Raw genomic sequence first — 57671 nt, forward strand, 5'->3', positions numbered from 1 at the left:
CTGTAAATCTGCCGTCATCGACTTCGAAGGTTCGAATCCTTCCCCCACCACCATCTTCACGTTGTACCTCAAAACAGTATTACCCCTGGTGGGGTTCCCGAGCGGCCAAAGGGAGCAGACTGTAAATCTGCCGTCATCGACTTCGAAGGTTCGAATCCTTCCCCCACCACCATCACCTTAAAGCCAATCCAGCCTTTGTAGGCCGGGTAAGGCGCAGCCGCCACCCGGCGACAGAAACCTACATCGGCGGCAATCTTCGCGTCACCGGCGAACTCTTTACAATCGACGTGTTGCACTGGGCATGTTCTGCCAGACCGTCCAGCAGCGTATCCAGCTGCCCGATAGAGCGCACCACCAGTCTGATCACAAAGCAATCCTCCCCCGTGACCTTATCGCTTTCAATGCACTCAGGCATGGCCTGAATATACTTATCGACCTTGTGCAGCAACCCTGGCAGCGGCCGCACGCGCACCAGCGCCTGCAAGGTATACCCTAACGCCGCGAGATCCACGCGCGCACCATAACCCTGAATCACGCCACGCTCTTCCAGCCGCTTCAGTCGCTCGGCCGTGCTGGGCGATGTCAGACCAACCCGACTGCTGAGCACCTTCAACGACATGCGGGCATCTTCAACAAGACAAGCCAGTATTTGCCGATCGATTTCATCAAGAAGGCTTTCCATCATTTTCACCTTATTTAAAAAAGCATTTAACCTGATTCGCCTTATTTCCTCTCTGTAAAACATATCAGACTTTTTCGACAATAGAGCCTCATTCAGGAGGTGTGCGATGCAAGATATTCATAAAGGCGTCTGGCAGATGGGTCTGGCGATGCTCATTTCAGGCTCCATCGGGGCGTTTGTGCTGCTTTCAGGCCTGCCGGTGACGGATGTCGTTTTCTGGCGCTGCGCAATCGGCGCCGTTACGCTCTTTACTTTTATTCGGTTCAGCAAAAAGCCGTTCAGCGCGCTTTCCCGGGCCTCGCTGGCGCTGGCGGTGATCGGCGGGGTTGCCCTGGTGGTGAACTGGTTACTGCTTTTCGCGGCCTATACGCGCATCTCAATCGGCCTGTCGACCGTGGTGTATAACACTCAGCCGTTCATGCTGGTAATGATGGGGATGCTTTCAGGAGAACGCGTCAGCCTGGTGAAATGGGGCTGGCTGCTTCTTGCCTTTGCGGGCGTGGTCATTTTGCTCTCCAGCGAACTCGCCGGGAGCCATAGCGCCGAATGGCTTACGGGTATCGGGCTGGCGTTGGGCGCGGCCTTCTTCTATGCACTCACGGCGATGATTACCCGTAAACTCTCCTCCCTTACGCCACAACACATTGCCTTCATTCAGGTACTGGTTGGGGTCGTCATACTTCTGCCGATGGCGCAGATGCCCGCGCTCTCGGGCGACTTCCCGTGGACCATTTTGCTGACGCTCGGGGTTGTTCATACCGGGATCATGTACCAGTTGCTCTACAGCGCCATTCAGAAACTGCCTACACCCATTATCGGCTCACTGTCGTTCATCTACCCGGTGGTGGCGATCCTGGTTGATACCGTGGTGTTCGGCCATGCGCTGAACGCGGTACAGCTGGCAGGCGGCGCGCTGATCCTGTTTGCGGCGGCAGGTAATAACCTGGGTTGGGGCGAAAAAAAACCCCGCGAGTGCGGGGTTGATAGTCAATGTGCGGATTAGCGACGCGCGCGGACAACCTGGTATTTGCGTGTCAGGTACTCTACCGGCACGCTCCAGATATGGACCAGGCGGGAGAACGGGAACAGCACAAACAGGGTCATCCCCAGCACCAGGTGCATGCGGAAGATAAACGCTACGCCGTCGAGATGCTCAGATGCACCGCCGTGGAAGGTCACCACAGACTGCGCCCAGCCGACCAGCTTCATCATCTCGCTGCCGTCCATGTGCTGCGCAGAGAACGGAATGGTCATCAGGCCCAGCGCGCACTGGATAACCAGCACCGACATCACCAGAATATCGGCTGCGGTTGTCGTCGCACGGATGCGCGGGCTGAAGAGGCGGCGTTTCAGCAACAGCAAGCCGCCCACCAGGCACATTAGGCCCGCAGCACCGCCACCAAACATCGCCATCTTCTGTTTCACGTCCAGCGGCAGCCAGGATTCATACACCCAGTGTGGCGTCAGCATCCCGAAGGCATGCCCGGCGATCACCCCGAGAATACCGATGTGGAACAGGTTCGAGGCCAGGTTCATCCCCTTGCGATCCAGCATCTGGCTGGAGGCTGCACGCCAGGTGTACTGACCATAGTCATAGCGCAGCCAGCTTCCCACCAGGAACACGGTGCCCGCAATGTACGGGTAAATGTCAAAGAAGAACATATTCAGGAAGTGCATTATTGCCGTCCTCCGTTAGAGATATTCAAATATTGCGGGGCAACTGCTCCGGCGAAACGACGCTGGTGAGCAGAAATTTCTGACTCACCGCAGCTCTGGTCAGCAAAGAATTTCACCTGCTCTTCTTCCCAGACGGCATCCAGCGCCTGTGGGGTGTCATCGCGGGCTTCTTCCGCGATTTTTTCCGCCACTTTTTCCGTGTCGATTGCCGCTTTTGCCAGTTTCACCAGCAGTTCGAACAGAACGGCATACGCGCTTTCACGCTGTTGCAGACGCGCGTTCAGCAGCGCCAGAATCGGAGCGATATCCTGCAGGCCGCCCAGCGCCTCTTCCTTCGGCAGCTGCGCCAGATACTCCAGATACAGCGGCAGATGATCCGGCAGCTCGCGGCTGTCGAGCTGCAGGCCATGCTGCTCGTACTGCGCCATCAGGTCTACCATCGCCTGACCGCGGTCGCGGGATTCACCGTGTACGTGTTCGAACAGCAGCAGCGACGTTGCGCGGCCACGGTCGAACAACTGGCTGTAATCTGCCTGCGCATCAAGCAGATCGCGCGCAAGCAGATCGCGCAGGAAAACGCCCAGCTTCTGGGCATCCTCTTTATCCAGGTTTTCAGATGACGCGAGTGCATCAAAGAGTTCCTGTTGATGCTGCGCAAGCGCAGCATCCGGGTACTCGAGCAGACGCGAAACAATGACGAGTTCAATCATTGGTGCGGCTCCGTTTTGCTGGTCACATCCATAGCATCGATGCGGCGGCTGTTGAACAGGTTGAATTTGGTGTCAGACCCGTGGCAACCGTCGCCAAAGGTAAAGCCACATCCGCTTTTTTCCGGGAAGGCTTCGCGAGCCTGCTCACGGTGGCTGCTTGGTACCACGAAACGGTCTTCGTAGTTCGCAATCGCCAGATAGCGGTACATCTCCTGCGCCTGCGCTTCCGTCAGACCCACCTCTTCCAGCGCACGGGTATCCGTTACGCCGTCAACGGTTTCAGCGCGTTTGAAGTGACGCATCGCCAGCATACGTTTCAGCGCCAGCAGGACCGGCTGGGTATCCCCTGCGGTGAGCAGGTTCGCCAGGTACTGAACCGGGATACGCAGGCTTTCCACGTCCGGCAGGATGCCATTGCTGCCCAGTTCGCCTGCATCAGCCGCAGACTGAATCGGAGACAGAGGCGGCACATACCAGACCATCGGCAGCGTGCGGTACTCCGGATGCAGCGGCAGTGCCAGCTTCCAGTCCATCGCCATTTTGTACACCGGAGACTGCTGCGCCGCGTCGATCACGCTCTGCGGTACGCCGTCTTTCAGCGCTTGCTCGATCACTTTCGGATCGTTCGGATCGAGGAACACATCCAGCTGGCGCTGATACAGATCTTTTTCGTTTTCGGTGCTGGCTGCGGTTTCAATCGCGTCCGCGTCGTACAGCAGCACGCCGAGGTAACGGATACGGCCCACGCAGCTTTCGGAACAGACCGTCGGCATACCGGCTTCAATACGCGGATAGCAGAAGATGCACTTCTCGGACTTACCGCTCTTCCAGTTGAAGTAGATTTTCTTGTACGGGCAGCCGGTGATACACATACGCCAGCCGCGGCACTTGTCCTGGTCAATCAGCACGATGCCGTCTTCTTCACGCTTGTAGATAGCACCGCTCGGACAGGTCGCCACACATGCCGGGTTCAGGCAGTGTTCACACAGACGCGGCAGGTACATCATGAAGGTGTTTTCAAACTGGCCGTACATCGCCTTCTGCATGTTCTCGAAGTTTTTGTCTTTCGACAGCTTCTCGAACTCACCGCCCAGATCGTCTTCCCAGTTCGGGCCTTTCTCGATCTTATCCATGCGCTGCCCTGTGATCAGGGAGCGAGGGCGCGCAATCGGCTGATGTTTACCTTCTGCGGCGTTATGCAGGTTCTGATAGTCAAAATCAAACGGCTCGTAGTAATCGTCGATGCCCGGCAGATGCGGGTTAGCGAAGATTTTTCCCAGCAGCATGGCACGGTTACCCATGCGCGGCTGAATTTTGCCGTTGATTTTGCGGATCCAGCCGCCCTTGTATTTTTCCTGGTCTTCCCAGTTGGTCGGGAAACCGGTGCCTGGTTTGGTTTCAACGTTGTTGAACCAGGCATATTCCGTACCTTCACGGCTGGTCCAGACGTTTTTACAGGTGACTGAGCAGGTATGACAGCCGATGCATTTATCCAGATTCAGCACCATGCCGACTTGTGAACGAATTTTCATTTTACGCTCTCCTGTACCTGGTCATTACCTTCGCCATCTAACCAGTTAATATTCTTCATCTTACGAACCACCACAAACTCATCGCGGTTAGACCCTACCGTGCCGTAGTAGTTAAAGCCGTAGGCCAGCTGCGCATAGCCACCGATCATGTGGGTTGGCTTCGGCGTAATACGGGTGACGGAGTTATGAATACCGCCGCGCTGCTCGGTAATTTCTGAGCCAGGAATGTTCACGATACGTTCCTGCGCGTGGTACATCATGGTCATACCTGCGGGTACACGCTGGCTCACTACCGCACGGGCGGTTAATGAACCGTTGCTGTTGAACACCTCGATCCAGTCGTTATCTTTAATACCCAGATCTTTAGCATCCGCTTCGCTCATCCACACAATTGGCCCACCACGACCCAGCGTCAGCATCAGCAGGTTGTCGCTGTAGGTGGAGTGGATACCCCATTTCTGGTGCGGCGTCAGGAAGTTCAGCGCTTTCTCAGGGTTACCGTTGGATTTCTCACCCATCACCGCTTTCACCGAACGGGTGTCGATTGGCGGACGGTACACCAGCAGGCTTTCACCGAAGTCGCGCATCCACTGGTGATCCTGATACAGGGACTGACGTCCGGTCAGGGTGCGCCATGGGATCAGCTCGTGAACGTTGGTGTAACCCGCGTTGTAAGAAACATGCTCATCTTCAAGGCCTGACCAGGTCGGGCTGGAGATGATTTTGCGCGGCTGGGCCTGAATATCGCGGAAGCGGATTTTTTCGTCTTCTTTGTTCAGCGCCAGGTGCTTATGGTCACGACCGGTGAACTCGCTGAGCGCAGCCCAGGCCTTCACGGCAACCTGACCGTTCGTTTCCGGTGCCAGCGTCAGGATCATCTCTGCGGCATCAATGGCAGTGTTCAACATTGGCTGGCCTTTGGCCGGGCCGTCTGCTTTGGTGTAATTGAGCTTACGCAGCAGATCCATTTCGCTCTGGGTGTTCCAGGCGATCCCTTTCCCGCCGTTACCGATTTTCTCCATCAGCGGGCCGATAGAGGTAAAGCGTTCGTAGGTAGCCGGGTAGTCACGTTCAACCGGAATGATGTGCGGCGCGGTGACGCCCGGGATCAGGTCACACTCGCCTTTTTTCCAGTCCTTCACGTCCAGCGGCTGCGCCAGTTCGGCTGCGGAGTCGTGCTGAATTGGCAGCGTAACCACGTCGGTCTCTTTACCCAGGTGACCCACGCACACTTCAGAGAACTTCTCGGCGATGCCTTTGTAGATTTCCCAGTCGCTTTTCGATTCCCATGCCGGGTCAACGGCGGCAGACAGCGGATGAATAAACGGATGCATATCCGACGTATTCATGTCGTCTTTTTCGTACCAGGTCGCGGTTGGCAGAACGATATCGGAATACAGGCAGGTGCTCGACAGACGGAAGTCCAGCGTCACCACCAGATCCAGTTTGCCGTCCAGACCGTTATCTTTCCATTCAACTTCTTCAGGCTTCACGCCGCCCTGCTTGCCGAGATCCTTGCCCTGGATACCGTGGTCGGTACCGAGCAGGTATTTCAGCATGAACTCGTGACCTTTACCGGAAGAGCCCAGCAGGTTGGAGCGCCAGATAAACAGGTTACGCGGATGGTTTTTACCGTTTTCAGGCTGTTCCGCCGCGAAGCGAATGGAGCCTTCCTTCAGGGATTTGACGGTGTAATCTACCGGCGACATGCCCGCTTTTTTCGCCTCTTCTGCGATACGCAGCGGGTTGGTACCCAGCTGTGGCGCAGACGGCAGCCAGCCCATACGCTCGGCGCGCACGTTGAAGTCAATCAGATGGCCGCTGTAGCGGGATTTATCCGCCATTGGCGACAGCAGTTCCTGTGCGGTCACCGTCTCGTAGCGCCACTGGCTGGAGTGGTTATAGAAGTAGGAGGTGCTGTTCATGTGGCGAGCCGGACGCTGCCAGTCAAGCGCAAACGCCAGCGGCTGCCATCCGGTCTGCGGACGCAGTTTTTCCTGACCAACATAGTGTGCCCAACCGCCGCCGCTCTGGCCTACACAGCCACAGAAGATCAGCATGTTGATAAGACCACGATAGTTCATATCGAGGTGGTACCAGTGGTTCAGACCTGCGCCAACGATAATCATTGAACGACCGTGGGTCTTATCCGCATTCTCCGCAAACTCACGGGCGATGCGGGTGATTTGCGCGCGCGGAACGCCGGTGATCTGCTCAGCCCAGGCCGGGGTGTACGCTTTCACGTCGTCATAGCTGGTTGCGCAGTTTTCATCGTTCAGACCGCGTTCCAGACCGTAGTTCGCCATGGTCAGGTCGTATACGGTCGTGACCAGCGCGGTGGAGCCATCCGCCAGCTGCAGGCGTTTCACCGGCAGTTTGTGCATCAGCACGTCCTGCAGCGCAACCTTGTTGAAGTGCTCGGTGCCTTCGCCGCCGAAGTACGGGAAGCCAACGTCAGCGATCTCATCCTGGCTACCCAGCATGCTGAGACGCAGCTCGGTTTCTTCACCAGACGTGCCGTCGCGCTGCTCCAGGTTCCACTTGCCTTTTTCGCCCCAGCGGAAGCCGATAGAGCCGTTTGGCGCAACCAGCTCGCCATTGCTGTTACAGGCAACGGTTTTCCACTCAGGGTTATTTTCCTGACCGAGAGCATCCACCAGATCGGCGGCGCGCAGCATGCGGCCCGCGGCATAGTAGCCATCACGCTCTTCGAGCATGACCAGCATCGGGAAATCGGTGTAGCGACGCACGTAGTCGGTGAAGTACTGGCTCGGTTTATCGAGGTGGAACTCACGCAGCATGACGTGGCCCATCGCCAGCGCCATCGCGGCATCGGTACCCTGCTTCGGTGCCAGCCACAGGTCGCACAGCTTGGCGATTTCAGCGTAGTCCGGGGTGATGGCAACGGTTTTGGTGCCTTTGTAACGCACTTCGGTAAAGAAGTGGGCATCCGGGGTACGGGTCTGCGGTACGTTTGAACCCCAGGCGAGGATGTAGCTGGAGTTATACCAGTCTGCAGATTCAGGAACGTCAGTCTGCTCACCCCAGGTCTGCGGAGACGCTGGCGGTAAATCGCAATACCAGTCGTAGAAGCTCAGACAGGTACCGCCAATCAGGGAGAGATAGCGCGCACCGGACGCATAAGAGACCATCGACATCGCCGGGATCGGCGAGAAGCCTGCCACGCGGTCCGGGCCGTAGGTCTTAACGGTATAGACGTTAGAGGCGGCAATCAGCTCGTTGACTTCTTTCCAGGAGGAACGCACGAAGCCGCCGCGACCACGCGCCTGCTTAAAGCTTCTCGCTTTATCTGCGTCTTCAATAATGGACGCCCACGCCGCAACGGGATCGCTATGCTGAACCTTCGCCTCACGCCACATTTTCATCAGGCGTTTACGCATCAGCGGGTATTTCAGGCGGTTAGCGCTGTAGAGGTACCAGGAGTAGCTGGCACCACGTGGACAGCCGCGCGGTTCATGGTTCGGCAGGTCAGGACGCGTGCGTGGATAATCGGTTTGCTGAACTTCCCAGGTCACCAGACCATTTTTGACGAAAATCTTCCAGCTACATGAACCTGTGCAGTTTACGCCGTGGGTAGAACGCACGACTTTGTCATGCTGCCAGCGCTGACGGTAACCGTCTTCCCAGTCCCGGTTAGTCTCCAGAACCTGGCCGTGCCCATCGGCAAAAGTTTCACCCTTCTGTTTGAAGTAGCGAAACCGGTCCAAAAATTTGCTCATCGGGTATCTCCTGTGTGGAGCCTGTGGCTCTCTAAATCGACATTGCTGATTTGCAGCGAAGGTAACGCTCTGATAGATGACAAGAATTGATAACGATCAAGGCAGGCGGGGTCTTCCGGGGGTGGTATTAGACCAACTACCACCAAAGCGGTAGGATTTTTTATTTTTTATGTAACTGATTATTAAGATAAAAATACTTTTATCCTCTGCTTCACTTGGCATTTTTTAACATCTTAGGTATTAGGGGGTAGACACTCCTGCAAAGTGATGGCGATCGCGGTATTACCCTGGGCGTATCAATGAGACCTGATAAGTATGTTGTAACTAATGAGTGGTCAAAAAAAACGCGGCACGCTGGCCGCGTTAACGGATAATCAAACTTACTTATTTTTCTTAGTATTACGGCCGTATACCAGCCACGTGATAGCCACGCAGGCGATATAGAATACGAGGAATACTTTCATTGCGCCCGCTGGCGACCCGGTCAGGTCCAGAGAGATACCGAACGCCTTCGGAATGAAGAAGCCACCAATCGCGCCAATCGCAGAGATAAAGCCCAGCGCGGCAGCGGTGTCGGTTGCGGCTTCACGCATGGCCTGCTCTTCGCTTCCGCCCTGCGCTTTCACACGATCCATCGTCAGCTTACGGAAGATAACGGAGATCATCTGGAAGGTGGACGCACTGCCCAGCCCGGCCGTCAGGAACAGCACCATGAACACGCCGAAGAAGGCAGTGAAGTTCCCGCCCTGACCATCAGCTGGCAGCGTCAGGAACAACAGCGCACAGAAGACAGCCATCACCACAAAGTTCACCAGCGTCACGCGCGTCCCGCCCAGACGGTCGGAAATCATCCCACCGACAGAACGTGCCAGGGCACCAACGAACGGACCGAAGAAGGCGAACTGCAGGATCTGAATATCCGGGAACTGGGTCTTGGACAGCATCGCAAAGCCCGCGGAGAAACCGATGAATGAACCGAAGGTTGCCAGATACAGCAGCGCCATCACCCACAGGTGGCCGCGCTTCAGCACCGGCAGCTGCTCGCTCAGCGATGCTTTAGACGCGGACAGATCGTTCATAAAGAACCAGGCCGCCAGGGTGAAGATCACCAGGAACGGTACCCAGATCCAGGCCGCGTTCTGCAGGAACAGCGATGAGCCGTCCGGCTGCGTTACGCCACCGCCGCCGAAGGCCGCGAAGATGGAAACGGAGATCGCCAGCGGCGCGATCAGCTGCATGACGCTCACGCCCATGTTGCCCAGACCGCCGTTAATACCCAGCGCGCCGCCCTGCTTCGCTTTCGGGAAGAAGAAGCTGATGTTTGCCATACTGGAAGCAAAGTTTGCGCCAGCAAAGCCGCACAGCAGAGAGATTACCACGAAGACGCTAAACGGCGTGGACGTGTCCTGCACCGCAAAGCCGAGCCAGACGCAGGGAACGATCATGATGCCGGTGCTGAATGCCGTCCAGCGACGACCGCCAAAAACAGGAACCATAAAGGCGTAAGGCACACGCAGCAATGCGCCTGAGAGCGACGGCAGCGCGGTTAACATAAACAGCTGATCGGTGGTAAACGTAAAGCCGACTTTCGGCAGGTTAACCGCCACAGCACTGAACAACATCCATACGCAAAATGCTAACAGCAGACACGGAACGGAAATCCACAGATTTCGGCTTGCAATACGATGGCCGCGCTGTTGCCAGAACGCCGGATCCTCCGGACGCCATTCAGTAATGACGGCACCGGTTTCCCTTTCGGGAGCGGATGAGTGACTCATAGACACCTCTGATTCTCGAATGATGCTGCAAACATTAGGGTTTTAGGGCGGCGGTAAGTTGATATAAATCAAAGGAAAAGTGGGTGGATTTGCGGCGAAAAAAAAGTCATTACCCTTAGTGAGTAGAGGTTTTCGGCAAAAAAGGTGTGGTTTTTCACGGTAATGACGTTTTACGTTCATCCCCTCCTCCCTGCCCTTACTCCGTTGGCAATTTAGGGGTAATCCTTTATTGGTATGGGTATACTCCAGGGTATGGAACAGAATAGCGCCATTCCTGCAGTCAGGTCACGTCAGGAGCCCGGCAAGCCTATGTTAAAAAGATGTTTATCCCCGCTGACGCTGGTCAACCAGCTTGCGCTTATCGTTTTGCTGTCTACCGCCATTGGCGTGACCGGCATGGCTATCTCTGGCTGGCTGGTACAGGGGGTACAGGGTAATGCGCATGCCATCAACGAGGCAGGCTCGCTACGCATGCAGAGTTACCGTCTGCTGGCCTCGGTGCCGCTGAAGCCTGCGCACCAGACGCTGATCGACGACATGGAGCGCACGGCCTTTAGCCCTGAACTGGAAAAAGCCGCGATCCGCGACGGGCAAGAGCCGCAGCTGAAATCCTTACAACACTACTGGCACTCCCAGCTGGAGCCAGGGTTAAAGCGGGCAAAAAGCCCCGAAACCGTGGCCCAGGACGTGGCCGGTTTTGTCTCACGCATTGATAAGCTGGTCTCCTCTTTTGATCAAACGACCGAACTGCGTATTGACCGGGTGGTCATGGTCCACCGGGCGATGGCGGCATTTATGGGCCTGCTGCTGATCTTCACCATCGTCTGGCTGCGCGCGCGCCTGCTGAATCCCTGGAAACAGCTGCTGGCGATGGCCCGGGCGGTTGCCGAGCGCGATTTTTCCCAGCGCGCCCACATCAGTGGCCGTAACGAAATGGCGATGCTGGGACAGGCCCTCAACACCATGTCCGAGGAGCTGTCCGAGAGTTACGCCGTGCTGGAGCAGCGCGTGCAGGAAAAAACAGCCGGGCTTGAGCAGAAAAACGAAATCCTCTCGTTTCTGTGGCAGGCAAACCGCCGCCTGCATATGCAGGTTCCGCTGTGCGAGCGGCTCTCGCCGGTGCTTAACGGCCTGCAAAACCTGACGATGCTCCACGACCTCGAACTGCGCGTTTACGACGTGGAAGACGAAGAAAACCATCAGGAGTTCACCTGCCAGTCCGATCTCTCCTGCGATGAGAAAGGGTGTCACCTCTGCCCGCGCGGTTTGCCGCCGCTCTCCACCAGCGGGACCACGCTGAAGTGGCGTCTGACCGACAGCCATACGCAATACGGGATCTTACTGGCTACGCTGCCGGCTGGCCGACATCTCAGCCACGATCAGCAGCAGCTGGTTGATACGCTGGTGGAACAGCTGACGGCCACCCTGGCGCTTGACCGGCATCAGGAGAAACAGCAGCAGCTGATCGTGATGGAGGAGCGTGCCACCATCGCACGCGAGCTGCACGACTCTATCGCCCAGTCTCTCTCCTGCATGAAAATGCAGGTAAGCTGTCTGCAGATGCAGGACACCGGGATGCCCGAGAGCAACAAACAGCTGCTGAGCCAGATCCGCAACGAGCTGAACACCTCCTGGGTGCAGCTGCGAGAACTGCTTACCACGTTCCGCCTGCAACTTACCGAGCCTGGCCTGCGCCCCGCGCTGGAGTCCAGTTGCCAGGAATTTAGCGCCCGACTGGGGTTCCCGGTGAAGCTGGATTACCAGCTGCCGCCGCGGTTTGTGCCATCCCATCAGGCCATCCATTTACTGCAAATCGCCCGTGAAGCGCTGAGCAACGTGCTCAAGCATGCTAACGCGACGGCGGTCACGGTCACCGTCAGCCCGCATGACAATCAGGTCAGGCTCACGGTTCAGGATAACGGCTGCGGCGTGCCGGAAAATGCCGAGAGAACTAACCACTATGGTTTAATCATCATGCGAGACCGCGCGCAAAGCCTGCGCGGTGATTGCCAGGTTCGCCGGGGAGAGTCTGGTGGTACCGAAGTAGTGGTCACTTTTATACCCGAAAAGTCCCTTATCACTTCTCAAGGAGAAAACCATGACTAATCAGGAACCGGCCTCTATCCTGTTGATCGACGATCATCCGATGCTGCGTACCGGCGTGAAACAACTCGTCAGCATGGCACCGGATATTACCGTCGTCGGCGAAGCCAGCAACGGCGAACAGGGTATTGAGCTTGCCGAATCGCTCGATCCTGATTTGATCCTGCTCGATCTTAATATGCCAGGCATGAACGGCCTGGAGACGCTCGACAAGCTGCGTGAAAAATCGCTTTCCGGGCGCGTAGTGGTGTTCAGCGTGTCGAACCATGAAGAAGACGTGGTCACGGCGCTGAAGCGCGGCGCGGACGGTTATCTGCTGAAAGATATGGAGCCAGAAGATCTGCTCAAGGCGCTGCAGCAGGCCGCCGCCGGTGAAATGGTTCTGAGCGAAGCGTTAACCCCGGTGCTGGCCGCCAGCTTACGCGCGAACCGCGCCACCTCTGACCGCGACGTCAGCCAGCTTACCCCGCGCGAGCGCGACATCCTCAAGCTGATTGCCCAGGGGCTGCCGAACAAGATGATCGCTCGTCGCCTCGACATCACCGAAAGCACGGTCAAAGTGCATGTGAAGCACATGCTGAAAAAAATGAAGTTAAAATCCCGCGTTGAAGCCGCCGTGTGGGTTCATCAGGAGCGTATTTTTTAATTTCAGTCATCCGGCAGCAGCTTCCACCGCGGGTCATCGTCAGGCATGACCACAAGCGGCTGCACCACCGTTAGCGTGATCTCATTGGAAGAGACGCGCTGCCCGTCTTTATCTTCCGCCACTACCGACAGCCGCCAGCGGTTGGTCGCCCCTTCGCGCGCGTCCCATGCCGGGATAATAATGCTCCAGCCGTCGCTGCTGGTACTGTTGGCCGGCGACGTCAGGCTCAGCGCCTGCGTATCTCCCTGCCAGTGAAGCTGACGAATACCGTGCGTGCTGCGGATCTGCAGCTTGAGCATCACCGTTTCGCCACCTTTTAAATCCCACGGCGGCGTCGCCAGATAGACCGACAGCGTTTTGCGCTGGCGGAACTCCATTACCGGCAGGCTGTTACGTTCGGCAGGATCATAGCGGCTACCCCGAAGCGATCGCGTTGCCGCCACCTCTCCGGCAGACAGCTGCTTCGCCAGCGGTACGCCAAAACGATAGTTGAGCTTCAGCCCAAGGTTGTTCTGGCTGACCCCGCTCTCCCCCTGCTTGTGGGCAGCAGAGATCGTCACCAGCGGCACGGGGGTGTAGTCCAGCCCCAGATTGACCGCCATCGGATTGTGATAGCCGGTTCCGCTGTTAAAGAGATCCACGCTGTCGCCAAAATACTGCTCGAAGCTGACGCTGGTATTCAGATGATGGAACCACGGCAGCCAGGCTTTAGCCGTGACGTCGTACCCGCGGGCCATACGCTGCTCCTGCACGTCTGAATCGTCTCGCCAGCCGGCAAACGGCTGATAGTAGTTGGCGGAAAGCCGCAGGTTTTGCCCCCAGGCCTCTGCCCCCAGCCCGGCGCGCTGAAGATTTTCGTCCAGCAGGTTGTCATAAAAGGTGTTGTAGCCCAGCAGCCAGTTTCCGGCGACCCAGCGCTGGCCGACCCCGGCGTTGCTTACCAGCCCGTCGGTTTGCTGCGTCAGGCCAAGCTGACTCCAGCTCAGATAGCGGTTGTTATCGTTCCAGGGGATAAACCAGCTCCCGCTGCTGCCGTTGAAGGTCCCGTTATCGTCCACCCTCACATTGACGCTGGCGTTGCCCCAGGGCGAAAGCCAGGATTCAATCTGCTCATTCACCTCGCCGCTCACCGCATCACGCACCTTGCCAAACGCAAACTGCCGGGCCTGCTCGCCCGTCGTCAAGCCGTTATCGGTCATGCTGGCCTCGCCAAACGCCTTTGCCATTTCGGCGAGGTGCTTTTCGCCTTCTGAGGTGGGTTTGGCAAGTCCGAGGTCCGGCAGTGAATCTCCGTTGTTATCAAACGGATTTTGCGCCTGCTGGACAAAGGAATTCGGCGCACCGTAAACGGCTCCGGCCGACAGGAGAGGAAGGAAAAACAGCGAATGAATGCGGGGCGATACAACCATCAACGTCGTGATAAGCGCCTGTTTGAGTAAGAAGACGGTTATAGCTTAACGTCCCGGGCGAAGAAATACAGCCTGAACGCGAATTTCAGGAATAACCTGAAACGCACGCCCCCTTTACGCCTTCACCCCAAAGAAGCCTTTCAGCTCCGGCACGCAGGATCCGCAGTTGGTCCCACAGCGCAGCTTTACCCCCAGCGCCGCAGCGGAATCGCAGCCACCGGCAATCGCCTCGCGAATGGTGTTTTCGCCGACGTTAAAACAGCTACAGATGATGCGCCCCGGATCCAGGCGTGCGCCGGGCGGCTGGCCGTGGAGCAACGCATGACGTTCCGCCAGCTGAACGGGGGCGGCGCGGAACGCCTCTTCGATAAACCCGTGCGCCAGTTCCGGCAAACCGGAGCTTTCCCAGAAGCCGAGCATCAGCGCCCCGTCGTGCCAGGCCAGTACGCTCCCCCGCTCACCGGCACGGGCAATTTGTACCTGCCAGCCCTGCGCGGTGCTGTAATCAATAGCCCACGCCAGCAGCGGCTTATCTCCCGCGACCGTCAGCCGTGTCGCCTTGCGCCACCCGTGTACGAAAGGCGGCAGCGCGGGCAGTTCGCGGGCATACAGCTCGCCCTGCCAGGCGGGCTGCCAGGGCGCGATCCGCACAGCGGTTTGCTTGCTCTCCGGCTGGCCGGATAACGGGTCGCAACGCCCCGCCACCAGGGCGTTCACCTTGCCCTGCCGGGCAAACTGGTTGTTCCAGTGCATCGGGGCAAACAGTTCCCCTTCGCGCGGGTGGGTAGTAATGCACACTCTGGCGACCATCACGCCGCGCGGCGAGCTGATGCGCGCCAGCCCGCCGTCGTGCAGGGCAAAACGCGACGCGTCGGCCGGACACACCTCAACCTGCGGCTCGGCAATGTGCTGCATCAGCCTGGGGACGTGGCCCGTGCGGGTCATGGTATGCCACTGATCGCGGATGCGTCCGGTGTTCAGCACCAGCGGATAGAGCACGTCCGGCGTTGCGCCGTGTGGCTGAGGCTCTACCGGTACGATGTCCCGGCGCGGGAACGCCCCTGTCGGCCACTGGTACGGTTCCAGGTCATCCCACGCCTCGCGCGTCAGGGTGGCAAGCGCGTGCAGGTTTAGCGCCCGCTCGCCGTTGTTCTCAAAGGCGGTCAGCGCGGCATGCTCGCAAAAAATCTCATGGGGATGCTCCCAGCCAAACGCCGCGCCGTAGCCGAGGGCCGTGGCCACCTGCGCGATAATCCACCAGTCCGCTTTCGCCTCGCCGGGTGCGGGCAGAAAGGATCGCTGGCGCGAGATGCGACGCTCCGAGTTGGTCACCGTTCCGTTTTTCTCTCCCCATCCCAGCGCCGGGAAGCGAATGTGGGCAAACCGGCTGGTATCTGTCTCCTGCATGACCTCAGAGACGATCACCAGCGGGCAGGCTGCCAGCGCCTGACACACGGCGTGGCTGTCCGGCATCGACACCGCAGGGTTGGTGCCCATGATCCACACCGCTTTCACCTCCCCTCGCGCGATGGCGTCGAATAACTCCACCGCCATCAGCCCCGGCGTTTGCGCCAGTCGTTCCGTTCCCCAGAAGCGGGCGACCCGCGCGAGATCGTCCGGCTCGAAATGCATATGTGCCGCCAGCTGATTCGCCAGCCCGCCGACTTCCCGGCCCCCCATGGCATTTGGCTGACCGGTCAGAGAAAACGGGCCGCAGCCCTGCCGGGCGAATTTGCCGCTGGCGAGATGCACGTTAATGATGGCGTTACATTTATCACTGCCGCTGGCCGACTGGTTGATCCCCATGGTGTAAAGCGTGATGGCGCGGGGTGCGGTGATAAACATGTCGTAAAACTGGTTAATCGCTGCCGCTGAAAGATCGCAAAATTCCGCTACCCGCTCAGCCGGCCAGTCAGCGTTTCCCTGAATGCGATTGAGCAAGCCGACGAACAGCCCGGCGTCGCTGCCGGGTCTGAGCGCCAGATGCAGGTCGGCAATATCGCAGGTGGCGGTTTTACGCGGGTCGATCACCACCACCTTCATCGCCGGATGACTCTGGCGCGCCTGCACCAGCCGCTGATACAGCACCGGATGCGTCCAGGCCGCGTTCGACCCGACCAGCACCACCAGATCGCTGTTTTCAATGTCTTCGTAGCTGCACGGCACCACGTCTTCGCCAAACGCCCGTTTGTAGCCCACGACGGCGGAGGACATACACAGCCGGGAGTTGGTATCGATATTGGCCGCGCCGATATACCCCTTCATCAGCTTGTTGGCCGCGTAGTAATCTTCGGTAAGCAATTGGCCGGAGGCGTAAAAGGCCACCGCCTGAGGGCCATAGCGGTCGATAACGTCCCGCAGCCGCTCGCCCGCGGTGTGCACCGCCTGCGGCCAGTCGGCCTCCTGACCGTCGACGACGGGCCGCAATAAGCGCCCCTGCAGGCCGGTGGTTTCCCCTAACGCCGAGCCTTTCACGCAGAGCCTGCCATAGTTGGCGGGATGGCGCTCGTCGCCGCGCACGGTGACCTTCTCCCCCTCCGTTCGGGCGATCACCCCGCAGCCCACCCCACAGTAGGGGCACGTGGTCCGGGTCTCGTTCATGATGCCTCCGCGCGCATAACCAGCTCTTCATTGCCCACCCACACTTTGCCGTTCTCAATTTTTACCGGCCACGCGCGCACGGCAGGCTCGCCGCTGTCAAACTGACGCCCGTCGCGCAGGCGAATACGCAGCTTATACAAGGGTGAGATCACCACGGGTTCGCCGCCCGCATCGCCCAGAATACCGCGCGAGAGCACGTTGGCGCGGCTGCCCGGCTCACGGTCATCAAGGGCATAAACCGACTGACCAAAGCGGAACAGCGCGATCGATTTCCGCCCCAGGCGCGCGCCGATCCCCGCCTGCTCGGGAATATCCTCCAGTCCGCAGATCGCCTGCCAGCGTTTGTTTTCATCCGTGGGCTGACTGTTCACTTCAGTGCGGAACAGCGCCAGGCGGTTTGGATCGCTGAGCGTGGTTTGCCATTCGCACTGGTAGGTGTCCACCACGCGGGCCATCTCCTGCTCCAGTTCGTGCGCAATGCCCAGGCTGTCATCAAGAATGACCTGGCGCAGATAGTCGAGGCCGCCCTCAAGATTGTCCATCCAGGTGCTGGTGCGCTGCAGGCGATCCGCCGTGCGGATATAGAACATCAGGAAGCGGTCGACGGTGCGGATCAGCGTCTCTTCATCCAGGTCGCTGGCGAAGAGATCCGCGTGGCGCGGTTTCATCCCGCCGTTGCCGCACAGGTAGAGATTCCAGCCTTTGTCCGTGGCGATCACCCCGACATCTTTGCTCTGCGCCTCGGCGCACTCGCGGGTACAGCCGGAAACCGCCATTTTGATCTTATGAGGTGCCCGCAGGCCTTTGTAGCGGTGCTCCAGTTTTACCGCGAGGCCCGTGGAGTCCTGCACGCCGTAGCGACACCAGGTGGACCCCACGCAGGATTTCACCGTGCGCAGCGACTTACCGTAGGCGTGCCCGGTCTCAAACCCGGCCTCCACCAGCGCCTGCCAGATCGCCGGCAGCTGGTCGAGCGTCGCGCCAAACAGGTCGATACGCTGCCCGCCGGTGATCTTACTGTACAGGCTGTAGCGCTTCGCAATCTGGCCGATGGCAATCAGCCCGTCGGCAGAGACCTCCCCGGCAGGCATACGCGGCACGATGGAGTAGGTACCGTCTTTCTGGATGTTGGCAAAGTAGCGGTCGTTGGTGTCCTGCAGCGGCAGATGTGCCGGTTTAAGCAGATACTCGTTCCAGCACGAGGCCAGCACCGAGCCGACCAGCGGTTTGCAAATTTCACACCCGTGCCCGTGACCATAGCGGCCAATCAGCTGTTCGAAGGTGCGTATATGATTCACGCGAACGAGGTGGTAGATCTCCTGACGCGAGTACGGGAAGTGTTCGCAGATGTCCTTTTTCACCTCTACGCCCTGCCCGGCAAGCTGGAACTCCATCACCTGTTTAACCAGGGCACTACAGCCGCCGCAGCCCGTAGCCGCTTTGGTGCACTGTTTAATGGCTCCCATATCCATCGCGCCGTCGCTTACGGCCCGGCAGATATCACCTTTGCTGACGTTATGGCAGGAACAGATCTGCGCGTTTTCCGGCAGCGCCGCGACGCCCAGCGCTTTTGGCGCACTGCCGGACAACGCAGGCAGAATCAGCGTTTCCGGCTCTTTCGGCAGGCTAATCCCGTTGAGCATCATCTGCACCAGGGTGGCATATTCACCGGCATCGCCCACCAGCACGCCTCCGAGCAGGGTTTTCCCGTCGTGGCTGACCACAATTTTTTTATAGACTTGCTGCGGGCCGTGGGTCCACTGATAGCTTAACGCCCCCGGCGTGCGGCCATGGGCATCGCCAAACGAGGCCACGTCCACGCCGAGCAGCTTCAGTTTGGTGCTCATGTCGGCACCCGTAAACTGTGTTTCTTCTCCCGCCAGCGCCGCCGCCGCGACGCGCGCCATCTGGTATCCCGGTGCCACAAGGCCGAAGATTTTACCCTCCCACAAAGCGCACTCCCCGACGGCGAACACGTCGGGATCGGATGTCCGGCACTGGTCATCAATGCCAATCCCTCCGCGCTCGCCTGTCGTCAGGCCGCTGCTGCGCGCCAGCGCATCCTGCGGGCGGATCCCGGCGGAAAAGACCACGATATCCGTTTCAAGTGTGCCACCGTCGGCGAAACGCAGAGCCAGACCATCATCGGTGCGCGCAATCTCAGTGGTGGCTTTCCCGGTGTGGACTCCTACGCCGAGCGCCTCTATTTTCTTACGCAGCATTGCCGCGCCGTCGTTATCGAGCTGCACCGCCATCAGATTGGGCGCGAACTCCACAACGTCGGTCTTAAGCCCAAGCTGCCTGAGAGCGTTGGCGGCCTCCAGCCCCAGCAGGCCGCCGCCGATCACCACACCACGACGCGCATGCTTAGCCCGTGCGGCAATGCTATCGAGGTCGTCGAGGGTGCGGTAGACAAAGCAGCCCGGCAGATCGTTGCCCGGCACCGGCGGGACGAACGGATACGAGCCGGTGGCGAGCACCAGTTTGTCCCAGTGGGTTTCGTGCCCGCTGGCGGTTCGCACTACGCGTGCGTCGCGATCGATAGCCACCACCTGCTGCGACAGGCGCAGCTCAATGCCGTTATCGGCAAAGAAATCGCCTTCGACCAGCGAGAGGGAGTCCGCGCTGCGCCCGCCAAAATACTCTGACAGGTGGACGCGGTCGTAAGCGGCATGGCGCTCTTCGCCAAAGACCACAATCTGATAAGCCGTATGCACGTTACGGTTAACGCACTCTTCAAGGAAATGATGGCCGACCATACCGTGTCCAACCACCACCAGCGTAGGTTTTGTCATAGCGTTGTGTCCTGCAACCTGCGGTTGCGTCGTCGTGAATTGATCGAACAGCCAGTCCACGCGTGCGGGAGCAGCCGTAGCCAGTAAATCGGTAAATGTCGCCGCGCTGCGGCAGTCCCCCATCAGCAGCACCCCTGCCAGCGCGCCGCGATGGATCAGTAAACGCCGGTAGTGCCGGGTCAGCGGGTCCCACGTGCTCCAGACCACATCGTCAGGCTGCATGGCCGCGCGTCCGGCGGTGAACAACTCCACGCCGGTAACCTTGAGGCGCATACCGCCGTCGGTCAGCGCAAAGGGTGACGCCACCTCTCCGGCAAGCCGGGCGGCGAGGATATCCGCCTGGGCAAGACAGGGGGCGACCAGGCCAAACGTCTGCCCGTCAATTTCGCAGCATTCGCCTATGGCGCTCACCTGCGGGACGGAGGTTTGCATCTGATGGTTAACCACAATGCCCCGGGCGCAGCGCAGACCGCTGGCTTTTGCCAGGGCGACGTCGGGCTGAACGCCGGTGGCGAGAACAACGCGAGCGGCATCAAGTCGCCGCTGGTTAAGCAACGTGACGGAGTCGGCAGCCACGGCTGCGATCCCGGTTGAGAGTTCGCAGCGAACGCCGCGCGCCGCCAGCGCCTCTTCCAGCAACAGCCCTGCCTGCTGGTCAAGCTGCTGATCCATCAGCCACGGCCCGCGATGCACCAGCGTGACGTTGTCACCGTTTCGTGCCAGCGCGGCAGCCGCCTCGACGCCCAGCACGCCGCCGCCCAACACCACCGAAGGACCGTCCGTGGCGAGAATCGCGCGGGTATCCTCAAGGGTGCGAAACGTGAAGACGTGCGGCGCCTCAAGCCCGGGTATCGGCGGCACAAAGGGCTGTGACCCGGTGGCAAAGACCAGTTCATCCCAACGCAGGGTCTGGTGCCGGGTGTGCACTTCCCGCCGCTCCCTGTCCACTGCAATTGCCTTTTCCCCTCTGAGGACGGTGACGCCGCGCTGGCGATACCAGTCATCGTCCTGCAGGCGAAGGGTCGCCGCCTGTTTTTCCCCGCCAAGCACCGGCGAAAGCTGGATGCGGTTGTAGGCGTGCTCAGGCTCGTCGCCAATGACCGTGATGGCAAAGCGACCGGGCGCGCGCTCGGTCAGTGAGGCAATCAGCCGCGTTGCTGCCATTCCATTACCGATAATCACCAGTCGCATCGTGGCCTCCTCGTTACGCCGCCTTAGGCTGTTTTTCATAGAGGAAATGCAGGATCTGCTGGCGCATGTGGTGATAGCGGCTGTCGTCAGCCAACTGTACCCGGTTGCGCGGACGCGGCAGGTCAACCTGGAGGATCTCCCCGACGGTGGCCGCCGGGCCGTTGGTCATCATCAGCACACGGTCAGAGAGCAGCACCGCCTCGTCGACATCATGGGTGATAAGCACGATGGTGGTGTTCAGCGCCTGCTGAATTTTCATCACCGAGTCCTGAAGGTGCGCGCGGGTCAGGGCATCCAGCGCGCCGAAAGGCTCATCCATCAGCAACACTTTGGGCTTCATCGCCAGCGCGCGGGCGATGCCGACGCGCTGTTTCATCCCACCGGAGATCTCCGACGGACGCTTGTGCAGCGCATGGCCCATCTGCACGCGATCGAGATTGTGTTCGATCCACTCCCTGCGCTCGGCCTTACTCATGGTGCGGCGAAACACCTGGTCCACCGCCAGCGCCACGTTGTCGAAGCAGGTGAGCCACGGCAGCAGCGAGTGGTTCTGAAACACCACCGCCCGCTCTGGCCCCGGCCCGGCGATTTCACGGTTATCGCAGATAATCCCGCCCTCCGTCGGCAATGCGATCCCGGCGATAAGGTTCAGCAGCGTGGATTTACCGCACCCGGAGTGACCAATCAGGCTGACGGTTTCCCCTTCATGGATATCAAACGAGACGTTTTGCAGCGCCAGAAACTCGCCGCTGGCGGTGGAAAAACGCTGGCTCACGGCCTGCACTTGAATTAACGGTTTCATAGTCACTCCTTATTTTTCCTGCCAGCTAAAACGGCGGGCGATCAGCATCAGCCCCTGCTCCAGCATCAGCCCGACCACACCAATGATGACGATGGCGATGAGAATGTTTTCAACGTTGAGGTTGTTCCACTCGTTCCAGATCCAGAAGCCGATCCCCACACCACCGGTCAGCATTTCGGCGGCGACGATCACCAGCCAGGCGATCCCTATCGACAGACGCACGCCGGTCAGTACCGCAGGCAATACCGCCGGGAAAAGAATGCGACGCAGGATGGTCCACTCGGAAAGCTGCAGCACGCGGGCGACGTTAAGATAATCCTGCGGGATCCGGCGCACCCCTTCGGCGGTGTTGATCACCATCGGCCAGATGGAGCAGATGAAAATGGTCCAGCTGGAGGCCGGCTCCGCTTTCTGGAACAGCAGCAGGCCGATGGGTAACCAGGCCAGCGGGCTGACGGGGCGCAGCAGCGCAATCAGCGGGTTGAACATGCGCGCGAAAAAGGTGAAACGGCCAATCAGAAAGCCCAGCGGAATACCGGCTATCGCCGCCAGGCCAAAGCCCACCGCCACCCGCTGGAGCGAGGCCAGCACGTTCCAGCCGATGCCCATATCATTCGGTCCGTCGCGGTAGAAAGGATCGGCAAACAGGGTTAACGCTGAATCCAGGGTGCTGAGCGGCGTCGGAAAGCCTTTACTGTTAATGGCGGCGAGCTGCCAGAGCACCACCATCAGCCCGAGACCGAGAAATGCCGGGATAATACGTTGCAGGAGGTCATTCATCCGGCGCGTAAACCCCGGTCCACGGCGGCGAACCGGCACCGGTGGCAGCGCGATCACCTCAGCGCTGACCGGCGTCTCTTGTGGCTGTGTATTTTGCAGATGCGACATAATCAGGCCCCTTTACGGTGAATAGCGAAGCGGTTGGCGTAACCGTCCGGATCGGTGCCGTTCCAGACGGTACCGTCCATCAGCGTGCTGCTGCGAAGCGGTGATGACGGCGTGGAAATGCCGCCGACGGCGGTTGCCGCGTCCTGCCAGACCGCGGTCTGGTTGATGCGTTGCGCGATGGCGTTATAGTCCGGGGCGGTCTTTAGCAAGCCCCAGCGGCGGAACTGGGTTAAGAACCAGGTACCGTCGGAGAGATACGGGTAGCTGACGGCCCCGTCATTGAAGAAGCGAATCGGGTGGTCATCCTGCCAGCGCTGCCCCAGACCGTTGTCGTACTCGCCCAGCATTCGCCCGGTGAGATACTGCTCTTTGCAGTTAAGCCATGCCCGACGGGAGAGGATCTGCGCGGTTTCGCGTTTGTTTTCCGGCGAGGCGTCTATCCAGCGGGCGGCTTCCAGCACCGCGCTCACCAGCGCCCGTGCGGTATGCGGGTTCTTCTCCACCCAGGCGCGGCGGGTGCCGAGGATTTTTTCCGGATGATCGGCCCAGATGGACTGGGAGGTGGCGGCGGTAAACCCAATGCGGTCATTAATGGCGCGCGCGTTCCACGGCTCACCGACGCAAAAACCGACCATGTTGCCTATGCGCATGTTCATCACCATTTGCGGGGGCGGCACCACCACGGTACGCACATCGTCAAACGGATTGATCCCGGCGCTTGCCAGCCAGTAGTACAGCCACATGGCGTGGGTGCCCGTCGGGAAGGTGTGGGCAAAGGTGTAAGTGCCGGGAGGCTGCTGAGCGACCCGCTTTTTCAGCCCGTCGAGATCGCGCACGCCCTTCTCTGCCAGATCGCTTGAGAGCGTAATCGCCTGGCCGTTCTGGTTAAGGGTCATCAGGTTTGCCATCTCCTGCGGCTTGCCGGCGATGCCCAGCTCAAGCCCATACAGCAGGCCGTAAAGAATGTGTGCGGCGTCCAGTTCACCGGCAACCAGCTTGTCGCGTACAGCCGCCCAGCTCGCCTCTTTGGTCGGCACGATGGTGATGCCGTACTTTTTATCAAACCCCTTCAGCGCCGCGATAACCACCGGCGCGCAGTCGGTGAGCGGGATAAACCCGATCCGCACCGTCTGCTGCTCCGGCCTGTCCGACCCCGCCGCCCACGCGGCCTGCATGATGCCGGGTAACAGCATTGCGCCGCTCGCCAGCATGCTGGCCTGCAAAAACCGCCGTCTCGACAAATCCGCCATAACCACTCCCGAAAAAAAGCCAAAAAAAAAGCGCCCGTCGGTGCCGGAGCACCGCTGGACGCCTTTATCCTGAAAACGCATGCGCCGCCGTTGGCGCACCGTCAATCTTTGTTAATCTGATAATGCAAAGGGGATGCCAGGTTTTAAACTGTTGTTTTCAGGGCTTCCCCGCCCGTTGCCCTCTCACGGCGCACCTCAATCAGGCATGACATGCCCGCTGATTGTGCAACTACGCTTTCGGCACGGGCTGCCAGAGGTTCTTCACGGTGAGCAGCGCATGGGCGATATCCACCATGCGCTGATTTTTGTCCATCGCCATTTTGCGCAGCGTTGTCCACGCCTGCTCTTCGCTCATAGCGTGATGCGTCATCAGGATGCTTTTGGCTTTGTCGATGGTCTTGCGCTCCTCCAGCGTTTCGCGCAGGGAGGCCAACTGACGGGAAAGACTGTCGATCTCACGTGCCTGCTCGCGCACCAGCGGCAGCAGAGGTTTATCCGGGAAATGGGTAAACGCCTCGTTGTCCTCGCAGACCCGCAGCGTGCGTTCATTCGCCCCGTGAATACGTTCATCCACCATCGCCATGAGATCAGCGATGGCTAACTCCTCCAGCGTGCGAAGGTGTTCCAGGCGTGCCGTCTGCAACGCAAACCACCTCAGGGCGGTGTTTCCCTTGTCCGCCGCCGGCTGACGGGTACAGGCCACGCGCCTGAGCTGCTCTGTTTCGAGGTCCGGCATACAGTTAAGCGCAAACGTCTCCTGCACATCGGCCCGGCTGTAAGACAAAAAAACCTCAAAGCAGGCCTGCTGCCCGTCGATACGGTCCACCAGCCGCTGGCGGGTTTCATCATCAAAAAAGCCCTGCGTGAAGCCCGTTGCGCCCAGCGCACGCTCCTGCCCTACCCACTCTTTGCCCTGCATCAGGCTATAAAGTGCGACAAACTGGCCCGCGATTTGCGGATCGTCAATGCTGTCATTGAGCTGAGGAATGATACTGAGCAGATGGCGAAGTATCCGGCTGTAGCGTTCCATCGCCTGCGGGGCCGTCACGTTTTGCCGTTCGACGTCGTCACGCAGCGCCGGAAGCAACGCCAGCGCGTGCAGCGCACCGGCAATGCGTTCGCACACCGCGCTGCCGGGCATCGGCGTTTGCAGGTTAAGCTGACGGTTGAACGCCGTCAGATTTTCATCGACCAGCGCCTTGCTGGCCCGACATTCCTGGCCGTAGAGCTGCCCCCGGGAGCAGAGCCAGACGTTTGACGCCCCGCGCTCGCACTGTAGCATATGCACCAGTCGGCTGATGCCGTTGACCAGCGCCCCCAGAACCGCCAGGGTATTAAGCTGCTCGCGGCGCATCACCGTGGCACGATGAAGCCATTCATTTGCGCCCGATAAACTGTCAGCCTTTATCGTCATACTCGCTCTCCGGTTCCCTATTCCCCGTAGAGCTAAGCAATATTCATGCCTTTTAACCGAACAGGAGTTTCCATGCAGAAGATTACGATTGTCGCCAACGGAGCGGCCTACGGCAGTGAATCCCTTTTTAACAGCCTGCGCCTGGCAATCGCCCTGTGCGAAAAAGAGCATCGCCCTGAACTGCGCCTCTTTTTGATGTCTGATGCGGTCACCGCCGGGCTGAAGGGGCAAAAACCTGCCGAGGGGTACAACATTCAGCAGATGCTCGAGATCCTGACGGCGCAAAACGTGCCGGTTAAGCTATGTAAAACCTGCACCGACGGGCGCGGCATCACCGGGCTGCCGCTGATTGACGGGGTGGAAATTGGCACGCTTGTTGAGCTGGCAGACTGGACTCTGTCCGCCGATAAAGTATTAACTTTTTAATAATAAACCCGGTTTAATATTATTTTCTAATGGACGCGGTTTCAGCATCAAGTTTGCCTGCCACATTGCCGATAGGCATGTAAACAACACAGCAGGTATTTCACTTATGTTCAGATCCATTCGCGCTCGCATTATCGCCGCGACGACGGGTTGTCTCGTCGTCGCCCTTCTTCTCAACACCATCATCAACTTTCAGGTCACGCGTCAGGATAACCAGCAGTCGCAGCGGGATATCCTCGCCAGCACCAGCGCCAGCCATAACATGGCCATTGCGGAGTGGGTAAAGGGTAAAATGACCGTGATCGCTTCCGCGCAGAGCGTGGCGCTGAGCGACGATCCGGTTCCGACCTTTAAGCAGCTCGCGCAGGCGGGTGGATTTACAAACGTCTACGTTGGCTATGCCAGCAAAACGGCAAAGTTCTCGGATCCTGCGGGGGTTCCGGCGGATTACGACCCGACCATCCGCCCGTGGTATCAGCAGGTGGTCAGCGCCGACGCGCCTGTGGTTACCGCCCCGTACGTCGACGCCGGCACCGGTAAGCTGGTGGTGACGTTTGCCGTCCCGGTGAAAGAGAATGGCGTGCTGAAAGCGGTTGTTGCCGGTGATGTAGCCATGGACAGCGTGGTGGCGAACGTGCGCGGTATTCATCCAACGCCTGAGAGCAGCGGGCTTTTGGTCGACAGCGATGGCACCGTGATTGCCGCCAACGACGCGGCGCTCACGCTCAAACCGTTCGGTGAATCCGTTAAAGGGGTCGATTTTGCCGCCCTGAAAAACGGTGCGCCCGTCGACGGCACGTTTAACGGCATAGCGAAAACCTTTGTGGCGACGGCCATTCCCGGCACGCACTGGATGCTGATTGTGGCGCTGGACAACAACGATGCCACTTCCGGCATGCGCGCGCTGCTGAAGGCCTCTGCGCTGTCGCTGGTGATCCTGGTCTTGCTGAGCGGCGCGGTGGTTCACATTGCCATTGCCCGTCTGCTGAAAAGGCTGTCGAATATCCGCGACGCGATGCACAGCATCGCCAACGGCACCAATGACCTGTCGCAGCGTCTGCCGGACAATGGCGACGATGAGGTAGCGCAAATCGCCCAGGCGTTTAACGCCTTCAGCGACAAACTCTCGGTGGTGATGGTGCAACTGCGCGATGCCAGCGCATCCGTGAAGAATGCGGCTAAGGAGATTGCCGCAGGCAACCAGGATCTTTCGGGGCGCACCGAGCAGGCCGCCTCCAGCCTGCGTGAGACGGCTAGCGCCGTAGAGCAGATCACCGCGTCGGTGACTCAGTCCAATGCGTCAGCGGCGCAAGCCAACGATCAGGCGAGCAAGGCCTCCGCCGCCGCTTCTCGCGGGGGCGAGGTGGTTTCCCAGGCCATCAGTACCATGCAGTCGATTGAGGTGGCGTCGGCAAAAATTGGCGATATCACCAGCGTGATTGACGGTATTGCCTTCCAGACCAACATTCTGGCGCTGAATGCCTCGGTCGAAGCGGCGCGCGCCGGCGAGCAAGGACGTGGGTTTGCCGTGGTGGCCGGGGAAGTGCGTAACCTTGCCAGCCGCAGTGCGCAGGCGGCGAAAGAGATCAAATCGCTTATCGACTCCACCACCGACAGCGTGTCAACCGGATCGCGCTATGTGCATCTGGCGGGTGACAGCATGAATGAGATCCGGGCCAGCATCGGCAGCGTCTCGGGAATCATGCGCGAAATCTCCATCGCCACCAGTGAGCAGATGAAAGGTATTCACGAGATAAACCACGCGGTGACGCATCTGGATCGGATGGTGCAGCAGAACGCGGAACTGGTGGTCGAGTCGGCCGCTGCGGCCAGCGCCCTGCAGAGCCAGGCGGGCGATCTGGCGGAAACGGCCGGGCATTTCCGCATTTAACCGTTCTGGCGCGCGAAGGCGTTAACGCGCGCCCGCCGGGGTCAGGCACAGCCCCGGCGCATTCCCTTCCAGCAGCGCTTTCACCTTCACCACCAGCTCATTCAGGCAATCATCTTTCATGCCAAGGCGGGTCAGCTCCTGATCGAGGGAGAAAAGGTACTGCGCGTTAGTGCCCAGCGGGCCGCTGGCGGCCGCGATCAGCGGAGCAATCACCTGCGTGCGGGTATCGGCTTCATACAGTGGATGGCGTGGGTCCATGATAAACACCAGCGCGTTGACGGTGCGGCCGTCGTCGAGTTCCAGCTTGCACCAGCTGGGCATGTAGCACCCGGTGATCATCTCGCGCTTCCAGAGCAGCGTCAGCTCCTCCTGCAGCGTGGGATCCGGCAGACGGTAGGCCACGCCCGTGGTGCGTCCGCCCTCTTTCAGTGCAAGCATGCGCCCTGGCTGACAGGCACTGCCGCGGCCCGCGGTCAGGCGCAGGCAAAACGCACGATGCCACCCGGGCAGCGTGCCCGTCGCCGATTCGACAAATTCGAGGGCCGGGTTCCACATCAGCGAACCGTAGCCAAAGATCCATACCGGGCCATCGTCAGGACGGCAGGAAAGCGTGGCAGCGAGCGACGCCGCACGTTGTTCAGCCGACCAGAGAAGCGATTCCTCAATAGCACCAAATGCCGTCTTACAATCCGCTTTCATCAAGAAATCACGCGTTAACACTTTATACCTCCGCCACTGCATGCTTCCTTGCGACCGCTGTAATCCGCCTTCCCGACATTATCTACTGGTCATTTTACCAGCAGGGGATTAACGATAAGCAATTCGCGGGCCAGTTGCAATACAACGGAAGTTCAACCGCCTTAAAAGTCAAAACAGGGCCAGGTAAGGGTTTCGCGGCTATTTCTTTTTATGCCATTTATCATCGTCTCCTTTCTCGTAATCATTTTTCACTGCCGCCCAGGCGACTTTATGGGCGGTCTCTTCCCGGCTGGCATCATCCCGGCGGTCATCTTTATCTTTATACTGATCCCAGGCGCTGTTAAACGCTTCTTTGTAAATATCCTGGGCATGGGCTGGCAGGACGTGCTGTACGCTATCGGGCAGTTCGCTTTTCGATTTATAGGGCATGGTTTACCTCACTTTTGTGTAAAAGGTTAAGTGTGGACGACGATGCCACAGGTTGCCACGCCGATTAAGAATTTGGATTAATACAAATATTAATTACCTGTTATTTATGAAGTATTCTCCTAAAAATGATCTTTTTGACCATCATCCTTAAATTTCTGCTAAAAGGGTAAAATTAAGTAAAAAATAAAGGGGAAATAGCAGAATTCTGTTAGTTTATTGACCTTAAAATTCTATCTATAATGACAACACCTGCATTGATGGAGAAGCACATGACAGCAGCACACGAGGCGGTTAAGACCCGCCACAAGGAGACGTCACTCATTTTCCCGGTTCTGGCACTGGCTGTGCTGCTCTTCTGGGGAAGCAGTCAGTCACTGCCAGTGGTGGTTGGTATCAATACCCTTGCGCTGGTCGGGATCTTAACCAGCGCCTTTAGCGTAGTCCGCCATGCCGACGTATTAGCCCACCGCCTGGGCGAACCGTACGGCTCCTTAATCTTAAGCCTTTCGGTCGTTATTCTCGAAGTCAGCCTGATCTCCGCCCTGATGGCAACGGGCGACGCCGCGCCTACGCTGATGCGCGACACCCTGTATTCCATCATCATGATTGTGACCGGCGGTCTGGTGGGCTTTTCGCTGTTACTGGGCGGACGTAAATTCGCAACCCAATATATGAATCTGTTTGGCATTAAACAGTACCTGATCGCCCTTTTCCCGCTGGCAATCATTGTGCTGGTCTTCCCGATGGCGCTGCCGGGGGCGAACTTTACCACCGGGCAGGCGCTGCTGGTTGCCCTGATTTCCGCAGCCATGTACGGCGTGTTCCTGCTGATCCAGACCAAAACGCACCAGAGCCTGTTTGTCTATGAGCATGAAGATGACGGCGACGACGATGATCCGCATCACGGCAAACCCTCGGCACACAGCAGCGCGTGGCACACCGTCTGGCTGATCGTGCATCTGGTTGCGGTTATCGCCGTGACCAAGATGAACGCAAACCCGCTTGAAACGCTGTTAACCGAGCTTAATGCCCCGGTTGCCTTTACCGGCTTCCTGGTAGCGCTGTTGATTCTCTCTCCGGAAGGACTGGGTGCGCTGAAAGCGGTGCTGAACAATCAGGTGCAGCGCGCCATGAACTTGTTCTTCGGTTCGGTGCTGGCAACGATCTCCCTCACCGTGCCGGTGGTGACCTTAATTGCCTTTATGACGGGTAATGACCTGCAGTTTGCGCTGGGCGCGCCGGAGATGATTGTGATGCTGGCCTCCCTGCTGCTGTGCCAGATTTCGTTCTCGACCGGGCGCACCAACGTGCTGAACGGTGCGGCGCACATGGCGCTGTTTATTGCGTATTTGATGACGATATTTGCGTAGCGTGTTTGCCGGGTAAGCGCAGCGCCACCCGGCAATAAACGCCATAAAAAAACCCGCCGAAGCGGGTTTTTTATTAGTTGCTGGTATCCAGCTCGTCGAAGCTCTTCACCAGATCGTCAATCGCTTTGATCTGTTTCAGGAAGGGTTCCAGTTTGTCCAGCGGCAGCGCGGACGGGCCATCGCACTTGGCGTTGGCGGGATCCGGGTGCGCCTCAATGAACAAGCCCGCCAGACCTGTCGCCATACCGGCGCGCGCCAGTTCGGTAACCTGAGCACGACGGCCGCCGGACGCCGCACCAAACGGGTCGCGGCACTGCAGAGCGTGGGTTACGTCGAAAATCACCGGAGACTGGTTAGAGACGTTCTTCATCACGCTAAAGCCCAGCATATCAACCACCAGGTTGTCATAGCCGAAGTTGGCTCCGCGATCGCACAGGATAACTTGGTCGTTACCGCCTTCGATAAACTTATCCACGATGTTGCCCATCTGCCCTGGGCTCACGAACTGCGGCTTCTTCACGTTGATAACGGCACCGGTTTTCGCCATCGCCGCCACCAGGTCGGTCTGGCGCGCCAGGAACGCAGGCAGCTGGATAACGTCTACCACGTCTGCAACAGGCTGCGCCTGTGAGGCTTCATGCACGTCGGTGATCACTTTAACGCCAAAGGTCTGCTTCAGCTCCTGGAAAATTTTCATCCCCTCTTCCAGGCCCGGGCCACGGTAAGAGTTGATGGAGGAGCGGTTGGCTTTATCAAAAGAGGCTTTGAACACGTACGGGATGCCCAGTTTCTGGGTCACGGTCACGTAGTGCTCGCAGATACGCATCGCGAGATCACGGGATTCCAGCACGTTCATACCGCCAAACAGCACGAACGGCAGGTCGTTTGCCACGTTGATATCACCAATGCTAACCACTTTTTGTTTCATAGGATCGCCTTATTCAGGTGTGAATCGGAATTAAGATTAATGCAGTGTAATTTGTTTGTGCGAGATCGCGTTAATCTGCGCGCGAATCATTTCGCTAATCGGATCTTCCGGACACTGTTCAACGAAATAACTCAAATCATTCAGCGCCACATGCTCGCAGTCGAGCTGGGCATAAATAAGCCCACGGTCGCGAATTTCATACGGATCTTCCGGGTTAAACTGCAGCAGCACCTCGCTTGCGCGTAAGGCCAGCTCCATCTGCCGCTCTTCCATCAGCGCGGACTTCAGCGTATCGAGCAGCTTGCGGATCACTTCTGCGTTATCCGCTTCGTCGAGATCTTCGTTAAACAACTCGGCGACCGGGCTAATGTTGCCTTTAAGCCAGACGTCCAGCGTGTGTTCATCCAGCGTGTCGCCGTTAAACGGATTGATTAACCACATCTCACCGTCCAGCCACTCCGCCCGCAGGATCATCTGCGTCGGGAAGATGACCGGCACCAGCGGAATATCCAGACGATGGGCGACCCACAGTAAAATAGCGCCCAGCGCGACGGCGCTACCCTGACGATTTTTCAGAACCTGATCCAGCCATAAGGCGTCAGACAGGCGATACACGCCACGCGTGTCGCAAAAACCCCATTCGCCGTAGAAAAGCTCCACCAGCTTTTCAAGCTGCCAGTCCTGCGGACGCGCCTGATTGATCTCCTCACGCGCCAGGCTGACCAGCTTCTCCAGCTCCGCGTAAACGAACTGCGACGTAAAGTCGTCGCGGATCATCTCTGAAATCAAGATCATGCCATCGCAGAGCGGCACTTTATTAAATTCGAAATCGGCTAAGGACCTCATGACTTACCCCAGTATCGGTATTCTTGTGGTGGCGAGTTTAATGATGATGTACAGCACCACCAAACCCAGCAGAAAGGCGATAAACCCGGTCTGCTGGCTGCGCGGACGACGACGCCCAAGCGCGATAAAACCCAAAACGATGTAGATGATAACGCCAAACAGCTTTTCAGTCAGCCATGCGCCTTTATCAGTAAATGGCAGATAGCCCGTTTTCCACATCAACCCGGCCCCGGAAAGGAACAGCAGTGTGTCGATACAGTGCGGCGCAATACGCACCCAGCGGGCGTCAATCAACGGATTATTGCTGTAACGCCACGCGTAGCGGACGATAAAGAACGCTATCGTCAACGCGACACACACAAGGTGGACGGTAATCAGCACGGTAAAAAGACTCATGCCCATTGACCCAGCGTCAGGCGTTCGTTGCCGCCATAATCACGACAGGTTTCGACGCCCGTGTAGCCCGCGCGGGTGAACAGGTCACGCACCGCCTCGCCCTGGGTCCAGCCATGTTCCACCAGCAGCCAGCCGCCGTGAAGCAAATGTTGTCGTGACGTTGTCACAATGTGATCGAGATCGGCAAGCCCCTCGCCGGAGGCCACCAGCGCCGTGCGCGGCTCAAAGCGAACGTCACCCTGCGCCAGATGGGGGTCTTTTTCGTCGATGTAGGGGGGATTACTGACAATCATCCCAAAGCTGCGCGCCTCAAGCGCGCTGAACCAGCTGCTTTGCAGCACCGTCACGTTGCACAGCTCAAGGCGCTGGACGTTGCGCTGCGCCAGCGCGACCGCATCAGGCATCAGATCGACGGCCGTTACGCTGCAATCAGGACGCTCGCTGGCAAGCGCCAGGGCAATCGCGCCGGTGCCGGTACCCAGATCAAGGATCGCCGTACTCTGCTCTGGCAGACGGGCCAGCGCCTGTTCGACCAGACACTCGGTGTCCGGGCGGGGGATCAGCGTAGCGGCAGAGACATACAGCGGCAGCGACCAGAACTCGCGCTCGCCGACCAGGTGCGCCACCGGCTCACCGGTCTTACGGCGGGCAAGCAGCGCCGAAAGCGCCGCTTCCTGTTCTGCGGTCAGCGCCGTCTCGCCGAAGGCAAGCAGCCAGGTACGGGTTTTCCCCGTCACATGCTCCAGCAAAATTTCGGCGTCGCGTTTAGGGCTTTCACTCTCTGAAAGCGCACTGGCGGCGTGGCGTAACCAGTGTTGAAAATCCATTATTCCTGCTCGGACAGGGCCGCCAGCTGGTCGGCCTGGTATTCCTGTACGATAGGCTCAATCAGCATATCGAGCTTACCTTCCATGGTTTCATCCAGGCGGTAGAGCGTCAGGTTGATGCGGTGATCGGTTACGCGCCCCTGCGGGAAGTTGTAGGTGCGGTTACGATCGCTGCGATCGCCACTGCCCAGCAGGTTGCGACGGGTAGAGGCTTCCGCCTGCTGGCGCTTCGCCACTTCGGCGGCACGGATACGTGCGCCCAGTACGGACAAGGCTTTGGCTTTGTTCTTGTGCTGGGAACGCTCGTCCTGACACTCCACCACGATGCCAGTCGGCAGGTGGGTAATACGGATCGCGGAGTCAGTGGTGTTAACGTGCTGACCGCCCGCGCCCGAGGAGCGGAAGGTGTCGATACGCAGATCCGCCGGGTTAATGTCCGGCAGTTCGGCTTCCGGCAGCTCAGGCATCACCGCAACGGTACAGGCCGAGGTGTGGATACGCCCCTGGGATTCCGTTGCCGGTACGCGCTGCACGCGATGGCCGCCCGATTCAAACTTCAGTCGCCCGTACACGCCGTCGCCGCTGATCTTGGCGATAACTTCTTTAAAACCACCGTGTTCGCCTTCGTTGGCGCTCAGGATCTCGACGCGCCAGCGACGCGCTTCAGCATAGCGGCTGTACATGCGGAACAGGTCACCGGCAAACAGCGCCGCCTCGTCACCACCGGTTCCGGCGCGCACTTCAACAAAGGCGTTACGTTCATCATCCGGATCTTTTGGCAGTAAGAGCACCTGGAGCTGCTGCTCCATCTCTTCAGAACGCGCTTTGGCGTCCTGCAACTCTTCCTGCGCCATTTCACGCATTTCAGGGTCGTCGAGCATCATCTGCGCGGTTTCAATATCGTCCTGGACCTGTCGCCAGTCGGTATAGCATTTTGATACATCACTTAACTGCGCGTATTCCCGCGACAGCGCGCGAAAACGTTCCTGGTCTGCAATGGTCCCGGCATCGCCGAGCAGCGCCTGGACTTCTTCATGGCGCTCGTGCAGAGCTTCCAGTTTGGCGACGATAGAAGGCTTCATAGGCGTAAGTGCACCTTGTAATGGAAAATGGGTATAGGGCGCTATTCCAGCCCGAGGCTGTTGCGCAGAATAGTCAGGCGTTCATCATCCCCGTCCCGGGCGGCCTGCTGAAGTGATTTGGTTGGTGCATGGATCAGGCGGTTGGTCAGTTTCCAGGCCAGATCCTGCATGATAGCGCTTGCGTCTCCGCCCTGTTCAAGGGCAGCCAACGCTTTAGCCGTCAGGTCATCACGCACCTGTTCGGCCTGTCCGCGATAGTCGCGGATGGTCTCGCTGACGCTTTGCGCGCGCAGCCAGGCCATAAACTCGCTGGTTTCCTGCTCAACAATGGTTTCCGCCTGCACCGCCGCCGCTTTACGCTGGGCGAGGTTGTGCGAAATGATGCTTTGCAGATCGTCCACGCTGTAAAGATAGGCGTTTGCCAGTTTGCCGACTTCAGGTTCGACATCGCGCGGGACGGCGATGTCCACCAGCAGCATCGGCTGATTACGGCGGGATTTCAGCGCGCGTTCCACCATCCCCTTGCCAATGATCGGCAGCGGGCTGGCGGTAGAACTGATGATGATGTCTGCCTCTTTCAGGCGTTCATCGATGTCGCTCAGCGCAATCACCTCGGCACCCACTTCTTCCGCCAGAACCTGCGCGCGTTCACGGGTGCGGTTGGCAATAATCATCTTTTTCACTTTGTGTTCGCGAAGGTGTCGCGCCACAAGTTCTATGGTTTCACCCGCGCCCACCAGCAGCACCGTCACGGTCGATAACGACTCAAAGATTTGGCGCGCCAGGGTACAGGCGGCGAAAGCAACAGAAACCGCACTGGCACCAATGTCGGTTTCGGTTCGCACACGCTTCGCCACGGAGAATGATTTCTGGAACATGCGTTCCAATTCGCTGGCCTTAAGATGCCCTTTATGTGAATCCGCAAACGCTTTTTTCACCTGACCGAGGATCTGTGGCTCGCCCAACACCAGCGAATCGAGACCGCTGGCCACGCGCATCAGGTGGCTGACCGCGTCGTTGTCCTGATGCCAGTACAAACTGTTGCGCAGCTCTTCTTCGTTAAGGTTGTGGTAGTCGCAAAGCCAGCGGATCAGCGCTTCGTGCAGGTTGTCCTGCTCTTCTACGCTCAGATAAAGCTCGGTACGGTTGCACGTCGAGAGTACCACGCCCCCCTGCACCATCGGCTGTGCAAGCAGGCTGTCCAGCGCCAGGTCGAGCGTATCCGGCGAAAACGTAACGCGTTCTCGCAGCGAAACCGGGGCCGTTTTGTGGTTAATGCCGAGTGCTAATAGGGTCATGTGAGCGGGAGTAGTACCAGCGTTAATAAGGTTAGCAGGTCGCATCATACAGGATGCGCGAGATCAATAAAAGAGACCGCATCCTTTCGGAGTAATAGCTTACAACGCGCTTTGAGACAATTTGAACGTAGACGCTGCCACTGCGGGACGCTAGCATTAACAGTTATAACTGCAACGTATCTCAAGGATTTGTCATCATTATGACCCGACTGATTCGCCTGCTGCCTCTGGCGGCCCTGGTTCTGACCGCGTGTTCTATCACCCCTCCTAAAGGGCCAGGCAAAAGCCCTGACTCACCGCAGTGGCGTCAGCACCAGCAGGACGTGCTGAAACTGAGTCAGTACCAGACGCGCGGTGCGTTTGCCTATCTCTCCGACGATCAAAAAGTGTATGCACGCTTCTTCTGGCAGCAAACCGGGCAGGATCACTATCGCCTGCTGCTGCTGAACCCGCTTGGCAGCACCGAGCTGGAGCTTATTGCTAAACCGGGTGAAGCGCAGATCACCGACAATAAAGGCCAGCACTACACCGCGACCGATGCCGAAGAGATGATTGGCAAGCTGACCGGGATGCCGATCCCGCTCAACAGCCTGCGCCAGTGGATCCTGGGCCTGCCGGGCGAGGCGACGGATTACACCCTTGACGATCAATACCGTCTGAGCCAGGTGAACTACACCCAGAACGGCAAAAGCTGGAAAGTGGTGTACAGCGCCTATGACAGCAAAACGCAGCCGTCACTGCCGTCAAATATGGAGCTGACGCAGGGCAGCCAGCGCATCAAGCTGAAAATGGACAACTGGATCGTGAAATGATGACCCAGTGGCCCTCTCCAGCAAAACTTAACCTGTTTTTATACATTACCGGGCGGCGAGCTGACGGGTATCACACCCTGCAAACGCTGTTTCAGTTTGTCGATTACGGCGACACGATCACCATCGACCTGCGCCAGGACGGGCAGATCTGCCTCCTCACGCCAGTGGACGGCGTGGAACAGGAAGATAACCTGATTGTGCGCGCCGCGCGTCTGCTGATGAAGGCAGCGCACGACACCGGGCGTTTACCTGCCGGAAGCGGAGCAGATATTAGCATTGTGAAGCGTCTGCCCATGGGCGGCGGCCTGGGGGGTGGGTCTTCCAACGCGGCAACGATTCTGGTGGCGTTAAATCATCTCTGGGGCTGTGGCCTGTCGAAAGACGAACTGGCGACTCTGGGGTTGACGCTGGGCGCAGATGTCCCGGTGTTTGTGCGGGGCCATGCCGCATTTGCAGAAGGCGTGGGCGAAGTGCTCTCGCCGGTACAGCCGCCGGAAAAGTGGTATCTGATTGCCCATCCTGGCGTGAGCATTCCCACGCCCGTCATCTTCAACGATCCGGACCTGCCGCGAAATACCCCGACGCGGTCAATAGAAACGTTATTAAAATGTGAATTCAGCAACGATTGCGAGGTTATCGCAAGAAAACGTTTTCGCGAGGTTGATGCCGTGCTTTCCTGGCTGTTAGAATACGCGCCGTCGCGCCTGACTGGCACAGGGGCTTGTGTCTTTGCTGAATTTGACACCGAGTCCGCCGCTCGTCAGGTGCTTGAGCAAGCGCCGGTTTGGCTGCATGGTTTTGTAGCGCGCGGGATGAATACCTCCCCGCTACAGCATGCCATTCTGGCGCAGACTGAGTTTCGGTGACAACGTCACCCTGTTCCAGACGTTGCATCGCGCTCTTTAATACACCGCCTGGATAGCTTTCGCTTAGGCCCCGCAGTTTGCGGCGAAGCTATCCACCACTGGACGCATGCCTGAGGTTATCTCGTGCCTGATATGAAGCTTTTTGCTGGTAACGCCACCCCGGAACTAGCACAACGTATTGCCAACCGCCTGTACACTTCCCTCGGCGACGCCGCTGTAGGTCGCTTTAGCGACGGCGAAGTCAGCGTACAAATCAATGAAAATGTACGCGGTGGTGATATTTTCATCATCCAGTCCACCTGTGCTCCAACCAACGACAACCTGATGGAACTGGTTGTTATGGTCGATGCCCTGCGCCGTGCTTCTGCAGGACGTATCACTGCTGTAATCCCTTACTTCGGCTATGCTCGCCAGGACCGTCGCGTCCGTTCCGCGCGTGTACCTATCACCGCAAAAGTGGTTGCTGATTTCCTCTCAAGCGTGGGCGTTGACCGCGTTCTGACCGTTGACCTGCACGCAGAGCAGATTCAGGGCTTCTTCGATGTTCCGGTTGATAACGTATTCGGCAGCCCAATCCTGCTGGAAGACATGCTGCAGCTGAACCTGGACAACCCAATCGTGGTTTCTCCGGATATCGGTGGTGTGGTACGTGCCCGTGCCATCGCTAAGCTGCTGAACGATACCGACATGGCGATCATCGACAAGCGTCGTCCGCGCGCTAACGTTTCTCAGGTGATGCACATCATCGGTGACGTTGCTGGTCGCGACTGCGTGCTGGTTGATGACATGATCGATACCGGCGGTACGCTGTGTAAAGCGGCGGAAGCGCTGAAAGAGCGTGGTGCTAAACGCGTATTCGCCTACGCGACTCACCCGATCTTCTCCGGTAATGCGGTGAATAATCTCCGCAACTCCGTTATCGACGAAGTTGTGGTGTGCGATACCATCCCACTGAGCGACGAGATCAAAGCGCTGCCAAACGTGCGCACCTTGACCCTGTCCGGGATGCTGGCAGAAGCGATTCGTCGTATCAGCAACGAAGAATCCATCTCTGCAATGTTCGAACACTAATCGAACACGGCCGAAAAACCCGCTGCGGCGGGTTTTTTTGTCTCTGTATTTTATTTGTATGACTAATGCCTCCTTCACCTGCCATTTATATGACAGATGATGCGCACACGGATGATAGATAATTGTGAAAAACGTCACTTCCTCACATGTTCTTCCCTTTCGCGCCCTCATCGACGCCTGTTGGAAAGAGAAATACACCTCGTCACGCTTTGTCCGTGACCTGATTGCCGGGATTACCGTCGGCATTATTGCCATCCCGCTAGCAATGGCGCTGGCGATTGGTAGCGGCGTCGCGCCGCAGTACGGGCTGTACACCTCGGCCGTTGCCGGGATAGTGATTGCCCTGACCGGCGGGTCGCGCTTTAGCGTGTCTGGTCCCACCGCCGCCTTTGTGGTGATCCTCTATCCGGTTTCTCAGCAGTTTGGTCTGGCAGGGCTGCTGGTCGCCACCCTGATGTCCGGCGTCTTTCTCATTCTGTTCGGTCTGGCCCGCTTTGGCCGCCTGATTGAATATATTCCCCTTTCCGTGACGCTGGGGTTCACCTCCGGGATTGGTATCACCATCGGGACCATGCAGATCAAGGATTTTCTCGGCCTGCAGATGGCGCATGTCCCGGAACACTATTTGCAGAAAGTGGGCGCGCTGTTTATGGCGCTGCCAACGGCTAATTTGGGCGACGCCGCCATCGGGATTGTGACCCTCGGCACGCTGATCGTCTGGCCGCGTTTGGGGATTCGCCTTCCGGGGCATCTGCCTGCCCTGCTGTTGGGCTGCGCGGTGATGGGCGTCGTGAATCTGCTCGGCGGCCACGTCGCGACCATCGGCTCGCAGTTCCACTATATTCTGGCAGACGGCTCACAGGGTAACGGCATCCCACAACTGTTGCCGCAACTGGTGCTGCCGTGGGACATGCCCGGCTCGAGCTTTACCCTGAGCTGGGATTCTCTGCAAGCGCTGCTGCCTGCCGCGTTCTCGATGGCGATGCTGGGGGCGATTGAATCGCTGTTGTGCGCCGTCGTGCTGGATGGCATGACCGGCACCAAACATAAAGCGAACAGCGAGCTGGTCGGCCAGGGCCTGGGCAATATCATTGCGCCGTTCTTCGGGGGCATTACCGCTACGGCGGCGATTGCCCGTTCTGCCGCGAACGTCCGCGCAGGTGCAACGTCACCGGTTTCAGCGGTCATTCACTCTGTGCTTGTGATCATGGCCCTGCTGATCCTCGCCCCGCTGCTCTCCTGGCTGCCGCTTTCCGCTATGGCCGCCCTGCTGCTGATGGTCGCCTGGAACATGAGTGAGGCGCATAAGGTCGTGAACCTGCTGCGTCGTGCGCCGAAAGACGACATCATCGTCATGCTGATCTGTATGTCGCTGACCGTGCTGTTCGATATGGTGATCGCCATCAGCGTTGGCATTGTGCTGGCCTCGCTGCTGTTTATGCGCCGCATCGCGCAGATGACGCGCCTTTCAGCGGTTAACGTTGAAGTGCCTGACGATGTTCTGGTGCTGCGCGTGATCGGCCCGCTGTTCTTTGCCGCCGCAGAGGGGCTGTTCAGCGAGCTGGAATCGCGCATCGCGGGCAAACGCATTGTGGTGCTGAAGTGGGATGCCGTCCCGGTACTGGATGCTGGCGGTCTTGATGCCTTCCAGCGGTTTGTTGCCCGTCTGCCGGAAGGCTGCGAGCTGCGGATTAGCAACCTTGAGTTTCAGCCGCTGCGCACCATGGCGCGCGCGGGCGTACAGCCGATCCCTGGCCGCCTCGCCTTTTATCCTAACCGTGACGCCGCATTAGCCGATCTGTAATCCATAAAAAAAACGACTCCGAAAGGAGTCGTTCGCATATTCTTAAATCCGTTCTGTTAGCTGTGCTTATGCTGGTCGCGGCGGCAGCGTTTATCATAATGGCGCACCCACCAGTATCGGTCGCTCACCTGCTCATGGCCGCTGACGCGAGCACCTGCCAGCCACAACACCGCACCGAGGAAAATGCTCAGCACCGCGCCGTGCGCGAAGTATTGCGGGAGGTCAAGCTGCGGCAATTGGTTTAAAATAGAATAACCCACACCGGCTACCATCACGAACAGTCCCAACCCCATCAGCACGTTACCGAGTAACGAAGCGTTTTTGCGTTTCATGTGTCACCTCCGGAACCTTGGGTTGTAGGGAATAAGTCCCTATTCCTTGTGTGTAAAGTATAGACAACAGGGCTTATATGAGTTGAGTGAATGATCACATTTACGGAACATGCCCAGACAAAAGTTTACAAATAAGCCCCTGTACAGCTTGAAATTCTAATGGTTCAGATCCGCAATTATTCATCTTTTGGCGTTCCTGGCGCAGAACTTTGTCAAGCGCCTCGCCAGACAGTAAACTACGCCCCGGATCCAGAACCCATTAGGAAATGAATCGTGACGATTAAACTGATTGTCGGCCTTGCTAACCCAGGCGCAGAGTATGCGGCCACCCGCCATAACGCGGGTGCCTGGTACGTCGACCTGCTGGCTGAACGATTACGTGCTCCCCTTCGAGAAGAGCCGAAATTCTATGGCTACACCTCGCGCATCAACCTTGCCGGTGCGGACGTGCGTCTGCTGGTGCCTACCACCTTTATGAACCTGAGCGGAAAAGCGGTCGCGGCGATGGCGACGTTTTATCGCATCAATCCGGATGAAATTCTGGTTGCCCACGATGAGCTGGATCTGCCGCCGGGCGTGGCAAAGTTCAAACTCGGCGGCGGTCACGGCGGCCATAATGGTCTGAAAGACATTATCAGCAAGCTGGGCAATAATCCCAATTTCCACCGTTTGCGCGTGGGAATCGGCCATCCGGGCGATAAAAACAAAGTTGTTGGCTTTGTGCTCGGTAAACCCCCGGTTTCTGAGCAAAAATTAATTGACGAGGCGGTAGACGAAGCCGTGCGTTGCACCGAAATCTGGCTGCAGGATGGCTTAACAAAGGCAACGAACCGTCTTCACGCCTTTAAAGCGCAATAATCCGCGCCGTTTGGCATTTTTACCGCGCACCGTGCGGGTTACGTGTATAATAGGCGTAGTTATTTACTTTTCTTCAATCGGTTAACGCTAACGGATTGATTATCAAGATATTAAGGTGATTTAGAAATGGGATTCAAATGCGGTATCGTCGGTCTGCCAAACGTGGGCAAATCCACCCTGTTTAATGCGCTTACCAAAGCGGGTATCGAAGCGGCGAACTTCCCGTTCTGTACCATCGAACCCAACACCGGCGTCGTTCCAATGCCCGACCCGCGTCTCGATCAGCTTGCGGAAATCGTTAAGCCGCAGCGCATTCTGCCTACCACCATGGAATTCGTGGACATCGCGGGCCTGGTAAAAGGGGCGTCCAAAGGCGAAGGTCTGGGTAACCAGTTCCTGACCAACATCCGCGAAACCGAAGCGATCGGCCACGTTGTGCGTTGCTTTGAAAACGACAACATCATCCACGTTAACAATAAAGTGGATCCGGCTGATGACATCGACGTGATCAATACCGAGCTGGCGCTGTCTGACCTCGACACCTGCGAGCGCGCGATTCACCGCGTGCAGAAGAAAGCCAAAGGCGGCGACAAAGACGCGAAGGCCGAGCTGGCCGCGCTGGAAAAATGCCTGCCACAGCTGGAAAATGCTGGCATGCTGCGCGCACTGAAAAACCTGACGGAAGAAGATAAGGCGGCGATCAAATACCTGAGCTTCCTGACCCTGAAGCCAACCATGTATATCGCTAACGTCAACGAAGACGGTTTCGAGAACAACCCATACCTGGACAAAGTGCGCGAAATCGCCGCGGCGGAAGGCTCTGTGGTGGTTGCCGTGTGTGCAGCCGTTGAATCTGATATCGCTGAACTGGACGATGCCGACCGTGACGAGTTCATGGCCGAGCTGGGTCTGGAAGAGCCAGGCCTGAACCGCGTGATCCGCGCGGGCTACGAGCTGCTGAACCTGCAAACCTACTTCACCGCTGGCGTGAAAGAAGTGCGTGCCTGGACCATCCCTGTTGGTGCAACGGCTCCGCAGGCGGCAGGTAAGATCCACACCGACTTCGAGAAAGGTTTTATCCGCGCACAGACTATCGCGTTTGAAGACTTCATCACCTACAAGGGTGAGCAAGGCGCGAAAGAAGCCGGTAAGATGCGTGCGGAAGGTAAAGACTACATCGTGAAAGATGGCGACGTGATGAACTTCCTGTTCAACGTCTAAATTAGTTTTGTTGTCTCATGAGGTTTCGCTGAATCTCATAACAACGGCGAAACCCTATTAAATCCACGCAATTGCGTGGATTTTTCATTTCACAATGTCGCAATTCATCTCGTAACAACGCTGTCAAAAAAGAGTACATGGATGAGTACAACATTCTTCCATCTTCATTTTAAGTCAGTACAATAACGGTATAATAAATAAAAAAGGCCCCGTTATGCTCAACGATACGCAAAGCCGCACTGCCAAGCCGAAAGAAAAACTCTATCGACTTAATGATTTCAACGGTCTCTACCTCGAAGTGTAACCCAGGGGCAAAAAGGCCTGGCGCTATCGGTTTAAACTCAACGGTAAATCCAGCATGTTTGCGCTAGGTGATTACCCGACGGTCAAACTTGCAGAAGCTCGCGAGCAAGCGCGAAAGCAGGTCGCGGATGGAGTTAGTCCAACACAGGCTCGTCAGTTAGATAAGATTCGCAAGATCAACGACGCATCCAACACCTTTGAGCTAATCGCCAAAGAGTGGTTGCAGATGAAAGACTGGGCCGAAATCACCAAAACGCGGCGACTGGATATGCTTGAACATGTGGTCTTTCCCGCAATCGGTAAGCTCCCGGTCAGAGAGATAACCCCACACCACATTCTTAAAATTCTTCAGGAAACTGCTAAACGAGGAGCACCGAATGTTGCCGCTGAAGCCCGTCGCACCATTTCATCAGTTTTTGTGTTGGCAGTCGCGACGCTTAGAGCTGATAGCGATCCTGTCTGGCCAGTGCGTAAGGCGATTCCGGCAAATAAGACACAGCACAAACAGGCATTAAACCCACAGCAAATCGGGAAGCTATTAAGCTGTTTTGATAATAGTCGCGGCTCGTATCAGGTTAACTATTGCATGTGGCTTATGTGGTGGACATTGGCGCGTCCTGCAGAAGCCACCGAAGCAGAATGGACAGAATTCGATCTTGATAACGCCCTGTGGACCATTCCAGCAGCGCGAATGAAAGCTCGCAGAGAACACGTTATTCCCCTGCCCTCTCAAGCTGTCAAAACTCTTAGAACGCTACAAGGATTAACCGGGCATCGACAGCACCTTTTCCCGGGCCGAGATAACCCACGTGGCCCGATGACATCGCACTCTCTGCGCCAGCTACTTAAAAGCCTCGGTTGGAGTAGCATTTATAGCCCCCATGCTACCAGAACTACAGGAAGTACGCGTTTAAACGAAATGGGCTATCGACCTGATGCTATTGAAGCTCAACTTGCACACGCTGATACCAACAATGTTCGTCGCACGTACAACCATGCAACTTATCTTGATGAGCGTAAAGTGATGATGCAGGAATGGGCTGATAAACTTGATGAATGGGTAAGCAGTACTGACAGCAGTGCTGATGTTTCGTAAACGATGATGCATTGGTGTGTTTATACTGATTATTAAAGATAATGCCCCATGAAATTATAAAAACCACACTTTAGCCTATGCTTTAGTAACCATCTGATTTTGTGAATATTGTTTGCTGTACTCATCCAGCGTTATAATCTCTCTGTTTTCCATCCCTCTAATAATGTAAATAGACCCATTTTAGTTCCACGAACCTTTTGAGATTTCCGTGATTTCAGCCACCAGCCGATACTCTTCCAGTGTCAGGGGATTTAGGAATTCGTGGGGGCGGCTTCCAGCAGTTGTTTCGCTTCATCTTGGCTTTGTGCGCAGTCAACTTATCTTGACTGGTATAAATCCATTCAATCACCTGTGAAGTAGACAGGACAAGCTAGCCATTGCCCCCAGAACGGTCGTTGCCATGTTGCATTTGTTTAGTACCTTCAACGTCAATCTTGCTACAGGAGATCACTGCCTCCCCCTTCACCACCCAGTCATAGACGGTCTGGCGGCTTACACCAATGTGATGGGCATAAGCTGCATTAGTTAACAACAGATACATGCTATAAAAATTAGTATACCCAACCACATTATAAGTTTACTTAAGAAGCGTATTTCTACTCTTTATTAATAAATTCATCTGGAAGTGATAAATGGAGATTGTAGCGCACCGGGTTCGCTTTCACTGGATTTTTATTAAAAACTATTTCATATTTTGGGAATGTAGGGAAAGCCAAAGTCACACATGACAAAAATACTTCTTCGAAGAATGTAATCAGAAACAAAAGTATTTCATTTGCTTCTTCATGAACATACTTAAACCCCTGTCCTTTTAACCCCCATTTGGGAGGATTTAATTCGTTTCCATTTTCAAATTTAAAGTTATTAACTATCAATGGTGTATCAGTTGTGGCGGCGTGTTCCTGAGCATTTCTAAGGCTATATATATGCTCACACATCGGCAAGTGCTCGTTTAGAACATTAATTAGCATTGTCGCATCCTGGTGATTGGCCTTTACATCCTGTAACAACCTATCAATTCGCCCATGTTTGCTCTTTAATGGTAAGAAAAAATTCACCATCACAGAAACTTCCTGAATGCATCGCTTAGCTGAAATTAAAAAATCCGTTGCATATCCATCAAGACCTTTTAGCTGAGGGAAGTAAGCATGAGCCTTGCCGTTCATGACATTTTCATTATCAATAAATTTATTGATTTCAATATTTGAATTATCTATTAAAGACTGCAAAGACAGCAAATAATTCAACAGAACATTTTTAATGTCTCTGGCCTTACCAATGATTTGAATGCGGTTACTATCTTCATTGGAGTAAAGTTGCCGTAAAAATTCATCAGTTAGAATTACTGTATTAGCAACCAAGGGGTTAGATGCTCCAAAATCAGAAACTTTAGTGTATATCCAAGGCACATTTTGATGTTCTCTCTCAGGATCAATACTATCTGGAGTCATGAGTTTATATGTAGATTCTTCTGTGTAAACCTCCATAAACTCACCAAAATTTATCATGGAAATTATTTCGCCCTTCTCTCCTTCAGGCAAACCAAACGAACCAGGTTCATCGCGTGAATTCATAACCCCTCCATAAACACAATACTTTTAATTATAGCATCAGCAAAAGCGCCAGTTCATGAGGCTTTTCGCACAATTAGTTACAGGGAGCTCTTTTTCACTCCCTCAATCTCCGCCTGACACACATCATCATTTGCAAATGAGTATTGGAGGTAGGCATATCCTTTTAAGTGCTATTGTAAGCACCCCCCTTTTAGTTCCACGCAATTTTGAGATCCCGACATAATGACATGAAATATCAGCGAATAGGGAGAACTTTCAATATTTCTGAGGGCTAACAGGGGCTATCTGCTCCTGCTCGATCCAAGGTAGATTCTTAATTTGGAGTTTCGCTAGATCTCTATAAAGCGCTAAAATAGCTGGATAGTGCTTTGCTGACTCCAGCGCCTGCATTAATTCGACTATAGGTTTATCAACGAGCTCATCATCAGCCTGAGTCAATGCTTCAGCCTCCACCCCCATCAGATATGGCTGAATATCAATATCAAGTCGCTTCGCCAAAAATGCAAGAATACGATAGCCACCGGCATCTCGATCACCCCAATGGTAAATCGGTATCTCCATACGCAGTTCAGCGATAATGATCTCTATTACATGTACCCAAGAGCGCGGCGGGAAGCCGGCGGTGTAAATAATCACACCCAAATCATCAATTTCGCGCACATACCGCTCGAAACTAGCACGATTTTCAATGAAAAGCACATAGGGTGGCCGTTGTCCCCACACAATGCCTTTGACTTCATCCGGGGAAACACCGATTCCGTAGTGGAGTGCAGATAAATCGATAATCCCCCTGCAATGCAACAACCCATTGGCTTTGAAACGCATTGGTATTGGGTATTTACTAATCCCAAAATACTCCAGCAGCTTAACGCCATCGTCAAGCAAATCCACAACATCATCGTCAATATGCGGCAACATCAACTTTCGAATAAGACCGGAAAAGCTCTTACATTCTAACTTCTTGGAGTTGCCATACAACATGGCACTGAGGGTCCGAATATCGGGAACATTCTCAGAGACAGGCAGTTGAACGATCCACTCAATAACTTTCATTGCATCAAAAAGTCGGTCTGCCTGGTTGCGATTCACACCACAAAACGTCTTGTTGCTCGACCATTCCTTGGCAATCTCCAGCTTCGTATTATCCCACCAAGGTACATTGAACACCGTTGTCTCTAAATGCCGAAATGAAACTTTGATTTCATCAGCCTGTGGTATAACTCCCTGACTATCCATTAATCTGTAGCCATCAACGATCTGGATATACTCAATATGTTTAAACGCTCCCAGCGCGACTTTACGCTGATAGTGGATATTCAAGTATGCAATGGATTCCAACGTCTTATGCAACGCCGTTTTGGTACTATTATTGAGGGCGAAGTACCAACGATAGGCGTGATCTGTGATACGTATCCTGCACTCAAGTTCCACACCTTCTGGTTTATCTATCTTCTTGATCAATTGATTGATGAACTTCTCAACATAAGAGTTCATATCATTCAACCATCTCGGCTTTAGCTTTCAATTCAGCAGCGCGTTCAGCCACAAGCTCTGGATGGTAAACTGGATTACGTTGGTCTATAAGATCCTGACCTGCCTCGAAAATCTGCGTGTGGTCAATCACCACATCTCTGTCCTCACGGCAAATGGTATAAATTTGATCCATCTCTTTACCAATTTTCAGAGTCACTTCTGGCGGGGCAGCAATCAGTAATTGCAACCCGATTTCTTTGAGAAAGGCCACTGCTGCGCTCGCATTGCCACCATCCATGTTATTGAACGCTTCATCAAGGAGTACCAAAGACGCCCCTCGATCTGAATGACCACTAATCTTGTAAACGTTCATAAAACTCGCAGCCAGCGCAATATACGCTGGTGTTTGTTGCTCTCCGCCTGAACCTGTGCTTTGCATATCTGCCACGCTGCGCTCAGTCCCGGTGTCAGGGTTACGCATCTTCATGTCATAGGTGAAGAAACTGCGATAATCACTGATCTCATTAATTAGATCGTCACCACTGAGCAATGCCTCTTTCAACAGGTCTATAGCAGGATGTTCTGATACTGTTTCGAACATTGTCCCAACTAACTCGGTCTCTTCTCTATCTGCAGTCGTAATGTACTCGTAGACGGTGCGCAAGCTCTCTATCTCGCGAACCTTGAAGTGGAAGCTGTAGATGTGGTCGTGAAACGGGACTTTCTTGAGCAAGTTATTGAGTTGATTGAAGGTATATCTCATCTGCTCAAAGCGGCTTTGAAGCTCCCCTACTATGATGCCTCGAAAGTTTTTTTCCATCTGTTCAGCAGCTTCCCGGGCCGCCTGACGATGCACTAAAAGCTGTGCTGCCAGGATACGCTCAACCCATTCCGTACAATCTGCCTCAATAAAGTGGTACGCCTCTGTATTCACGTTATCAGTTTTTGCGGCTTCAAGAAGCGCCTGACGATTCGCTATATCCTCTGCAAAGTCTGTCGTGAATCTAACGACCTTGTAATACAGATCTCCACGTGTATTGAGCGCCTTCTCCCGTTCAACCTGAGCCTCATTCTGGGCTTTGTTTCGAATCAGGGAATAGCATCCTTCTTCGCCCCCAAACTTCTGCTCATAAGTTTGCCAGCATTCATCTGCTTTGGCGGTATTGTGTATAGGAGATTTTTCTGTTTCACTGCGGATTCGTTCTGCCTCGTCCCTATTTTTTGAGAGGCTTTCAATCTCGGTGTTCAAGTTATTTAACGTTGCAATAGCGTTCTTTTGTTCGGCCGTGGCATTGATGATCGCCGTATTACATGCTTCATAATTGTCGTCAGCCTGCGCCTTTGCGGCTTTGAGCTGTTCATCTTTCGATGTCAGCGGTTTCAACTGTTCCTGAGCGGCAGACAATGCTTTTTTATCTTGCATCAGGCGGATACTATTTTCCCGTACGGACGATGAGCCCTCCACAATAGATGTAGATAGCCCAGCCCAGTTGCGGTTAAGCCTGCTCAGCGTTTGTGCTGATCTCTCAACGCCAGAGAGCCGTTGTGCGAGCACATCCCGTTCATGCTCCAGGAGCTTAAGCTGCTCAGCTTTAGCCTGTTTCCCCATCAATAACCCGCGAATATGAGCGGTACCGCCCACCGTTCCACTACCGGTCGCAAGGCCTGATGCCATTAGCGCTTTGCGCTCTCTTCGTAGTTCATCGCGCGTTGCCGCCATCTTAGTTCTATCCAGAATGATGTTCATAAAACCACGAGCGATCGGATCGCTGGTTTCGATCAGCTTTGAAACCATTCTTTCAGTGGGCGCTTTGTTGGCGGCTAAAGCATGATCAGGGTTAATCATGCGTACTCGTTTGAGTTGCGGCTCTCGCTTCTGTGCAACTTCGTACACTTCCAATGCATGGTCAAAATCACGTACACTCACCACCAGTGCTTCGCGATTCGGACCCAAGTACGACTCCACTGCTTCTTGCCAGTCTCTATCAGCGATCTCACAGAGGTCACAGACGGGCATGGATTCTATTCTCTCTTGTTTGAGTAATTCGATGACCTTAGCCGTCGCCGGATTGATGTCCGAAAGTCCCTTTCTCAGCCGTTCAATACGCACCTGCAAGGCCTTACATTCATGCATGGTTTGTGTTAAGTCGTGGCTCACATTTTTATCAGCCACTTCTATACGTTCAGCTATCTCGTCCAGTAATTTTTTTGCGCTTTTAAGTTTATCGGTTACCTTAAGCGTATTCTCATGTTCCGATGCTGAGAGGCTCTCAATGCCTGCCCGATTGAGAATGTCCACGGATGTCGCCCAGTGCCGGGCTAATAGCTCGAAACTCTGGATACCCAGCGTGTCAGGAAATCGTTGACGGATAACTTCACGCACAGCATTTTGCAGTGAAAATATTCGGTTGGTAAGACTGTTTGTGGATTTAGAAACGGCGCTTTTTGCAGCATCAACGGCTCTACTCAGACTTGCAGCATCAGAATTTTGCCACGCGATCAGGGCATCATCACGACATTGTTTCAGCTCCGGCAGTCGTGGCTCTTCTCTGTCAATGGTGCGTTTAGCTGCTGTCTGGCGCTCTTGCGCAGCTATTTGAGCATCTTCTGTGCGGCCAAGTTCTTCATTGAGCCGAACAGTATCGGCCTCTTGCGAAACCCAAAGAGCATGGTGGGCATTGGCGTAATGCCGGGTAAGCTTCTTCGCTTCGGCAATCAGTAACTCGCGCGCATTTTTGTGGCTCTCGGCACGTGCGATTTCCGCCTCAATACGCTGGTGCTCAAGAAGATCTTCGCGCAATTGATAGGTTTCAATGAGGTCGGGAGGAAGAATAAAGTCCCTGATAAATGGATCAATCGGGCTGTCCATTTTCAGTTGTAACGCATTTGATAATGTCTTAACCAATAAATCAGGTTCAATTTTGGCGCTGCGCGTCTGATTAACCGACATCGCCTCAGCCATTTTTTCACGTATCGTCCGCGCACTGTCAAGCAACTCATAGCTCATCGCACCATGACGCTCTTTGGCATCCTGTTTCATGCGGTCAACAAAGTCACGCCATGGTAGAAAGGCGTCATCCCCGGACAGTAAATCAGCTTCAGTAATGTGGCGGCCTTTAATGATATGCCCGCGGGTCTCAATGTTTGGTGACTGACTGTTGGCATAAACAGACAGTCCAAAAGCGTAAGGACATTGATGATTATCGTACCAGTTTAAGAAAATGTAAGTATTGGCATTCTCACGTTGGCAACTCTTTGCATCGTTTTCTTTGAACTCGCCCAGCGCATAACTACGCGCAGAACGCCCAGAGGTTTTGGTTTCAGAGGCAGAGTTGTAGCGGGTTTTACGTTGATCCCCCCCCATCAGAACAAACTGGATCGCATCAAAAATCGTTGTTTTTCCCGCTCCGTTTTCGCCTGATACTAGCGTGGCTGGAGCATTGAGATGGATCGTCTCCAGTTCAAACAGATACCACTGCGCCAACACCACATTATGAAGAATATGTGCTTGTATGGGGTTATTCTGCACTGTCATCGTAGACCTCCAGTGTCTCAAGATCATCAGTTCCTTCGAAAACCGCTTCGCCAGACGCAGATTCAGGTGTGTAACTATCCATAAAGCGGTTAAGCATGCCCACATAGGTTTGATCGACCACACGGGTAATATTAGGGAGAACGGTCAACTCGTGGAGTTTGGTATCGGGGTCTTTAATTCCGAGTTCAATAATTCCCTTCTTCCTTAGGTTCTCCAGGGCATTATTGGTTTCTGTTATGGGGGGCATCTCCCCCCTGACATGTTCGTACTGATTAAGAAGCTCGACCGTTGGCGGTGTTACACACCCAAGCTCCGTACGTCCCATCGACGCTTCAGCGTCATACATTTTCCGTAGAATGAGCAGGAACAGCGTAGAGGTGATATCCAGTTGCTTACCAGAACCACGCGGTAAAATCCCCGCATAACCGAAGTTACGATCGTAGTACCACCCCATATCCAACCCATCAAAAAGCTTGTTAAAATAAGCCAGATTATCCTCACACAACTTGAAGTGCTCTTTTTGGCCGCGTTTTCCCTTCCATACCCATTGCTTCTGCAGTAGGTATGCTGCCGTGTTACGTAAGCTATCGGCATAGTCAGCAGATGTCTTGGCCTCGATATCTTTCAACTCTCTGAGCACAATTTCACTGGTCATGTGTGCGTTTCTCCATAGTGACGATCCGACGAATTATGATGCGACGACCGGCCATCTGTTTAAGGTCCGTCCACTCCCCTTCATCGAACTCAACGCAGTACATGGACTGCAGAGAAAAAAGTGGATGAGTTTTCGATATGCCTTGTGCCAAAAGGCGCAAATGAAGCGCTGCCATCATGTCATCAGCGGTATCGATCCTAAGATCATCCGTGGTCATCTGTACTCGCTCTCCAAGATTCGATTCAATGAAGTTGGCAACACGTGTAGGGTCGCATTTCTGGAAACTGATATGTTCTTGCTTGAGCTGGTTGTATGCCCGTTTTTCCCACAACGGTTTTGGCTGTCTGCGCACCGTCGGAACAGGCAGTATTGACTTTGCCTTGGGTGTGGCCAACCGGCAATCAGCAAGGAGTTCTTCACCTATCAACGGGCTAGGTAATGAGCCTAACAAGGCTTCACTCCCGATGCGCTCAAGCAGCGCCTGAATCTGTTGCCCCATATTACTTGGGGTATGCACGGTATACTTGATCTTCTCATACATCTGCCGGGTTATACGACGAGCATAGTCCTGCGTTTTCTTGAACAGTGGAGCAATTCCGTCAAACGCTTTGCTCAATCGATCTAGATCTGCTTCCACAAGCTGAACCGAAGGATTAGAAATATCATCACGCTTATAGGCTCTAGCGCATGCTTCCAGGCGCTCTGAGCTGAAACGGATATCGCTAACTAGCTTACGAATTTTACTGGCATGAAGGTTGGGGTTTCCTTTCAGGGAGAGTTTCTCAATATTGGGTAGAAAGAGTTCGGCCAAGTATTCTTCAAAGTAAAAAGTGAAATGGCCACTACCTTGGACGGAACCACCGCTAATTGCATGGTGGATTTCGCGGATATTGCCCACGAGAGCTCTGAGTCGATTTAAGAAATCCTCCATGTCATCAGCCGCTTTGCGCACTAACGATCCGTTGGTTGGGTCTTTAACCACTTCAGAAAGGTTCGAGCGTACCGCCAGACACACCACACCTAACGAGGGATGCTCAGCACTCATATTGCCAAGGAAGTTCAACAGCCTACGAGCATCTTGCGCCATCCAGACGACGTATCGATACCCGCTCTCCTGCTCTTCTCGAATCCACCCCGTATCTCGCAACCGGTTATAGACATAATGTTCCAGAGCGGGATTTCCTATCGTTGACTCAACCGACGCTATCTCAAGGCTCAAATTCTTATTGGCGATATAGTCTCGTAGAAAGACCCGTACCTGTTGCGGCGTAGGTTCATCTACCAGTTGTGTCGGATCCAAGAAAGTATCGAGATCGACTAATAACGCAAGCATCGATCGTCCATTCTCGCCCGAGATCGGTTTAAACAGATTGGTATTGAGTGTGTTAAAGCTCACGGAATCGTCCTACGCTCTTTCGTTACTTTTTGAGTTCACCTGAAAGTACAACATAGCTATATGTATATTTTATACACCCCATTATTAAGTAATGGTAGTAGATATTTATACAGTGCCAACTTATACTTTCGGATGTCTGCACATTTTAGATATTAGAAGGGCCACTATATGCAGTACTCACAGTACATGAAACCCGCGATCGCATCAGACACGCAAACAGTCTCCGTAACGGATTTAGCCAGTAAGCGGCTAGAGACTGGGGCATACTCGCACCCTCAGTGGCTGCGTTTGTGTTACATTGAGCGTCAGTTGCTCTGGGAGCGTCGGCTAACAACGACCATGCTGATGGAAACCTTTGGTATCTCACGCCCTCAGGCTCAGAAAGATATAAAGCTTTACCAGCAACTCTCGCCTAAGGCGCTAAAGCCATATCAGTTGGGTATTCCCTACTATCAACCTACTGACGGGTTTGAGCCGGTGTTATTATCCAAGGCAGATTTGCAGTGGCAGGCCATTGAAGAGTTCGCGCCGCCCATAACTGCACACACCACTGAAATGCCCATGCTGTTACGCCATCATAATTTGCGTGTTCTGGCACGATTACTCTCGGCCATTGAGCACCAGCAGTCTATTGAAGCTGTAGTAGCAACAATGAATTCACCTAAAGGACGTAGCCGACGGCTAACACCCACGGCTATCGCGTTCGTTAATAACCGTTACCACGTACGCGCTTTTTGTTGGGATAATATGGCGTATCGCGATTTTCTCATTGGTCGTTTCAAAAACACCCCAAAAGTAGTTAAACCCTCGAAAAACACGCAGAACTGGGGCGATAATGCACCTGCCTTTGAACGTTGTAGAGGTGTCCCACCTAATCCTGATACTGAGTGGGAGCAGATGATCGAACTTGAGCTGAGGCCTAATCCACACCTCAGCCAAGATCAGCAGGCATTAATCGTGATCGATTATGAGTTGGATCAGGATGGAATCACCAAACGGTTCGCACTTCGCAAACCGCTAATCGGTTATTTTCTGATCGACAATCGCATTCCTGCAAGTGAAGCTGAATACAATCTTGCTGTTAATGAAAATCCTAAGGCTTGGCCAGTATTTGCCTTCATAACTGACTCAAATAAACTTGCCCACGAACTCGGATTTGACCCAAGTTGATTTCTAGTAAGAAAAAGTTCTGTAGAATATTCGAAGTATCTCAGAGCTAAGTTGGCCGATCCGGGCCAAATGTCGGCTTTGGGTTATCAGGTTCAATCCACATTAATTTAACACCGTGACGAGGAAATAGACTCATCCTTTGTTTAACCACTCTCCTGGTGTTTTCCACTTCAACAACCGCTCAATTGCCGTATCGTCAGACAGGAACTGACGGGCAAGTTGCAGGCGTTCCATGACCTGTATCTTCTGCTGGTTATCAAGCATTGCTGCATCCATCTCTGCTTCGTAAAAAAACTGCTCCAGCCGTTTGTCTTCTGCCCACTGGGCAATAATGGATTTCAGCTCAGTACGACTGGCATTACGCGCTTCCTCCGCCTGCTCTATCCGCTTCTTTTCCAAGTAAATGGCTTGTTCCCGCTCACGCTGAATGCGCCACTCCTCAGCTTCAATTCTGGCCTGTTCTAGTTGCTTTGAAATTAACGGAACAGCCTGTTGCATTGCCGAAATCATCTTAGGGATCTGACTAATTAATCCACATTGTTTTGTCTGCCGGAACTGAAGTAACCATTTTGCGGAAGTATAAGGTGAGTAAAGCTGCAACAGAAATCGCCCAGTAGGCAAGGTATGTTTCGATACGTGAAGAAAAGGTTCACTATTTCTTCCCCGTATCCATCTCCCCATCTGTTCGTCACGTACATAGCGATTCTTGACTTTTTTCGCTGGAACATACTCCGTCATTTCAGCAAGACTAAACGCAAAGTACATATCCTCAATACAAATAATACTTGGCGTATAAGGCCGCCATAGATTGCCCCAGCGATACCCACCCTCTTTCGAATCTTCCTTAATATCAATATCCGCACGATGTAGCCTTTCTCCCGGTGCATCCAACGTAACCCGGTATCCCTTATTTCCCAGGGCATCAAAGAATCTACTCAGGAACTCTATCGCACTATCAAATCCCGTATCAGAAACGTTGAGATCCAATAATTTCTTTTTCGTAGGCTTGTAATAGCCATCTTCTGTAACCGAGGAGACCGGCAGATACGTTTTGAGATCATTTATTAACCCATAGCCATTCCCTGTAACAGGAGCTTGCTTTCGGGTTACGGAAATTACTGGTTTTGGTAACGCAGTGGTGGAAGGTTGCACTGGTGGGTTGCTATTCTCAAGCGCCTTCACCACCTTATCCTTTTTCAGAGCTGGTAGCTCGGGGATTGCAGGTGCAACCCCTTTCGCCAGCGCTTTCCAGTAACCCGCAAGCGGCCTGGGTATACGCATTTCACTGCATTGTTTCGCCAGTAAATCCGTACTAATGCCATACAGGGCAGCTATACGCTCCGCAGGCTCACGCCAGACCAAGTGATACAGCGCTTCCCGATCTTGGGGGAAAATATGTGCAGCATCCTGTGGATTAATATCTGACATCACATTACCCTTCTTTGGCTAAAAGTATCAGAAATATTTGCCTGATGGTCATTGAAAGGACTCTGGCCGGGCTCTCCATCGATTGACGTATCAATCGCGTTCGAAATGCCCGTTACCAGCAAAAATCTCTCTGTCAAATAAGATATATTCCTGTGAAAGTGCTTACAACTACACTTCCACTTATTGAATACTCGACAATCCCATCAAAACAATTCATTGATAAAGAAAAGTCGTACCACACAATCCGGTGAACAAGAATTGGCTGTAGCTGTGATAACTGGTCTCAGCTGGTAGCATCAGCTAAAGTGAGTACGAATGTGAGTGCAAGATTAGTTAATAAATATAAAAATGTTAAATATCAATAATATAAAAATAAAATTACGGTTCAACGTCTGACGTTACTGCTTCACGAGAAAATCCACGCCACGGCGTGGATTTTTTTATCGCGGCGTATTGCGCGTCAGCAGCACAATAATAAACGCCCCGCCTATCCCGGCGGTGATAATGCCGATCGGCAACTCCTGCGGGGCCAGTACCGTCCGGCTGGCGATATCTCCCCCGCACAACAGCACCGCTCCCCACACCCCGCACAGGGGAAGCAGTAGCAGATGCCTTACGCCCGCCACGTGGCGGCACAGGTGCGGCACCATCAGGCCGACAAAGCCAATCACCCCGGTCAGTGCCACCAGAAAAGAGGTCGCCAGAGCGCAGCAAAGGAAAATCTCGCCCCGCAGGCGGCTGACGTTGATCCCAAGGGAGAGCGCCGTTTGCTCCCCGGCCAGAATGCCGTCCAGTGCGCGCCAGCGCAGCAGGACGAACCCGCCCAGCAGCAGCACGCTCAAGACAGCGAAAGGCAGGTTGCTCCACGACGCCAGCCCCAGCCCGCCCAGCGACCAGAACAGCACCGAGCTGGCCGCACGCTGATCGCCAGAAAAAATGAGATAGCTGGTCAGCGCGCCAAAGAGAAAAGAGATCGCCAGCCCGCAAAGCACCAGATGTTCCGCCCCACGCTGCTTTTTGAAGTGAAACAACAGCATGACGGCAACCGCCGAACAAATGCCCCCGGCGAAAGCCGATGCGGGGAGCGTCAATGCGCCAAGCCGGTCGCCAAAGCGGGTGATCACCAGCACCGCGCCTGCCGACGCGCCGGAGGAAAGCCCGAACAAAAACGGATCGGCCAAATCATTGCGCGTTGTGGTCTGCAGTAGCGCGCCGACCATGGCCAGCCCCGCGCCCGTCAGGGCGGCGAGGAGCGTTCTGGGCAGCCTAAGGTCGACCACAATGCGGGTCACCATCTCCGATACCGGAACATCCGCCAGCCCCAGAGCCCCCAGAATCTGCCCCAGGGTGAGTGAAACGGTGCCGGTTGCCACACTGAGCGCCATCAGCCCGAGCAGCACCAGCATGGCACTCCCCAGCGCCCAGTGGTAGCGGTACGGGATGCGCATTACTTCCCGGCCTGCGGGTAGAGCGTCCGGGCCAGTTTTTCAACCGCCGCGATATTCGCCGGTCCCGGGGTCAGCTCGGCGTACTGAAGTTTAAGGTAGCGCCCCTGTTTTACCGCCGGCGTCAGTTTCATAAGCGGATGGTTTTCCAGCACGCGGCGCAGCGCGTCCGCCCCGCTTCCGGTCTGGTAGTCCAGCAGAATAATAACATCCGGCTCGCTTGCCGCGACGTTTTCCCAGGAGGTGGTGCCCCAGCTGATATCCAGCGCCTCCATCGCGTTTTTGCCGCCCGCCGCCTCGATAATCGCCGTTGGCATCGCGTATCGTCCGCTGGTAAACGGCTTGTCCTCCCCGGAATCATAGACAAAGACCTTCAGGGGCCGCGCGCCCGTTGCCGGTTTGGGCAATGCGCTCAGCCGCTGTTTCCAACCCTCGACCAGCGTTTGCGCTTCATTTCGCTTGCCGAAAATGCGTCCCAACGTCAGGACGTCGCCATAGAGCAGGTCCATAGTGGCCTTCTTTTTGTGGGCTGCGGTAAAGACGCAGCTTTCACTCAGCACAAAAGTCTTCACGCCGTATTTCGCCAGCGTCCCGGGCGTCACTTCCCCGCCCACCTTCATGCCGTAGTTCCAGCCGGCAAAGAAGAAATCAGGCTCGGCGGCCAGCAGAGTTTCCAGCGACGGGTATTTCGGCGCCAGCTCGGGGATCGCCCCCATCGCCTGCCGGAAGTCCGGGGTCATTTTGTACCAGCCGCTGATCCCGGTCAGCCCGACGATGCGATCCTGCAGATGCAGCGCAAAGGCCATTTCCGCCATGTTGAGATCGTTAATGATTGCCCGCCTGGGCGGCGCGGAAAAGGTGACCGGTGTTCCGCAGCTTTCAACGGTAACGGGAAAATCCGCGGCGCTCGCGGCGTAGGCCGACGCCATCAGCGTCAGCGCGATTACAAAGTTTTTCATAGCAGGTTCTCAACACAGGGTTCACGCACAGCGTGGAACGTCAAAAATACGCAGCGATTTCCCGGTATGCGGATGCGCTACGGTAAAGCTGGTTAGCCCAAATATGGGATAGAGATGCTCAGACACCAGCACCTTTTCAGGCACGTCACAGACCACCGACCGCCCCCGGGACAGCAGAAGAATGCGGTCGGCAAAAGACTCCGCCAGGGTCAAATCATGCAGAACCGCCACAACGGTGATGCCCTTGCTTTTCACCAGCGACA

General features: G+C 55.6%; 44 protein-coding genes, 1 tRNA gene and 2 pseudogenes (1 of these 47 running past the window's edge). 15 read left to right on the top strand and 32 right to left on the bottom strand.

Features of this window, described 5'->3' with window-relative positions; all coding sequences use genetic code 11:
- Positions 1-87: 87 nt before the first annotated feature.
- A tRNA-Tyr gene (locus tag QLG21_RS19860) sits at positions 88-172 on the top strand.
- 66 nt (positions 173-238) lie between these two features.
- Here the strand turns inward: QLG21_RS19860 and QLG21_RS19865 are convergent.
- On the bottom strand, positions 239-682 hold the full coding sequence (locus tag QLG21_RS19865; RefSeq protein ID WP_058610256.1) for an Lrp/AsnC family transcriptional regulator: 444 nt from the start codon (positions 680-682) through the stop codon (positions 239-241).
- A 106-nt stretch (positions 683-788) separates the two neighbouring features.
- Here QLG21_RS19865 and QLG21_RS19870 point away from each other — a divergent pair, with 106 nt between their 5' ends.
- Positions 789-1685, top strand: a complete 897-nt coding sequence (locus QLG21_RS19870) for a DMT family transporter (protein WP_282485075.1) — start codon at positions 789-791, stop codon at positions 1683-1685.
- Here the strand turns inward: QLG21_RS19870 and narI are convergent.
- The 5 genes from narI to QLG21_RS19895 form a co-directional block, all read right to left on the bottom strand.
- The gene (gene narI / locus QLG21_RS19875; protein ID WP_006175857.1) at positions 1682-2359 is read right to left on the bottom strand and encodes a respiratory nitrate reductase subunit gamma; all 678 of its coding nucleotides are present in this window, start codon (positions 2357-2359) and stop codon (positions 1682-1684) included. The two genes, QLG21_RS19870 and narI, sit on opposite strands and share 4 nt — an antisense overlap.
- Positions 2359-3069, bottom strand: coding sequence for a nitrate reductase molybdenum cofactor assembly chaperone (narJ, locus tag QLG21_RS19880; RefSeq protein WP_088208308.1), 711 nt, complete (start codon positions 3067-3069; stop codon positions 2359-2361). Before narJ ends, narI begins: the two co-directional genes overlap by 1 nt.
- Positions 3066-4601, bottom strand: a complete 1536-nt coding sequence (gene narH, locus QLG21_RS19885) for a nitrate reductase subunit beta (RefSeq protein WP_058610246.1) — start codon at positions 4599-4601, stop codon at positions 3066-3068. Before narH ends, narJ begins: the two co-directional genes overlap by 4 nt.
- Complete coding sequence (locus QLG21_RS19890; protein WP_137848771.1) at positions 4598-8341, bottom strand: nitrate reductase subunit alpha; 3744 nt, start codon at positions 8339-8341, stop codon at positions 4598-4600. The genes narH and QLG21_RS19890 overlap by 4 nt, the downstream gene beginning before the upstream one ends.
- A gap of 380 nt (positions 8342-8721) precedes the next feature.
- A complete protein-coding gene (locus tag QLG21_RS19895) occupies positions 8722-10119 on the bottom strand; it encodes a NarK family nitrate/nitrite MFS transporter (RefSeq protein ID WP_137848772.1) in 1398 nt (465 codons plus the stop codon).
- A 309-nt stretch (positions 10120-10428) separates the two neighbouring features.
- Here QLG21_RS19895 and narX point away from each other — a divergent pair, with 309 nt between their 5' ends.
- Positions 10429-12225 (top strand): nitrate/nitrite two-component system sensor histidine kinase NarX, encoded by a 1797-nt coding sequence (gene narX / locus QLG21_RS19900; RefSeq protein ID WP_137848773.1) that lies wholly within the window; start codon positions 10429-10431, stop codon positions 12223-12225.
- On the top strand, positions 12218-12868 hold the full coding sequence (narL, locus tag QLG21_RS19905; protein WP_003856701.1) for a two-component system response regulator NarL: 651 nt from the start codon (positions 12218-12220) through the stop codon (positions 12866-12868). Before narX ends, narL begins: the two co-directional genes overlap by 8 nt.
- 2 nt (positions 12869-12870) lie before the next feature.
- Here narL and QLG21_RS19910 read toward each other — a convergent pair whose 3' ends face one another.
- From QLG21_RS19910 to nasR, 7 genes are all read right to left on the bottom strand, one after another.
- The gene (locus tag QLG21_RS19910) at positions 12871-14277 is read right to left on the bottom strand and encodes a YchO/YchP family invasin (RefSeq protein ID WP_282485076.1); all 1407 of its coding nucleotides are present in this window, start codon (positions 14275-14277) and stop codon (positions 12871-12873) included.
- 114 nt (positions 14278-14391) lie between these two features.
- A complete protein-coding gene (locus tag QLG21_RS19915; protein WP_282485077.1) occupies positions 14392-16878 on the bottom strand; it encodes a nitrate reductase in 2487 nt (828 codons plus the stop codon).
- A complete protein-coding gene (gene nirB, locus QLG21_RS19920; protein ID WP_282485078.1) occupies positions 16875-20864 on the bottom strand; it encodes a nitrite reductase large subunit NirB in 3990 nt (1329 codons plus the stop codon). Before nirB ends, QLG21_RS19915 begins: the two co-directional genes overlap by 4 nt.
- A 13-nt stretch (positions 20865-20877) precedes the next feature.
- Positions 20878-21666 carry an ABC transporter ATP-binding protein gene (locus QLG21_RS19925; protein WP_006175874.1) on the bottom strand — a complete coding sequence of 263 codons (789 nt, stop codon included), beginning with the start codon at positions 21664-21666 and terminating at the stop codon, positions 20878-20880.
- 9 nt (positions 21667-21675) lie between these two features.
- Positions 21676-22554: a nitrate ABC transporter permease gene (ntrB, locus tag QLG21_RS19930; protein WP_282485079.1), complete on the bottom strand. Its 879-nt coding sequence runs from the start codon at positions 22552-22554 to the stop codon at positions 21676-21678.
- Between the two features lie 2 nt (positions 22555-22556).
- Positions 22557-23804 carry a CmpA/NrtA family ABC transporter substrate-binding protein gene (locus QLG21_RS19935; protein WP_101738578.1) on the bottom strand — a complete coding sequence of 416 codons (1248 nt, stop codon included), beginning with the start codon at positions 23802-23804 and terminating at the stop codon, positions 22557-22559.
- Positions 23805-24033: 229 nt separating this feature from the next.
- Positions 24034-25218: a nitrate regulatory protein NasR gene (nasR, locus tag QLG21_RS19940; RefSeq protein ID WP_282485080.1), complete on the bottom strand. Its 1185-nt coding sequence runs from the start codon at positions 25216-25218 to the stop codon at positions 24034-24036.
- Between the two features lie 72 nt (positions 25219-25290).
- On the opposite strand from nasR, the gene QLG21_RS19945 reads away from it, so the two are divergent.
- Positions 25291-25644, top strand: a complete 354-nt coding sequence (locus tag QLG21_RS19945) for a DsrE/DsrF/TusD sulfur relay family protein (protein ID WP_006175879.1) — start codon at positions 25291-25293, stop codon at positions 25642-25644.
- 106 nt (positions 25645-25750) lie between these two features.
- Complete coding sequence (locus tag QLG21_RS19950) at positions 25751-27535, top strand: methyl-accepting chemotaxis protein (RefSeq protein ID WP_282485081.1); 1785 nt, start codon at positions 25751-25753, stop codon at positions 27533-27535.
- A 21-nt stretch (positions 27536-27556) separates the two neighbouring features.
- Here QLG21_RS19950 and QLG21_RS19955 read toward each other — a convergent pair whose 3' ends face one another.
- Both QLG21_RS19955 and chaB read right to left on the bottom strand, forming a co-directional pair.
- The gene (locus tag QLG21_RS19955) at positions 27557-28255 is read right to left on the bottom strand and encodes a gamma-glutamylcyclotransferase (protein WP_101738577.1); all 699 of its coding nucleotides are present in this window, start codon (positions 28253-28255) and stop codon (positions 27557-27559) included.
- A gap of 177 nt (positions 28256-28432) precedes the next feature.
- A complete protein-coding gene (chaB, locus tag QLG21_RS19960) occupies positions 28433-28663 on the bottom strand; it encodes a putative cation transport regulator ChaB (protein WP_006175884.1) in 231 nt (76 codons plus the stop codon).
- 269 nt (positions 28664-28932) lie between these two features.
- On the opposite strand from chaB, the gene chaA reads away from it, so the two are divergent.
- Entirely contained in the window at positions 28933-30033 is a 1101-nt protein-coding gene (gene chaA / locus QLG21_RS19965) for a sodium-potassium/proton antiporter ChaA (protein ID WP_282485082.1), read from the top strand.
- A 73-nt stretch (positions 30034-30106) separates the two neighbouring features.
- On the opposite strand, the gene kdsA is transcribed toward chaA, so the two are convergent.
- The 6 genes from kdsA to hemA are packed head-to-tail and all read right to left on the bottom strand — an operon-like array spanning position 30107 to position 35410.
- Positions 30107-30961, bottom strand: a complete 855-nt coding sequence (gene kdsA, locus QLG21_RS19970; RefSeq protein ID WP_058610239.1) for a 3-deoxy-8-phosphooctulonate synthase — start codon at positions 30959-30961, stop codon at positions 30107-30109.
- A 36-nt stretch (positions 30962-30997) separates the two neighbouring features.
- A complete protein-coding gene (sirB1, locus tag QLG21_RS19975; protein WP_006175892.1) occupies positions 30998-31807 on the bottom strand; it encodes an invasion regulator SirB1 in 810 nt (269 codons plus the stop codon).
- Positions 31808-31810: 3 nt separating this feature from the next.
- Positions 31811-32203, bottom strand: coding sequence for an invasion regulator SirB2 (gene sirB2 / locus QLG21_RS19980; RefSeq protein WP_042320578.1), 393 nt, complete (start codon positions 32201-32203; stop codon positions 31811-31813).
- A complete protein-coding gene (gene prmC / locus QLG21_RS19985; RefSeq protein WP_282485083.1) occupies positions 32200-33030 on the bottom strand; it encodes a peptide chain release factor N(5)-glutamine methyltransferase in 831 nt (276 codons plus the stop codon). Before prmC ends, sirB2 begins: the two co-directional genes overlap by 4 nt.
- Positions 33030-34112, bottom strand: coding sequence for a peptide chain release factor 1 (prfA, locus tag QLG21_RS19990; RefSeq protein ID WP_006175899.1), 1083 nt, complete (start codon positions 34110-34112; stop codon positions 33030-33032). Before prfA ends, prmC begins: the two co-directional genes overlap by 1 nt.
- A gap of 41 nt (positions 34113-34153) precedes the next feature.
- Entirely contained in the window at positions 34154-35410 is a 1257-nt protein-coding gene (gene hemA / locus QLG21_RS19995) for a glutamyl-tRNA reductase (protein ID WP_042319992.1), read from the bottom strand.
- A gap of 200 nt (positions 35411-35610) precedes the next feature.
- Here hemA and lolB point away from each other — a divergent pair, with 200 nt between their 5' ends.
- The 4 genes from lolB to dauA all read left to right on the top strand — a co-directional run bounded on the left by lolB (position 35611) and on the right by dauA (position 39963).
- The gene (gene lolB, locus QLG21_RS20000) at positions 35611-36222 is read left to right on the top strand and encodes a lipoprotein insertase outer membrane protein LolB (protein WP_006175902.1); all 612 of its coding nucleotides are present in this window, start codon (positions 35611-35613) and stop codon (positions 36220-36222) included.
- Positions 36219-37088, top strand: a complete 870-nt coding sequence (ispE, locus tag QLG21_RS20005) for a 4-(cytidine 5'-diphospho)-2-C-methyl-D-erythritol kinase (protein ID WP_282485084.1) — start codon at positions 36219-36221, stop codon at positions 37086-37088. The genes lolB and ispE overlap by 4 nt, the downstream gene beginning before the upstream one ends.
- A 123-nt stretch (positions 37089-37211) precedes the next feature.
- The gene (prs, locus tag QLG21_RS20010) at positions 37212-38159 is read left to right on the top strand and encodes a ribose-phosphate diphosphokinase (RefSeq protein WP_003856663.1); all 948 of its coding nucleotides are present in this window, start codon (positions 37212-37214) and stop codon (positions 38157-38159) included.
- Positions 38160-38283: 124 nt separating this feature from the next.
- Positions 38284-39963, top strand: a complete 1680-nt coding sequence (dauA, locus tag QLG21_RS20015; protein WP_137273331.1) for a C4-dicarboxylic acid transporter DauA — start codon at positions 38284-38286, stop codon at positions 39961-39963.
- Positions 39964-40019: 56 nt separating this feature from the next.
- On the opposite strand, the gene ychH is transcribed toward dauA, so the two are convergent.
- A complete protein-coding gene (gene ychH, locus QLG21_RS20020) occupies positions 40020-40295 on the bottom strand; it encodes a stress-induced protein YchH (protein ID WP_006175911.1) in 276 nt (91 codons plus the stop codon).
- 273 nt (positions 40296-40568) lie between these two features.
- Between ychH and pth the strand changes: the two genes are divergently transcribed.
- From pth to QLG21_RS20035, 3 genes and pseudogenes are all read left to right on the top strand, one after another.
- Positions 40569-41153, top strand: coding sequence for an aminoacyl-tRNA hydrolase (gene pth / locus QLG21_RS20025; RefSeq protein ID WP_006175913.1), 585 nt, complete (start codon positions 40569-40571; stop codon positions 41151-41153).
- Between the two features lie 126 nt (positions 41154-41279).
- Entirely contained in the window at positions 41280-42374 is a 1095-nt protein-coding gene (gene ychF, locus QLG21_RS20030; RefSeq protein WP_006175915.1) for a redox-regulated ATPase YchF, read from the top strand.
- Between the two features lie 214 nt (positions 42375-42588).
- A pseudogene (locus QLG21_RS20035) lies at positions 42589-43773 on the top strand (tyrosine-type recombinase/integrase).
- Between the two features lie 180 nt (positions 43774-43953).
- Here the strand turns inward: QLG21_RS20035 and QLG21_RS20040 are convergent.
- The 6 genes and pseudogenes from QLG21_RS20040 to QLG21_RS20065 form a co-directional block, all read right to left on the bottom strand.
- Positions 43954-44043 (bottom strand): annotated as a pseudogene (locus QLG21_RS20040) (integrase); the annotation flags it as partial.
- 326 nt (positions 44044-44369) lie between these two features.
- Complete coding sequence (locus QLG21_RS20045; RefSeq protein WP_137848787.1) at positions 44370-45347, bottom strand: hypothetical protein; 978 nt, start codon at positions 45345-45347, stop codon at positions 44370-44372.
- 255 nt (positions 45348-45602) lie between these two features.
- Positions 45603-46841, bottom strand: coding sequence for a Wadjet anti-phage system protein JetD domain-containing protein (locus QLG21_RS20050; protein ID WP_212743966.1), 1239 nt, complete (start codon positions 46839-46841; stop codon positions 45603-45605).
- A 1-nt stretch (position 46842) separates the two neighbouring features.
- Complete coding sequence (locus QLG21_RS20055; protein ID WP_137848789.1) at positions 46843-50355, bottom strand: SbcC/MukB-like Walker B domain-containing protein; 3513 nt, start codon at positions 50353-50355, stop codon at positions 46843-46845.
- Positions 50339-51010 (bottom strand): DUF4194 domain-containing protein, encoded by a 672-nt coding sequence (locus tag QLG21_RS20060; protein WP_137848790.1) that lies wholly within the window; start codon positions 51008-51010, stop codon positions 50339-50341. The genes QLG21_RS20055 and QLG21_RS20060 overlap by 17 nt, the downstream gene beginning before the upstream one ends.
- Positions 51000-52406, bottom strand: a complete 1407-nt coding sequence (locus QLG21_RS20065; protein WP_039294301.1) for a Wadjet anti-phage system protein JetA family protein — start codon at positions 52404-52406, stop codon at positions 51000-51002. The genes QLG21_RS20060 and QLG21_RS20065 overlap by 11 nt, the downstream gene beginning before the upstream one ends.
- 345 nt (positions 52407-52751) lie before the next feature.
- On the opposite strand from QLG21_RS20065, the gene QLG21_RS20070 reads away from it, so the two are divergent.
- Positions 52752-53576: a WYL domain-containing protein gene (locus QLG21_RS20070; protein WP_137848791.1), complete on the top strand. Its 825-nt coding sequence runs from the start codon at positions 52752-52754 to the stop codon at positions 53574-53576.
- A 132-nt stretch (positions 53577-53708) separates the two neighbouring features.
- Here QLG21_RS20070 and QLG21_RS20075 read toward each other — a convergent pair whose 3' ends face one another.
- The 4 genes from QLG21_RS20075 to QLG21_RS20090 form a co-directional block, all read right to left on the bottom strand.
- Positions 53709-55004 (bottom strand): hypothetical protein, encoded by a 1296-nt coding sequence (locus tag QLG21_RS20075; protein ID WP_137848792.1) that lies wholly within the window; start codon positions 55002-55004, stop codon positions 53709-53711.
- Between the two features lie 440 nt (positions 55005-55444).
- Positions 55445-56452, bottom strand: a complete 1008-nt coding sequence (locus QLG21_RS20080; RefSeq protein WP_137848793.1) for an iron ABC transporter permease — start codon at positions 56450-56452, stop codon at positions 55445-55447.
- Positions 56452-57408 carry an ABC transporter substrate-binding protein gene (locus QLG21_RS20085; protein ID WP_137848794.1) on the bottom strand — a complete coding sequence of 319 codons (957 nt, stop codon included), beginning with the start codon at positions 57406-57408 and terminating at the stop codon, positions 56452-56454. Before QLG21_RS20085 ends, QLG21_RS20080 begins: the two co-directional genes overlap by 1 nt.
- 21 nt (positions 57409-57429) lie before the next feature.
- Positions 57430-57671, bottom strand: partial view of an ABC transporter ATP-binding protein gene (locus tag QLG21_RS20090; RefSeq protein WP_137848795.1) — the 3' portion only. It continues 571 nt past the right edge of the window; the window shows 242 of its 813 coding nt (coding positions 572-813); its start codon lies off the right edge, out of view; its stop codon occupies positions 57430-57432.

It is taken from the genome of Enterobacter sp. V87_3, from assembly GCF_029967835.1.
Classification (GTDB): Bacteria; Pseudomonadota; Gammaproteobacteria; order Enterobacterales; family Enterobacteriaceae; genus Enterobacter; species Enterobacter cancerogenus.

What these genes read in the sequence shown, in the direction of transcription:
- QLG21_RS19865 (WP_058610256.1), bottom strand. Translation starts at nt 682, where the DNA reads ATGGAAAGCCTTCTTGATGAAATCGATCGGCAAATACTGGCTTGTCTT.
- QLG21_RS19870 (WP_282485075.1), top strand. Translation starts at nt 789, where the DNA reads ATGCAAGATATTCATAAAGGCGTCTGGCAGATGGGTCTGGCGATGCTC.
- narI (WP_006175857.1), bottom strand. Translation starts at nt 2,359, where the DNA reads ATGCACTTCCTGAATATGTTCTTCTTTGACATTTACCCGTACATTGCG.
- narJ (WP_088208308.1), bottom strand. Translation starts at nt 3,069, where the DNA reads ATGATTGAACTCGTCATTGTTTCGCGTCTGCTCGAGTACCCGGATGCT.
- narH (WP_058610246.1), bottom strand. Translation starts at nt 4,601, where the DNA reads ATGAAAATTCGTTCACAAGTCGGCATGGTGCTGAATCTGGATAAATGC.
- QLG21_RS19890 (WP_137848771.1), bottom strand. Translation starts at nt 8,341, where the DNA reads ATGAGCAAATTTTTGGACCGGTTTCGCTACTTCAAACAGAAGGGTGAA.
- QLG21_RS19895 (WP_137848772.1), bottom strand. Translation starts at nt 10,119, where the DNA reads ATGAGTCACTCATCCGCTCCCGAAAGGGAAACCGGTGCCGTCATTACT.
- narX (WP_137848773.1), top strand. Translation starts at nt 10,429, where the DNA reads ATGTTAAAAAGATGTTTATCCCCGCTGACGCTGGTCAACCAGCTTGCG.
- narL (WP_003856701.1), top strand. Translation starts at nt 12,218, where the DNA reads ATGACTAATCAGGAACCGGCCTCTATCCTGTTGATCGACGATCATCCG.
- QLG21_RS19910 (WP_282485076.1), bottom strand. Translation starts at nt 14,277, where the DNA reads ATGGTTGTATCGCCCCGCATTCATTCGCTGTTTTTCCTTCCTCTCCTG.
- QLG21_RS19915 (WP_282485077.1), bottom strand. Translation starts at nt 16,878, where the DNA reads ATGAACGAGACCCGGACCACGTGCCCCTACTGTGGGGTGGGCTGCGGG.
- nirB (WP_282485078.1), bottom strand. Translation starts at nt 20,864, where the DNA reads ATGCGACTGGTGATTATCGGTAATGGAATGGCAGCAACGCGGCTGATT.
- QLG21_RS19925 (WP_006175874.1), bottom strand. Translation starts at nt 21,666, where the DNA reads ATGAAACCGTTAATTCAAGTGCAGGCCGTGAGCCAGCGTTTTTCCACC.
- ntrB (WP_282485079.1), bottom strand. Translation starts at nt 22,554, where the DNA reads ATGTCGCATCTGCAAAATACACAGCCACAAGAGACGCCGGTCAGCGCT.
- QLG21_RS19935 (WP_101738578.1), bottom strand. Translation starts at nt 23,804, where the DNA reads ATGGCGGATTTGTCGAGACGGCGGTTTTTGCAGGCCAGCATGCTGGCG.
- nasR (WP_282485080.1), bottom strand. Translation starts at nt 25,218, where the DNA reads ATGACGATAAAGGCTGACAGTTTATCGGGCGCAAATGAATGGCTTCAT.
- QLG21_RS19945 (WP_006175879.1), top strand. Translation starts at nt 25,291, where the DNA reads ATGCAGAAGATTACGATTGTCGCCAACGGAGCGGCCTACGGCAGTGAA.
- QLG21_RS19950 (WP_282485081.1), top strand. Translation starts at nt 25,751, where the DNA reads ATGTTCAGATCCATTCGCGCTCGCATTATCGCCGCGACGACGGGTTGT.
- chaB (WP_006175884.1), bottom strand. Translation starts at nt 28,663, where the DNA reads ATGCCCTATAAATCGAAAAGCGAACTGCCCGATAGCGTACAGCACGTC.
- chaA (WP_282485082.1), top strand. Translation starts at nt 28,933, where the DNA reads ATGACAGCAGCACACGAGGCGGTTAAGACCCGCCACAAGGAGACGTCA.
- kdsA (WP_058610239.1), bottom strand. Translation starts at nt 30,961, where the DNA reads ATGAAACAAAAAGTGGTTAGCATTGGTGATATCAACGTGGCAAACGAC.
- sirB1 (WP_006175892.1), bottom strand. Translation starts at nt 31,807, where the DNA reads ATGAGGTCCTTAGCCGATTTCGAATTTAATAAAGTGCCGCTCTGCGAT.
- sirB2 (WP_042320578.1), bottom strand. Translation starts at nt 32,203, where the DNA reads ATGAGTCTTTTTACCGTGCTGATTACCGTCCACCTTGTGTGTGTCGCG.
- prmC (WP_282485083.1), bottom strand. Translation starts at nt 33,030, where the DNA reads ATGGATTTTCAACACTGGTTACGCCACGCCGCCAGTGCGCTTTCAGAG.
- prfA (WP_006175899.1), bottom strand. Translation starts at nt 34,112, where the DNA reads ATGAAGCCTTCTATCGTCGCCAAACTGGAAGCTCTGCACGAGCGCCAT.
- hemA (WP_042319992.1), bottom strand. Translation starts at nt 35,410, where the DNA reads ATGACCCTATTAGCACTCGGCATTAACCACAAAACGGCCCCGGTTTCG.
- lolB (WP_006175902.1), top strand. Translation starts at nt 35,611, where the DNA reads ATGACCCGACTGATTCGCCTGCTGCCTCTGGCGGCCCTGGTTCTGACC.
- ispE (WP_282485084.1), top strand. Translation starts at nt 36,219, where the DNA reads ATGATGACCCAGTGGCCCTCTCCAGCAAAACTTAACCTGTTTTTATAC.
- ychH (WP_006175911.1), bottom strand. Translation starts at nt 40,295, where the DNA reads ATGAAACGCAAAAACGCTTCGTTACTCGGTAACGTGCTGATGGGGTTG.
- ychF (WP_006175915.1), top strand. Translation starts at nt 41,280, where the DNA reads ATGGGATTCAAATGCGGTATCGTCGGTCTGCCAAACGTGGGCAAATCC.
- QLG21_RS20045 (WP_137848787.1), bottom strand. Translation starts at nt 45,347, where the DNA reads ATGAATTCACGCGATGAACCTGGTTCGTTTGGTTTGCCTGAAGGAGAG.
- QLG21_RS20050 (WP_212743966.1), bottom strand. Translation starts at nt 46,841, where the DNA reads ATGAACTCTTATGTTGAGAAGTTCATCAATCAATTGATCAAGAAGATA.
- QLG21_RS20055 (WP_137848789.1), bottom strand. Translation starts at nt 50,355, where the DNA reads ATGACAGTGCAGAATAACCCCATACAAGCACATATTCTTCATAATGTG.
- QLG21_RS20060 (WP_137848790.1), bottom strand. Translation starts at nt 51,010, where the DNA reads ATGACCAGTGAAATTGTGCTCAGAGAGTTGAAAGATATCGAGGCCAAG.
- QLG21_RS20070 (WP_137848791.1), top strand. Translation starts at nt 52,752, where the DNA reads ATGGAAACCTTTGGTATCTCACGCCCTCAGGCTCAGAAAGATATAAAG.
- QLG21_RS20075 (WP_137848792.1), bottom strand. Translation starts at nt 55,004, where the DNA reads ATGTCAGATATTAATCCACAGGATGCTGCACATATTTTCCCCCAAGAT.
- QLG21_RS20080 (WP_137848793.1), bottom strand. Translation starts at nt 56,452, where the DNA reads ATGCGCATCCCGTACCGCTACCACTGGGCGCTGGGGAGTGCCATGCTG.
- QLG21_RS20085 (WP_137848794.1), bottom strand. Translation starts at nt 57,408, where the DNA reads ATGAAAAACTTTGTAATCGCGCTGACGCTGATGGCGTCGGCCTACGCC.